Source organism: Sphingobacteriales bacterium (assembly GCA_016719635.1).
GTDB lineage: Bacteria > Bacteroidota > Bacteroidia > Chitinophagales > JADIYW01 > JADJSS01.
In genome coordinates this window covers 346,029-403,699 of sequence record JADJYT010000001.1, presented here as the reverse complement: position 1 = coordinate 403,699, position 57,671 = coordinate 346,029, and the positions used below count along the sequence as shown (strand labels likewise).

The following is a 57,671-nucleotide window of genomic DNA, read 5'->3' as shown; positions in this document are numbered from 1 at the left end:
TCTCTGCCCTTCTCAGAAGGATTTCAGAGTACGACCTTCCCTCCAACAGGATGGACCTTGTCATCTGCTTCGGGTTTCAACTGGTCAAGAACAACTGCTGCAGGTGGTTTTGGTACATCTACAGCAAGTATGTATAATAACAATTTTGACAATAATGCGAATAGTCTAAAGGATGACGTATTAACTCCTACGATTAATTTAAACGGTGCCGTAAATCCTAAGTTAAAATTTGATGTTGCGTACGCACCCTACCTGAGAATAAATGGTACCAGCAAGTTTGATACACTGGAAGTGCTGATTACTGATGTCTGTAGCGGAACTACCACCAGCTTTTACAAAAAAGGAGGAACTCAACTTGCTACAGCAGCGGCCACCTCAAATGGATTTACACCTACCACTTCTCAATGGAGACAGGATTCTGTATCGATACCCGCTCCGTATTTAAACAAATATGTCAAAGTAATTTTCAGAAATTATGGACTCTATGCGAATAATATTTATATCGATAATGTCAACTTGTATAGCAGTTCTTCCTCCACACCTACCGCCACTGCTTCATTTACCCTAAGCGACACAGCTGTTTGTGTTGGCGGAAATCTCCTATTCACCAATACCTCAACGGCATCAAGCGGGTCGCCGGATTCAGTTCGCTGGACAATCAACGGTGGTACTCCATCCACTTCAAATTCGATTACCACCGTATCTCCTGTTTTTAATACGGTAGGTACATATACTATAAGTCTGGTTGCATACAAATCTGGTAATGCGAGTTCACCTTATTCCAAATCAATTCGGGTGAAAGTATTTCCAACTGTAACGGTAAATTCATCCTCAATTTGTGCAGGTTCTACAGCCACTTTAACTGCCCAAGGCGCAACCGCTTATTCATGGACAGGCGGATTATCCGGTAATCCGGCTACCACTCCGGCATTGTCCTCCACCACAACGTATACCGTTACAGGTACAACAGGTGGCTGCAGTAAAACAGCCGTAGCGACTGTTACGGTTACAGCATTACCGAATGTTACTGTAAATTCACCGACCGTATGTTCCGGTAAAACAGCGACATTAACTGCGGGAGGCGCAACCGCTTATTCATGGACAGGCGGATTAAGCGGTAATCCGGCTTCCACTCCGGTATTATCCTCCACCACAACGTATGCCGTTACAGGTACAACAGGTGGCTGCAGTAAAACAGCCGTAGCGACTGTTACGGTTACTGCATTACCGATTGTTACTGTAAATTCTCCGACCATCTGCTCCGGTAAAACCGCCACATTGTCGGCCGGTGGCGCTACAACCTATACCTGGACAGCCGGATTGAGCGGTAATCCGGTAACAACACCTGTTTTAAATTCCACCACAACTTATACCGTAACGGGCATGGCAAATTCATGCAGCAAAACAGCAATAGCAACGGTTACAGTCAACACGACACCAGCGACGCCAACTATAACACAAAGCAACGATACTTTATACAGCAGTACCATTGTTGCAGGAGCGACGTATGAATGGTATAAAGGCGGTGTTCTGCAAACAACCACCAATTTCCCATTCTTTAAAATTACAACCTCAGGTGTTTACACAGTGAAAGTGATTAACGGTGCTTGCGCTTCCTCGATATCAAACAATTTTAATGCATCCCTGACTGCGGTTAAACTGAATCAGTTAAGTTTGTCATTTGCAGTTATTCCTAATCCGAATAACGGGATTTTTGAAATAAAAATCACTTCTGATAAAAATAATGACTATCAGCTGAAATTGTTTAATATGACCGGACAGGTATTGCTAAACGATGCTGTGAGGATAAGAATTGGGCAAAATTCCAGACTAATCAATGTATCCGGATTGGAAAATGGCATGTATTTCATCAGCATTATCGGAGATGAAGGGATGGCGACTCAAAATATTATCGTTCAATAAAAAATATTTTTTCTATTTTACAAGTCCGGCTTTCAGTCGGACTTTTTTATACAAAGAACAACCATGCTGATCATTCCTGCAATAGATATTATAGACGGAAAGTGTGTCCGATTGACGAAAGGAGATTATGATTCTAAAAAAATCTACAACGAGAATCCATTGGAAGTTGCCAAAGAATTTGAAGCCAACGGAATCAGTCATCTGCATCTGGTGGATCTGGATGGCGCCAAAAAAGGAGAAGTGGTCAACTGGAAAGTACTGGAGTCCATTGCTTCACAAACGAACCTGAAGATTGACTTTTCCGGTGGAATAAAAACAAAGGCTGCTGCCCAAAAGGCATACGATATAGGAGCAGCACAGATAACGGTAGGCAGCCTGGCGGTTAAAAACCCGGGTGAATTTGTGGATTGGATATGGGAATTCGGGGAAGAAAAGCTGATTTTGGGTGCAGATGTCATTAAGGATAAAATCGCCATTCATGGCTGGCAGGAAAGCAGCACAAAGGATATTTTTTCTTATTTGGATTTCTATTTTGAAGAAGGGATAGATTATGTGTTGTGTACCGATGTATCCAAAGATGGTATGTTGCAGGGGCCTTCCGTTGAATTATATCAGGAGATTATTGATGCATACGAGGGACTGAAGCTGATTGCCTCCGGTGGTGTGTCGGGTATGAATGATTTAATCCAATTAAAGGATATGGGTTGTTATGCCGCGATTGTAGGAAAGGCATTTTATGAAGGAAAGATTTCGCTGACAGAATTAAAAAGCATACAATAACTGCTTCTATGTTGACTAAACGCATTATACCTTGTTTGGATATCAAAGACGGACAAACCGTCAAAGGGGTGAATTTTGTCAACCTGATTCACGCCGGCAATCCGGTGGAACTGGCACAGGCTTATGTGGAACAGGGTGCGGATGAGTTGGTTTTTCTGGATATAACAGCTACAGTAGAGAAACGAAAGACATTGGTGAAGCTGGTGGAAAAGGTGGCGGAAGCCATTAATATACCGTTCACGGTTGGCGGCGGCATCTCGTCGACAGAAGATGTGGATGCCTTGCTGAGTGCCGGCGCTGATAAGGTTTCTATCAACTCATCTGCAGTCAAACGCCCTGAACTCATTGATGAATTGGCCGCTCAGTTCGGTTCTCAGTGCGTCGTCGTCGCGATTGATACGAAACTGGAAGATGACTGGAAAGTATATACACATGGAGGCAGAACATCCACGCCAATTTATACCAAAGACTGGGCAAAAGAGATACAGGAGCGCGGTGGCGGTGAAATTCTGCTGACTTCCATGAATCACGATGGCACTAAAAACGGATTTGCACTCGATATCACACGGTGGTGTTCGGACAATGTGTTGATTCCCATAATAGCCAGCGGGGGTGCCGGCAAAAAAGAGCATTTTGCCGATGTCTTTAAAATGGCTGCTGCAGATGCCGCCTTGGCGGCCAGTGTATTTCATTTCGGGGAAATTGAGATTCCGGATTTAAAGAATTATTTAAAAGAACAGGGAATTACGGTAAGAATATAAATCGTATTTTTGAGTATGCAAGCAGACTTCCAAAAATCATCCGACGGCTTATTGCCGGCCATCATTCAGGACTTCCAGACAGGTAAAGTACTGATGTTGGGATATATGAATGAAGAAAGTCTTGCTAAAACAAAGGAACTGAATAAGGTTACTTTTTTCTCCCGCACCAAAAACAGATTATGGACAAAAGGAGAGGAGAGCGGGAACTTTCTGGAAGTGATGGATATAAGACTGGATTGCGACAGCGATGCATTCTTGATAAAAGCGAAACCATCCGGCCCGGTTTGTCATACCGGCAATGATACCTGCTGGTATGAAAAAAATAAAGATGAATTTTCATTTTTACACTACCTGGAGGCTTTGATTCTGGACAGAAAGCAGCATCCGAAAGATAACTCCTATACCAATTTGTTATTCGACAAGGGCCTGAATAAAATTGCTCAGAAAGTCGGTGAAGAAGCGGTGGAAGTCGTGATTGAAGCGAAGGATAATAACGATGAATTATTCAAAGGGGAAGTTGCTGACTTATTCTTCCACCTGCTGGTTTTAATGGCGGAAAAGAATATTTCTTTGAATGAAGTGCTGACTGTCTTAAAAAACCGGCATAAATGATTCCTTACTCTTCTTCAATTTCTTAAATAGTGCTTTAATAGCCATTCCGGAACTAAATCAGGGTTAAGTGTTGTTTATATATCAAATCAAATTGTAAAATGAGTATCTGGAGAGTTCTGTTGAGTATTTTATTTCCTCCTCTGGCCGTTTATGACAAAGGCTGCGGAAGTATTGTCATAACATTTATCCTGACATTATTGGGATGGGTACCGGGTGTGATTGCCGCCCTCGTTATCCTGAACAATCCCAAGAGCTAATCTGTAAAAAGAGATTTTCATATTTCTCAACACCCCCCCCGACTGATTCCGGACGGCTTTTTATTCCTCTTTTCTTTTGGACGGACGAATGATTAAACGCAACGTTCTGTCATATGTGAAATAATTGTACAGCCAACCCAGTGTAACTGTGAGTTTGTTCCGGAAACCGACCAGCGTCATCACATGGACAAACAACCAGGCAAGCCATGCAATAAATCCGCCCATACGAACGCCTTTACTTTCCATCACGGCTTTATTCCTTCCGACCGTTGCCATAGAACCTTTATCGACGTATTTAAATGTCTTTATTTCCTGATTTTTTAATCCGCGCAGGATGTTATTAGCCACCAGATGGCCTTGCTGTATGGCTACAGGAGCGACCATAGGATGGCCTTTGGGGAAATCCTCCTGAGCCATGAAGGCCACATCGCCCAATGCATAAATATATTCAAATCCTTTTACCCGACAAAAATCATCAACGGCAATCCTGCTGTTTCCGGCAATTAAATCAGCGGAAAGCCCGGCTACCGGATTTCCTTTCACGCCGGCCGTCCAGATAACTGTATCGGTTTTAATTTTCTTCCCATTATTCAGCGCTAGTTCGCTGTCATTATATCCGGTCACCATGGTATTCAGCCAGACGTTGACACCAAAGTCCTTTACATATTTCAATGCCTTTTCAGAATTTTCCGGATGCATCGCCGATAGTAAACGGTCTCCCGCTTCAAATAAATGAATCTGCATCTTTCTGAAATCCAGTTCGGGGTAATCTTTAGGCAAGATATTTTTTCGCATTTCACCGATGGCTCCGGCTAATTCCACGCCGGTTGGGCCGCCTCCCACAATGGCTATGTTAATCAGTTCCTCTTTCTTGCTTTCATCAAATGTGAGCAATGCCTCTTCAAAATTTTCCAGAATATAGCTTCGCAAATCCAGCGCCTGCGGAATATCCTTCATCTGTTGCATCTTACCGGACTCCGCTTCTGAAAATTTAAAGAAGTTGGTGGTACTGCCGGTGGCTATCACCAGATAGTCAAAATGCAAATCACCGATGTCTGTATGTATTTTTTGATTTGCAGTATCTATCTCTTTAACTTCCGCCAACCGAAAAATCCCGTTTGGGATATCCTGCATGAATTTTCGCAAAGGATAGGCTATACTTCCTGGTTCCAGTCCGCCGGTAGCAACCTGATACAATAACGGCTGGAAGGTATGATAATTGTGTTTATCCAGTAAAACAATCTGGACATCCTGATTCTTGAGTGCCTTTGCCAGCTCAATGCCGCCAAATCCGCCGCCGATGATAACCACTCTCTTCTGACCTGTGTAAGGTATCTTTAAATCCATTTTTTAAATTTGTTACAAAAATATCCCAAAAAAACAGGATTTAGATGAAGACAATATTACGTTGCAACTATTTTTGTCTTTTTCTTTATCTTCGCTGTTCTTATATTTTATCCGTTCAATTCATTTAATATTCGCAATTATGGCACATATACACCTGATAAAGAAAGAAAATTACGGCATCATCCAGATGGACAGGGAGAAAGCAAACCCTATGAACCATGAATTTGTTGCAGAGATGAGGATTGCACTGAAAAATTTCATGGAAGATGACAGCATTGAAGGTGCCATCATAAACGGGAAAGAAAATTTCTTTTCTGCCGGGCTTGATTTGCCGGAGTTATATACATACGACGAAAAGCAGTTTGAGAAGTTTTGGCGAAATTTCATGGATTTGGTTTGTGATCTCGTGGCGTTCGATAAACCATTGATTGCATCCGTTAACGGACACTCGCCGGCAGGCGGCTGTATCATTGCCATCGGATGTGATTACAGGGTAATGGCGGAAGGTAATTATAAAATCGGACTGAATGAGATACCTATTGGCATAGTTGTGCCGCGCGGTGTTTTCGATATCTACAGTTACTGGATTGGCCAAAAGACAGCCTATCAGTACCTCATGGAGGGGAAATTATATTCTCCCGCACATGCCAAAGAGATGGGGCTTGTGGATGAAGTCGTACCGGCAGATCAGGTATTGGAAACTGCCGAAGCGAAACTGAAACAATATCTCGCCTTCAATCAGGCCGGATGGCGTATCACCAAACGCCAGTTAAGGCAAGACCAGCTGAAATCCATCAGCTCCATTTCTGATTTTGAGATGAAAACATTCCTGCAGCAATGGTGGAGTGAGCCGGTTCGGAAGAGCGTAGGCCAGTTTGTAGAGAATCTGAAGAAGAAATAAATTGCAAGATAAATTTCAATCTTTTGAAAACCGCTTATCGAAAGTGTACAAACGCATCGGTAAACTTGCCCGCAAACAACAGTTGGCTTGTTATCGGGTATATGATATTGATATGCCGGAATTCCCTTTTATCGTTGATGTCTATAAAGACTGCATTTATGTGGCTGAATATAAAAGTAAACATAAACTGTCAGAAGAAGAATACTCGGATTGGCTGGACACATCCCTTCAGATTATCCAGCAGGTATTTGAAGTCGGCAGAAAACATATTTTCCTCAAATTGAGGGAACGCCAGAAAGGGGAGCGCCAGTACTCCAAACTGAATCAGGAGAAAAAAGAAATGATAGTGGATGAAAACGGGTTGAGTTTTATTGTCAATCTTTCCGATTATTTAGATACAGGTTTGTTTTTGGATCATCGCATAACCCGTCAGAAGGTCAGAGAAATCGCAGATGGTAAACGCGTGTTGAATCTGTTTTCATACACCGGAAGCTTTTCCGTCTATGCCGCGGCAGGCGGAGCATCCAGAATAACGACCGTTGACTTATCGAAGACCTATATAAACTGGGCGAAACGGAATCTGACATACAATAAATTATACGATGACACCAAACATGAATTTATTCAGGAAGACGTGCTGCAGTATCTGAAAACAGTACCTTCCAATTCATATGATTTGATCATCCTGGATCCGCCCACATTTTCCAACAGTAAGAAAATGCCGGATGTTCTGGATATACAGCGTGACTATGCGGCAATCATAAACCGCTGTCTGGATGTGTTATCCAGAAATGGAGTGTTGTTGTTCAGTACGAATTACAGGGGATTTGAACTGGATGCGGAAAAACTGCAGACCAAAAACATCAAAGATATTACCAGGCAAACCACGCCGTTTGATTTTGAAGGGAAACTGAAACGCAAATGCTACTGGATAACAAAGTAATCCTTACTCCAACTTTAGGCCATATTTTTTGCAATAGGTTTCTTGTTCAGCATTATACGCAGGATATACTGCATTTGCCTTTACTTTTATCCTGGCGAGAATCGCTATTTTCTTATCTTTGAAATCTTTTGCTTCCAGTTCGGGGTCTTCTACAATTTTCAACAAATCACCATATTCATGTTCCGCTATATCTTTATAAAACAGGAATAATTTTTTCGCCGCATCGAGATAAGCGGTTTCATTATTGTAAGCTTTCAGGCTATCCGTAAAGGTGATGCTTCTGTTTATTTCAAACTTTAGGATTTTTAGATTAAGTTCTGATACGCTTTGATTAAAATTATAAACTTCCGTACCGATATTCTGCTGTGCTTCCAAAATGGACTGATGGTACGTAAAAGCATCGATGTTGTAATTCTGAGAATAACAACTTACTACGGAGCATAGAAATAAACCAAGAGTGTAAAACCTTTGCATTAACGGAGAATTTATGCAAATATATCAATTAAAATGCCAATTTGAAGGATGTAACCATTTAGAAGGGTTTTTTGACTTAATGATTCATTTTCTTCAATTCATGGATGACATCCGTGAAGAATACACGGGCATCAAAATTTGGATTTCCGAAAAACTGCGTTAATCCTACCATATCCGCGTGGCTAACGGAGGAGGCAGCATCTGTTTGAATCAATCCTCTGTAGTTTCCCCATTTGCAGGATTCTATACCCACCATGCCGTCATTCTTGCCTTCATAGGGACGAATGATGTAGGCGATTGTTTTCCATAGTATATTGGGGTATTCCTTGCTGACATGGCTGGCATAACTCTGGTAATATACTTTGGACGAATCCGGGACCTCTTCATTAAACTGTTTCATACTCTGTGTGGTAACCTGCACCACCGCTCGAAGACTATCCGGTCTCTTGTCACCCATCAGTGTGGCATACAGGTTTACCAGGCGGGCTGTTGCAAATTTAGGTAAAGGCAGCCTTCCCAAAATAATATCTGCCAGATGAGTGCCCTGATGGGGAGAGCCTAACGTAGTGATGCTGGATATGTGCTCGTCCATTCCAAGCCTGCTGGCAATATAACGTGCTTCCAGACCTCCCTTGGAGTGACCGATGATATTTATCTTGTCTTTCTTCGTTTTTTCCAGAATATCCAGTATCCTGAATTTTAATTTCAACGCATTGTCCGGAATGGAAATAAAGGCCTCCTGATGTGCGGTATACACATCACAGCCGTGTTGTTTCAGATGGTCGGGAATCAATCCCCAATAGTGTAATACCCTGTTATGGTCGTGAAATCCTAATCCGCTGACTAATATTACAGGATATTTCGTGTCGCAATGGGATAGTTTTTGTGCTTCTGTCATCGTTTTTTATGCTTTCTAATCTAATTCTTTATTGTTACACGATATTTTTAAAGGAATGCAATTTTAAAATATGTCTCCTAAAAAGCAAACCTTTTGCCGATAACTTTTTGGCTTAACCATGAATTAATATGAAAATAGTTGTATTTTAAACAAATTCTATTTTAATTTGTACTCATGAATAAAATATTTTACTACGGCTATTACTTCTTTCGCTCTTAAGCGGGACTAATAATATTGTAGTTTACTATAAAATAAAAAGTCCCGATTCATTCGGGACTTTTTTTATACCACCAATATGAAACCAACAATAGCGATACAGGGATTTGAAGCGTCTTTCCATGAGATAGCAGCCATACAGTTTTTCGGAAAAGAAATTGAAACGGTGGAGTGCGCCTCTTTCCCCAAACTGTTTGATGTCATGAAAAACAATCAGGCGGATTATGCGGTCTGTGCGATCGAAAACTCTTTGGCCGGTTCCATATTGCCAAATTATGCTTCGCTTCGAAATTCAAACTTATCCATCATAGGGGAATTATACCTGCGAATTGAAATGAACCTGATGGCACAGCCCGGGCAAGCTATCCGGGATATAGATGAAGTGCATTCCCATCCGATGGCTTTGCTGCAATGCAGAGTTTTCTTTGATAATTATCCTGAAATCCAGCTGATAGAATCCAATGATACGGCATTAAGCGCTAAAGAAATTAAAGAGCATCACATCAAACACAGGGGAGCAGTTGCCAGCAAGCGGGCAGCAGAGTTGTATGAACTGGAGATTTTAGCAGAAGATATTCACGACAATAAACGGAATTTTACCCGTTTTTTGGTGCTGGCAGATATTGCCAAACAGTCAAAAGAATTGATAGATTTTAATAAAGCTTCTCTTAGTTTCAGGGCACACCATCATCCAGGTAGTTTAGCTAAAGTCCTGACGACAATTGGAACCCACAACATCAACCTTACCAAGATACAGTCACTTCCCTTTATTGGGGAAGAATGGCAATATTATATGTATGCAGATTTGGAAATTGAACGTAGGGAGGATTACCAAAAAATGCTGGTTGAAATAGTGCCGCTGACAAAAGAATTAAAAGTTTTAGGAGAATATAAACAAGGAGAAAAATTACAATAAGATGATTATTCCACCGGCTGATAAATTACAGCATATCAATGAATACTACTTCTCCGCCAAGTTGAAGCAGATAGCCCAATTGCGCGCAGAAGGGAAAGATATTCTGAATTTAGGAATCGGCAATCCCGACCAGGCACCGTCTGAACAAACCATTGAAGCATTAAAGAAATCAGCGGAGCATCCCAAGAATCACGGGTATCAGAGTTATATAGGCATCCCAGCCTTGCGAAAGGCTATGAGCAATTGGTATAAGTCCACATATGACGTTACATTAAATCCGGATACCGAAATATTGCCGCTGCTGGGTTCCAAAGAAGGCATCTCCCATATTTCCAATGCTTACTTAAATCCTGGCGACAAAGTGTTGGTTCCGAATCCCGGATATCCTACTTATACCGCTGCTGCATATTTGGCAGGTGCGGATCCGGTTTTTTATGATCTGGATGAAACAAATGGCTGGGCTCCTGATTTTTCCAATCTCAACGAAGCCACTTTACGCGATGCAAAATTACTCTGGATCAATTATCCCAATATGCCTACAGGCGCAAAGGGAAATGAGGCGATTTTTAAGACACTTGTTGAGGTGGCTAAGGAATTCAATATTTTAGTTATAAACGACAATCCATACAGCCTTGTGCTGAATGAAGGTATGCCGGTTTCCATTTTCCAGACGGAGGGAGCGATGGATGTTTGCCTGGAACTGAATTCTTTAAGTAAATCACACAACCTCGCCGGTGCACGTATTGGTATGGTCAGTGGCCAAAAAGCCTACATCGATACCATTTTGAAAGTGAAAAGCAATGTAGACAGCGGTATGTATCTACCCTTGCAGGTAGCGGCGATAGCAGCCTTATCCAACAGTGCTGAATGGCATGAGCAACGCAATAATGAATACAGAAAAAGAAGAACCTATGCCCACCAGATTATGGATACATTAGGTTGTGTATATGATAAGGGACAAATCGGCATGTTCATATGGGCAAAAATTCCGGATACATACTGTCATGTTGAAGAGCTGACAGAAAAAGTATTGCATGAAGCGAATGTATTCATCACACCGGGATTTATTTTTGGAAGCAAGGGAGAACGATATATCCGTATTTCCCTATGCAGTCCGGAAAAAGATTTGAAAGAAGCATTGGACAGAATCATTAAATTGAACTAACACATGAAAATAGCCATTATCGGTATCGGTTTAATAGGCGGTTCTGCAGCCATAGATTTGCGCGCGGCAAATTTTGCCGATTCGTATACGGGTGTCGGACGAAGTAAAGCGAACAGTGAACTGGCAGTGGAATTGGGTTTAGTGGACGAAATCCTTTCAAGAGAAGATGCCGTTCAACAGGCGGATTTAATTATTCTGACGGTTCCGGTAAACAGTTTGATGGAAGAATTGAAATTCGTGTTGGATCATATTCAGCCGCATCAGACGGTGACCGATATGGGTTCTACGAAAGGGCATATCATCGATGCCATCAAAGACCACCCGAAGAGAAACCGATACGTCGCCTCACATCCGATGGCAGGAACCGAGAATTCCGGTCCGGGTGCCGCTATTCCGAACTTATTCCGCAACAAGGTTTGCATCATCTGTGATAAGGAAAACAGTGATGCAGATGCCGTAACATTGGTTGAAAATATGTATCGGATATTGGGAATGCATTTGAAATATATGGATGCGCAACAACATGATATGCATGCGGCTTATATATCCCACATATCCCACATCAGCTCTTTCGTGCTGGCAGCTACCGTGCTTGAAAAAGAAAAAGATGAAGAGGCCATTCTTGAAATGGCGGGCGGTGGTTTTGAAAGCACCGTGAGGCTTGCCAAGAGTTCACCCGAGATGTGGGCACCCATCTTTCACCAAAACAAGAATTATTTACTGGAAGTCATGGATACTTATATTGAAAAGATGTATCATTTCAGAAACCTGATCAATAAAAATAAAAACGAAGAATTGCTGAACTTTATGAAACAAGCCAATGAAATCCGGAAAATATTGAAATAGGCAATTATCAATCCACCTTTAATAAATAGTAATGTTTTAGTGGTATGTGAAGAGAATAAAACAATTGAATTAATTTAGCAGAACTGTATCCATTTCATAAAAAAATAAATAACGAATCATATGAGTAACTTATCCATTATCCCACTGAAAGACTGGGGATTTAATTTCGAAAGACCTGTGATAATTTCCGGACCATGTTCTTGTGAAACAGAAGAACAGATGACAGAGACCGCCAGGCGCCTGGGTGGAATCGGAATTGATGTGCTGCGAGCCGGCATCTGGAAGCCGCGTACCCGGCCGGGTATGTTTGAAGGCATCGGCAGGGAAGGTTTATCCTGGCTGGTGAATGCCGGTAAGGAAATCGGGAAACCAACCACCGTGGAAGTGGCTACTGCACAACATGTGGAAGAATCGCTGGAAGCAGGAGTCGATATACTCTGGATCGGAGCTCGCACCACCGTAAATCCCTTTTCCGTTCAGGAAATTGCGGATGCCCTGCGGGGTGTAGATATACCGGTTTTGGTAAAAAATCCCATCAATCCGGATTTGCAGTTGTGGCTGGGCAGTATGGAACGCTTGAATGCTGTTGGCATTAAACGCTTAGGCGCCATCCATCGTGGATTTTCATCGTATGAGAAATCCAAGTACCGCAACAAGCCTATGTGGGAACTGCCGGTTGAACTTCGCCGCTTATATCCTAATATGCCGATTATCGTGGATCCATCGCACATCTGCGGATCCCGCGAGTTGATTCCTTCCGTATCTCAAAAAGCACTGGACCTTGATTTTGACGGTTTGATGATTGAAGCTCACCGCGATCCGGACAATGCATGGAGTGACGCACAACAGCAAGTTACACCGGAACGTTTAGGTGAAATTTTATCAGCTCTAATCGTTCGTTCCAGCAAACTGGATGACTATGCAGAAAATAAACTGGAATCCTTACGAGCACAGATTGACAGAATTGATAACTATATGCTGGAAATAATGGGCGAACGGATGGATATTGCCAGAAAGATAGGAGAGTTCAAACGCGATAACGGCATCACCATCCTGCAGACCAACCGCTGGGATGAAATTATCCATGACCGTATCAAGAAAGCAGCTAAAAAAGAACTGACGGAAGACTTTGTAAAAGACATGATGGAAGCCATTCACCAGGAATCTATACGTCATCAGACAAAAATTATGAACAATATTTTAGCTGAATAGTAAGGGTATTGTATAAGTAGTTGAAAATCAATTAAATGTGTATTTTTGTCGTTTTTTGCAAATGTTAGTAGATTAATGCCTTACAAGTTGGCTGTAACCCGATTGTTAGATAGTTTATTAAATTTGACCAACTTATTTATCATCTAAATCAAAAAACAATGGACACATCGAAAATGATTCAGGCGTACTGCCTTAAAACGAAGGAAAAAAATGTACCTATGCACGATGCGGTAATTACCAAAACGTCCAGAGGTGGTTATTTGGCTTCCGGAAATGATGGCAAAGGCAATAAAATGGCTGCTATATTAGGTGAAGCTAAAGCACTGCAGGCAATTAAAGACGGCGTTGCTAAAAAAGGATTCTAATCTATCCTTAACAAGTTTTTAAGATAAAAAGTCAACCCCGGTGGTTGACTTTTTCTATTTTTGAAGTATGGAAAATTTTACCCGATATTTTCTTTTAATTTTTTTATTTTTTTCTGCCATAGATACCGGAGCACAAACCGCCAGAGAATCATTCAAAGCATTGGAGCAGCAGCATAAAGAATGCGAGAAATTTAAGGCTGATTCGGTAAATTGCCACAGAATTTATCTGCAGCAACTGGACAGCATCATGCTCATTGTATTTGAGAAGGTGAAAGTCAATCTGCCGTCTGAGCAGAAAGCAAAAATCATCAAAGAACAACTGAGCTGGAGTGCACAAAAAAACAGTTTCTTTAAAAAGCAGGATGAAAATTTTGTCTACAACCTGCAGGAAGGAATCTGGACGAAGGATATGATAAGGATAACCTATGCAACCAAGTCTGATTTTGTCCGTAAAAGGCTTTTAACCTTGCTGAAACAGGTACAGGAATAGATATGTATGAATTGATGGAAGGATTTCGTTGCTAAAAAATATCAAATGCATCATCTCCGTTATTGTCTTCGTCTTTCATGTCATTTCCTTTGGACGGTATCGTCTTATAAGACGTCATTTGCTGCATTTCCTCAAACAATCTGTCCGCATCATAAAAGCGTCCGAAATTTTTATTGAACCGGAGCGGAATGGTATCTGTCGGACCATTTCTGTGTTTCGCAATAATCACTTCGGCAATCCCTTTCAGGTTTGCCCCGTCAGCGCCTTCCGTCATATTGTAGTATTCCGGTCGGTAGAGGAACATTACCATATCTGCATCCTGTTCTATGGAACCCGATTCCCGTAAGTCAGACAGCATCGGCTTTTTTTCGCCTCCGCGCGATTCAACACTGCGGTTCAGCTGAGACAAAGCAATCACCGGAATATTTAACTCTTTGGCTAATCCTTTCAGGGAGCGGGAAATGGAGGAAATCTCCTGTTCACGGTTCATCCCTTTATCGCCGCCGCCGCTCATCAGCTGTAAATAATCGATAATCACCATCTTGATGCCGTGTGCGTTTTGCAAACGGCGGCATTGTGCCCGTAACTCGTAAATATTGATGGCGGGCTGGTCATTGATATAGATGGGTGCCTGCGATAATCGTTCCACTTTCTCCAGCATCATGGCGTATTCGGCATCGCTCATTTTACCATTGGTGATGCGTTGTGCATCGATTTCGCATTCCAGTGAAATCAATCTTTTGGCTAACTGAACCGCGCCCATTTCCAAAGAAAATATGGCCACCGGCATATTGAAATCTACGGCTGCGTTGCGAGCAAGGTTTAATACAAAAGCCGTTTTACCCATGGATGGACGGGCAGCGATGATCACCAAATCCGTTGCTTTCCAGCCGGAAGTGATTTTGTCCAGATCGATGTATCCCGATGGAACGGAATCCGACAGCAAACCGTCCTGGCGTTTGATCAATCCGTCAATCTCTGTGATGGATTTGGATATCAGCTGTCCGATGCCCTGAATGGAATTCTTCAGGTTCTTGTCTGTAATTTCATAAATGCGTTTTTCCGCATTATCCAGCAGGTCGAATACGTCGGTGGTATCTTCATAAGCATCCCGTATGATATCATTGGATATGCGTATCAGCTCACGTTGGATGAATTTTTGTATGACGATGCGTGCATGGTATTCTACGTTAGCGGAAGAGGCTATTTTATTGGTTAATTCACTGAGATAATAGGCGCCGCCCACTTCTTCCAGTTTGGCATCCTTGCGCAATTCTTCGGTTACTGTCAGCAAATCTATCGGCTGTGATTTGCCGTACAGATTTTGAATGGCACGAAAGATGGTGGAGTGTGCATCCACATAAAAACTGTCCGGTTTCAGGATATCCGACACTTCCGCAATCGCATCTTTTTCAATCAATATCGCACCCAGTACCGCTTCTTCCAGTTCACGCGCCTGCGGCGGGATTTTTCCGTATAGAAGATTGGATATATCTTCCGTTTTATTTCTGGTAAATCGGGTTGATCTTTTGTTGGTAGCAGATTCTTCCATGGGGAAACGAAAATACAATTTTAAGTTCGATGTTATTTCAGGAATAGTCAACTTTAGGATGTTAATTATTTCCTAATCGTGGAACAAAATGTTTCTGTTTTGATAAATAGACAGTTAGAAGATATTATGAAATAATACTGTGGATCAATAGCCATATTTCGTGTACAAGTGCCATATTTTAGTGTATAAACAGGTGGAAAAAATGTGTAAAACTATTGTAATTAAGATGCTTTCTCCAGACGTCCATCCTAACAGACAGACCTGTCGGACTGGTCTGGTATATTGAAAAATAAGGAATAAAAACACCTGTTTGATCCTGAATTCAATGAATTTGTGTAACTTTAAGATACATATTCAACTCAGATGAAAACACTTCAGTATTTCGTTCTCATTTTATTTATTGGCCTTATCGTTAGCTGTAGGAAGGAAACCGAAAAAGCCGTATTTGCAGTGCCGGTAGTCAAGAAGATATCCGATATCCGCAGCAGGGTTTCTGTGTCAGGTGCCAGGCTGACGCAATCCGACGGTAAAATATATGTGACCTCTCATCTGCTGTTTTACATCGCACAGGAATCTGGCGTACATATCTTTGATAATCATACACCCGCCAGTCCGCTAAATATAGCATTCATCAACCTCGAGGGTGTACATGATATCGCTGTTAAAGGCAATTACCTCTATGCCGATAATTTTGTGGATTTGCTGGTATTTGATATCTCCGATATCCATGCCATCCGTTTGGTTAAAACTGTCGAACATGCATTTTCCTTTTATCCGTCTTATCCGCAAACCGCTGAGTTTTACGACTATCTGGAAGCGGCAGATTCAACGGAAATAGTGGTCGGTTATCGTCTGGAAACCAGAGACCGTCCGAAATACGATGTACGTATTCTGATGGAAGCCGCCTTTGCTGATCTGCAAAGCAACACCGGAGGCGCTGTCGGTACAGGAGGCTCTTATGCTCGTTTTCAAATCAACAGCAACGCCTTATATGGTCTGGAGTCTTATCAGTTGAATGTATTTGATATCAGTGATCCTGAGAATACCGTCTTTGACAAAAACGTCTATATGACGGATTGGCTGGGAGGCGGGGCATTTGAAACCTTGTTCAAACAACGAGAATTCCTGTTTGTAGGGTCCACGAATGGTATGTATGTCATCAATGCCTCCGATGCGTTCAATCCGTTTTTCGTTTCCTCCTTCTCACATGCCACTGCCTGCGATCCGGTCGTGGTAGACAATAATACAGCTTACATTACTGTCAGAGGCGGCAATTCCTGCGGTGCTATTGAAGACCAGGTAAATGTGATTGACATTTCAGATATAGAACATCCGTCGCTCACTTCCACCTATTTATTGAATCAGCCATACGGATTGGGCGTGCGTAACAACACATTGTATGTGTGTACCGGCTCGGGAGGATTAAACGTATTTGATGCGGCAAATCCGGCTGCTTTGATTCTCAAAAATACCTATCCGGATGATGTTACCGATGTCATTCCGCTGGCGTCGCATCTAATCGCCGTTGGAAGCAATAGGATCATCCAGTATAGCTACGGCGCTGATTTTACGCTGGATCCTATCAGTGTGGTGAATTTTTGAACGTATTGAGAAGTGGGATTTGAGATGCATGATTTCAGATTTGGCTTTTACACAGGGTAACTCACAGCACACCGTGTGCTTTCGACGAGAAACGAGGAGAAAACTTGCTATAGAATTGGGATTTCAGATTTCAATTTTATCAATCTATTTTTCATCAGCCAGTTAGTTTCAGTTAAGGCGATGATAATTTTTTGCACCTTTGAGATATTTATCTTCGATAATCCTATATTTTAACCAAACGCATTTATTCCTGTTATATCCATACCGATTATCAGCAGGTGTACTTCGTGGGTGCCTTCGTAGGTGATGACGCTTTCCAGGTTCATGGCATGGCGCATAAACGGAAAGTCGCCGGTAATGCCCATTCCACCGCAGATCTGGCGACAGTCGCGGGCAATGCGCAACGCCATTTCCACATTGTTGCGTTTCAGCATAGATATATGTGCCGGAGTGGCTTTTCCTTCATTGTTAAGGGTGCCTACCTGATATGCCAGCAACTGTGACTTGGTGATATCGGTCAGCATTTCCGCCAGTTTCTTTTGTGTCAACTGGAAAGCTGCAAGCGGTTTACCGAACTGCATACGTTCCTTGCTGTATTCCAGGGCATGGTGCAGGCAGTCCATGGCAGCACCCAGCACACCCCAGCCGATGCCATATCGCGCGGATGAAAGACAGGATAGCGGTGCTTTCAGCCCCTTTGCCAGTGGCAATATATTTTCTTCCGGAATTTCCACGTCTTCAAAAATCAATTCACCGGTGATGGAAGCACGAAGGCTCCATTTACCCTTTATTTCAGGAGTGGAGAAGCCTTTCATACCACGTTCCACTATGCAGCCAACAACGTGCCCGTTTTCATTTTTTGCCCATACCACTGCTAAATCACAAAGAGGAGAATTGGTAATCCACATCTTGGCGCCGTTGAGCAGGTATTTGCCGTTTTTTTGAATGAGGCGTGTTTCCATACTCGATGGGTCAGAACCGTGATTGGGTTCGGTCAGTCCGAAACTGCCCAGGTATTCGCCTTTCGCCAACAACGGAAGAAATTTTTGTTTCTGTGTTTCAGTGCCGAATTTCCAAATGGGATACATTACTAAAGAACTTTGTACACTTGCGCAGCTACGGATGCCGCTGTCGCCGCGTTCCAGTTCCTGCATGATCAATCCATAGGAGATAAGGTCTAATCCGCTGCCACCGTATTCGGTTGGAATGTGCGGCCCCAATGCACCGATTTGTCCGAGTTCTTTCACCAGTTCTTTGGGGAAACGATTGTGTTCGGCACAGTCTTCAATGATGGGTATGACGGAAGTATTCACCCAGCTGCGGATGCTGTCGCGTATTATTCTTTGTTCGTCAGTCAGTTGTGCATCCAGGAGCAGATAATCGAATCCGCGGTAAGAAGATGCATATCGGTTAGACATAATAGTATTTTATTTGTTTAAAAAAAGTTAGGTTTGTACCAAATGCAAGATATGCAAAAAAAAGCATGGATAGGACTGGAAGGTATGGAATTTTATGCGTACCACGGGGTGTATGAGGAAGAGCGTAAGATAGGTGGTAAATATGTGGTAGATGTGCAGGTATATGCCTGTACGGAAGGTGCACAATGGCGCGATGATTTAAACGGAACCGTAAATTATGAAAGGATTTATCTTGTGGTAGAAAAAAATATGCAGGTTCCGGTACAGTTGATCGAACATATTGCGAGAAGAATAATGAATGATGTTCGTCTGTTTGTGTCTATTGATGATATTATAAGAGTCAAAATCCGAAAACTACATCCACCTCTGGGTGGCAAAGTCTACGCGAGTGTGGTGGAGCTGGAAGAATAAGGAGTTATTATGCCAATAATTCAATAAAAAATAAAATACAGCTTCAAACTTTGACTAAAAACATCGAATAATTTTGTATTTAGATAAAATAATGTAGATTTGCATTCCACAAAAATGGTCGGTTGGCCGAGAGGCTAGGCAGAGCTCTGCAAAAGCTCGTACGGCGGTTCGAATCCGCCATCGACCTCCAGGCTGAACGAAAGTTCAGCCTTTTTTATGTCTCCATTTCCCGAATTCTCACTTATGAACACCGAATGATAAATATCATGGCAAGTGTATAGTATATGGTATAAATTTGAACCATAAATTTAAACACTATGAATACCACTAAAAAAACAAGCATATTACTAAGTATCCTGTTATTACTTTTTAATAGCATTTCTGTTGCTCAAAACGAAACAACGGATTCAATTATTAAAAAACACTATTTCAAATTTCAGGGACGTGTAAAAGGAGGTGCCGGAACCAATTTTAAATCTTATCCTTTTACCCTGGATGTCCATAATGTAACCATTCTGGATAGTTTTATTATAAAGAACATTACCCGTTCGGATGACAGGCAGGATTTCTTAAAATCGAAATGGGGCGGCTATGGCGGCGCTAATTTTGATTTTTACTTTCACAAGAATATTGGCTTCGGTGTAGACATAGATTATTTTAATAACAGGATCAATTATGTCGCACCGGCAGTATTGACCAATTTCATTACTTCAACAGCCACTGAGAATCCGCCTACCAAACTGGTAGAGAGCAACCGGAAAAATCAACAGTTGATATTCGTAGGTATCGGACCGAGCGCAAAACTTTATACCAGCGATAAGGTGGATGTAGATTTGAATATGCGTGTGGGTTTAAGTCATTTGAAAATGGGTTCGTTAAATGTAGGAATTGATTCGTTAAGCAGAAAACTGACCGGTAATGAACAGGATCCTCGCAAGACAATCTTAGAATATGACTATAATAAAGGCGTAAATGCAGCAGGCTTAAAAGTCGGATTGTATGTCAATTACTGGTTTCATAAAAACGTAGGGGTAACTGCCGGAATGGACTATATTCATTCATTTGTCAGCAATAATGCAGTTAAAACAGACGCGGATTATAAACTGAATTACCTGCGTCCAGAGGATTTTGTGAATAGTTCAGGCAATTTAATTCCATTTCAATACTTTTCGTCGTCTACTCCTTTAAATGCTTATCCCGTTAAGAAATTAAATATCAACCATCTCGCATTGAATGCAGGTCTGGTCTTTCGTGTAGAGAAGACATCCGTATCGAAGAAAGCTCCTGTTAAACGGGAGATGAATAAGAGCATCATTGTTACAGTGAAAGATAAATTTACGGGCATGCCGGTAAATGAAGTGGACGTAACCCTGGCAGATGCCAATGGAACAGTAATAGGGACTAAAAAGACAGGCAAAGACGGAAAGGTGACATTTGAAGACATGGCTCCCAATGTTTACGCTTTGACAGGCGACAGATATGGCATTAAAACAACCTCTGAAAGTGTCAGTAAAACGGAATTCGAAAAGAAAGGTAATATTTACAAAGAACTGTTCTATGAAGATCCCGGATTCATTCTGGACGGTATAACGGTTGAATGTGATAAGAAAGATAAACCAATGGCCGGAGTGGAAGTGGAACTGACGAATAAGGAAACCGGAAAAATAGAAAAAGCTACGTCTGATGCCAGCGGTAAGTTCTCTTTTCATCTCGATGCCAACACGGATTACAGCGTGGTAGGCAGCAAGGATGGTTACTATTCCAATATTGAAGGCATCACCACCAAAGGACTGGACAGAAACAGAACCTTGTATGTCAAACTGAAATTATGTGTAGAACAGCTGGAAGTTGGGAAAACCTTTGTACTGCGCAACATCTACTATGATTTCGATAAATGTAATATCCGAAATGATGCATCCAAAGAACTCGATCATTTGGTGGATATCATGAAGCAGTATAAAAATATGACCATAGAGTTGTCTTCTCATACGGATCAACGCGGAACAAATGAATACAACCTGAAGCTTTCTCAGTGCCGTGCGGAAAGTGCGGTGGATTATCTGATTAAACACGGTATCGATAAGTCCAGAATGACAGCAGTCGGATTTGGCGAGAGCAAGTTGCTGCAGGATTGCACAGGCGTGGCAGGTTGTCCTACAGATTCAAAAGGCGATTGCGACTGCCACCAAAACAACCGAAGAACCGAAGTGAAGATTATCAAGATGTAGTAGGATACCAAATTTTTAATAAAAAAGGGATTCATATTGAATCCCTTTTTTATTAATGCACAACCAATACTTTTTGGATGCCTTGTTTTGCACCATCGGAAATTCTAAGCAGGTACATGCCTTCTGAAAGGCTGGCCGTATTAATTACAAAATAATCTTCTTTAACATCCGCAGCGTAAACCTGTTGCCCGAGTATATCGAAAAACTGCACTTTTACAGCAAACTCCCTGTCCGGCACGGTAATATGAAACTGATTGTTTGCAGGATTCGGAAAAACACTGAACGGAATGTTCATTGCCGTATTGTTTTTTACATAAACGGGTTGGAAAGGTGGTGGATCCCCGCTGAAGATGATTAAGCCGCCAGAACTGTTTCCGGTAAGCATCTCAATTTTTCCGTCAAGGGTTATATCAGCTAAAGCGGCGGTTGTTCTTAGTCCCAGTTTATCCTGAACAACAATGGAGGTAAAGCGGAAAGTATCTGAAAGGTTGTCTTCAATGTTATCATAAAATTGCAGACCGCTTAAATTGGTGCCTAAAATCAAATCATATTTTCCGTCATTATTGATATCGGCAATCGAAGGATGTGTAAACCCAAACTGGCTGCTGCCGGTTTTTATTCTTATTTTCCCAAGCGAGTCAGTCAAAAAAATAAATTTTATGCTTCCTGCCTCACTGCCGCTGTAATAATTGATATTGCCGTTTCGTTCGCCAATGATTAGATCTGTTTTGCCATCTCTGTTTAAGTCTACGATACATGGTGCGGCATACGCACCGATATTGATGGCGGCATTCAAAGCGTCTTTCAAATTGCCTTTGAAAACCAAATTGGGTGGATTGCCTGCAGATGCCGTATTTTCCCAATAGATCAGATCGCCGGTAGATAATCCAATCACAAGGTCAGTGTCTCCGTCATTATCGATATCACCGGATGCAGGTTTGATTTCCTGTACGCCGAAGGTGCTGATATTTAAGAAATCATCATTCAGCAGTGTAAAGGCCGGATAGGCGGAAGAACCGGTGTTTTTATAATAATGAAGTTTATACACGGCTGCATTGACATAATCTTTATAGCCGCCGTTGCCCAGTAATATATCTGTCAGCCCATCGCCGTCAACATCCATAAAACAGGGGTTTGAATTTTCACCAACATCAATCATCTCATTCAGAATGAAGTCTTTCTGCTGGAAACGTAAGTCCACCGAATCACTCCGTATATTTTTGTAATACCAGATGTTTTCTATATTTGCAGCGCCTTCATCATACGTGGAAACCAGTAAATCTGTATTACCGTCATTATCGACATCAAGAAATACAGGGGCGGCAAAGGAACTTGTATTAAATGGAACGTCATAGCCCGGATAATGGCTGTCCTGCTTCAGTACGCTGGCATAAATGGTTGTACCATTATTATATAACAGGTTCATATTGTTGAGTCCTACACTTCCGATTAATATGTCTGTTACACCGTTATTGTCCACATCCATTGATTCAAGATAGGATCCTGTATGCATCACTTCGTTGCTGTTTCCGATTCTGTTAAATTTAAAAGAGCAGGTATCCCTTAATGCATAGGATGATGAGAACGTGTCAAATACATTACCCCAACAGTTGTCTGATTTGTTGAAGTATAAACTGTCACACGATAATCCTAATTCTTTCTGCTGGTTTTCGTAATAGATTAGACGGTTTCCGGATACATTGAACGAAACGACATCCAGGTCACCATCTTTATTGAAATCGTCAATAGTGGGTTTTATGACTTCAGAACAATAAACATTTATGAATATGCCGGAACCGAAATAGAAAAATCCGTTTTGCTGTAAGCGAAACCGCAGGGTGTCGTTTAAATAATAACCTGTATATACTTTTATGTTTCCCGGTGCCTGGTAGGTGAAAAAATCTTCGATACCGTCACAGTTGTAATCCTTCAAAACCATCCAGCCGTTCACTTCCGGAAAGATGGTTGCATAACCCGCATTGAAAACATATTGGGTGGAATTCATGGACTGCGCTGTAAAAACACAGATACGGCTGCTGGATTTATCATAGAGGAACAGATCCTTTTTACCGTCGTGATTGACATCCGCTTTCGCAAACTGAACGCTGTTCACACCGCCGGTCCATGGATGACGCAGCTGTTTAGTGTTTTGGGTGACAGACAGATAATCAAACCGCTGAAAGGTTTGAGCAGCAGAATTTTGAAAAAACAGATAAAAGGCGGCAATCATCAGCCACTTATTGAAAAAATATTTATGATTGAATTTTATTCGTTCCAGACTCATGTTGAATTGTAAATAAAGATAAGGAATAGTAGGTGAACGGAGAAACTATTAAAACGGATATCCAATGGCAAAGTTCAATCCAACAAAGTCTCTCATATTAAATTTATACAGCCCCAGTTCCTGATTATTCGGCTTCTTGTACAATTTATATTTTTCATTATTTACCTTATTGAATATCCACCTGTCACCCGCATCAAATGCAGGGTCATATAGGGCAAATGCCACATCAAAACGGATAACGAAAAAGTTCATGTCCAGCCGCAATCCAAAACCGGCATCCCAGGCAAGCTCCTTCGCAAAACGTTTTACATCAAAATTACTTAAAGGCTTGGAGGGGTCTTCTTTTATCAGCCAGATGTTCCCGATGTCCGTAAAGATGGCGCCTTTAAATACTTTGTAAATGGTAAACCTGTATTCAGCATTCAGCTCCAGTTTGATGTCACCAGTTTGGTCTAATAAGCTTCTGTTGGGCTGGTCGTATATTCTAAATCCACCCGGTCCGAGTAGGCGGAATCCCCAGCCACGCATGGAGTTGGGCCCTCCGGCAAAAAACTGTTTTACATACGGCATGACGGCAGTATCACGATAGGTGGAGTTTCCATATGGTATGCCTATTCCGGCAAACAGCCTGAATGTTAGCGATTGCCCGCGTTTGAAGTTGAAATAATAGCGGGGTTCCGCTTCCAGGCGTGCAAACTGAGAGAAACTGACACCGCCCAGTTTATAGGGCTTTTCATTTCCTTTCTGTGTGATGGACGCAAATGCGTACAACACATTTCCTGAAAAGAAGGCATTGCCCCGGAAATAAAAGAAGTTTTTATATTTCCCGACATTGAGGTTTTGGTTGGTGTAGGAGAAGGTATACTCCTGACCCATTATAAACTGCTGGCTGAAACTCTGTTTAAAACGGGGATTTACTTCCATTAACCGCTGAATGGAATCGCTTAGGTTGGTAGGTAAAACATACGTAAAACTGAGTGGGGTGAGAATATGCCTGTACCTGTCATTGTACCATTCGTACCCGTAACTGGTACCAATGGTTTGAATGTTATACTGCTTGATTCTTTTTTGAAAGTTGTAATTCAGGCTGATGAATGTTCTCGGTTTGTATTTCTGATAGGTAATGCATTTGTTTTTCTTAAAAGTTGGAAATATGCGGGCTAAATTGATTTTAGCTTCCACATTAATATTGACCGCATTGATGGCACTGTTTTCGATACGCTTTTCTTTTAGCAGCTGAAACTCAACTCCGGTACTGATATTAAACTGAAATTTAGCAGCCGTACGGAACAGATTGTTATTTCGGTAGGCACCGACCAGGTTAAACCCTAATGTGCTTTGTGCATTGGTGTTTAACTCGATATCCGTACTAAAGGAGTGTCGTTTGGCCGGCGCGCATTTTATTCTGGTATATAATCCGCTTTCTTCCGGTGAAATGGAGATTGGTTCATTCTCTACGTTTACAAAACGGAATACACCCAGGCTATTGAGTGCATTTCGTGTTTTTTGCAACTGGTCTTTATTAAAGTAGTCACCGGGTTTTATATAAATGGATTTGGTCAGTGCTTTTGGAAGTACAGAACTTCTTAACACCCTGTAATTCACATTGCAGATGGTATCGTAGATGAAATCTTTTCTGCTTAGCTTCAGATTTTCCTTCTTTTTGTCAAATTCGATTATCTCATAGTTGATTTCAACATACGAGTATTTTTTATGTATCAGGGAGTCCTGTTCATTCCGTACAATCAATTCCGCATCAATCTGATGGTTCCCAATTGTACTGTCGATATTCAGGAATATATATTCAGGGCTAAAGGTGAAATATCCCAGATTCTGAACCAAATCAGCCAAACGCTGACGTTCTTTTTTGACCAGTTCTATATCAAACGGATCTCCTTTTTTCATAAGCATATCCTGCTGCCTGGAAGACACAATAAGGTATAAGGAACTATCTTCAACGGATAACTTAACATTTCTGTAGGTAAATTGAGGTCCTGACTGTATATTGTAGGATACGCTCGTCTTCTTCTTTTTTGTGTTAAACGCAGCGGAAACGTCATTGTAGAAATATCCGTGATAAAACAGGTAGTTCTTCATCCGGTTGATGGAGGTCACCATGGTGGTAGAGTCAAAAAGCACCGGTCCCTCACCGCCGGACGTTTCATTCAGAAAGTTTTCAAAACTTTTCTTTTTCATTAATCTTACGAGCGCTAACGTATCTTTACGGGTATAATTACCGCTTCTGATCTTTTCATCCAGCATTTTTTTCTTTACCAGCCGTTTTTCATTTTTTAAAATGGTCATGGTATAAATACCCAACTTTAACCGGAATAAGCTCAAAAATTTTGTATTGGGCTGCTGATTGTAAACCACCTGCTTGCCTAATTCTGATTTCAACTCGGTTTTATCGCTGTAAACCTTACCGGTATATTTTATGTTTATGCCGTTGCCAATCAGCAGGCTTTGGTCATCTTTGACTAAATGTTTGGTTGCTGAGCAGGAATAGAGCAGCAGTATGCACACTACATATCCGAATTTTTTACATCTTTGAAAATAATTTTGCATAGAATGCTCAGTCAGCCTGAAATAAAACATATTAACGCGCTCAAAATTAAGAAATACCGCCATAAGTATTCCGAATTTATTGCCGAAGGGGATAAAATTATAAAAGAATTAATAGATGAAGGATTGGAAGTTGTAAACATCTATACTCTGCAAAATAATTTCAGCTTAAACGATCGCAGAATTAAAATTGTTAATGAACCGGACTTAAAGAAGATAACGGCATTGACACAGCCACATCAGAGCCTTGCCGTATTTAAAATTCCAACCCATAAGATGACCGTACAGAAAAATGAATGGGTGCTGCTGCTGGATGATATCCAGGATCCGGGGAATATGGGTACCATTATCCGTACCTGTGACTGGTTTGGTATACACAAGATTATCTGCTCGAACGGTTGTGTGGATGCTTTCAATCCCAAAGTAGTTCAGGCGAGCATGGCATCCGTAGGCAGGGTGCAGATTATCGAAAATGACCTGGAAAAGATTATTGCTGAACATAAGTTGCCTGTTTATGGTGCCGTATTAGATGGGAAAAATTATCATTCACAGGATTTTTCCCAAAAAGGCGCTATTCTCATCGGTAATGAAGGACATGGTATTAGAGAGGATTTATTGTCAAAAATTACTTTTCCCATTACCATTCCCAAAAATGGGAAGGCCGAGTCGCTGAATGCAGCAATTGCTACAGCGTTGATTCTGGATAAACTGTAAGATTATTTTGTCTTTGGTGTGTATAATTCCAATGATTGTTTTTTGATGACATTTGGAACATCACCGTCTTTTCGTTTTTCATAACCGATTTCATTGACATGTTTCCATTTGCCCTTTTTCCATTCGAAGCCTTCATAGGTTCCGTCGGGGATGTAATTTCCGAAAAACCCTTCCAGTGCATCTCCGCTTGGAACGACGTGGTCGTAAATGACTTTCTTCTCCGTTTCATTATAACTCATGGTGGCTGTAGCTTCGTCAGAGAATTCAAGGATGAAACGGTTCAGGATTCTTCCTTTGCCCATGTCGATTACAGGTGCACCAAAACGTACCTTACCTTGCTTATTAAAAGATACGATTTCCATTACTTTCTTATTGCTTGTTTTATTGTTTCCGTCCCACCCAAATAAGGTGTAATAGATTTTCTTTCCGGCTTTTACCGTTTTTATGCCATAATATAGTGCGCCTATCCAGTTTCCGTTATCCACGTTGATATCTTCCTGATGATCCGTAAAATCGGAGTAATCAATCAATGGAAACATCTTTAAAGTGTCTGATTTAACCTGCACGGTTCCAAAATACTTGTAAAGGTCAATATCGCTCCGGGTGTACCAGGTAAAAATTTTGAAGGAGCCATCTTCCGGCATTACTATTTTCCAGGGCAATGTAGAGTCCCAGCGGTAATAAAAGGAGTTTTTGACCTTCAGCGCTTTCGATAAAGACTTGATAATGCGGTAGCTTGCAATTGTTCGGTTTTCTTCGAACTGACTGTTAATGAGTGTGTCACCATAGATACGGATAGTATCTTCCAGCGACTTTATTTTGATATAATCATCGGGAGCTAATTGCGCTTTTGTAGAGAAAGAGAAAAGAAATGCGGCTATTATAAGTTTGTATTTCATGTTGCGGTATAGTTCAAAATTAATACCAAAATTAAACGTTATAAATTATAAAAAAGTATGGAATCAGTGATATTGGTATAAAACTTGTATTTTATCTTTAAATTTCTGAAGATTCATTATTTTCAACAGGCGTTAATGTATGAGACTCATTTTTTGTTTTTGTATTTTATTTATCGATAATATTGTATCCTATGGACAAAATGTTCAATGGGCCTTCCAGCTGATTGAATTCTCATCAGAATACAGGGACAAGGACATACCAGAAAATTCAAACAGGTACAGGGCAATGCAGGTATTGGGCTATCCGAATACCATGAAATATGGTAAATCGGTACTGGCATGGGCGCCCGCCAAATCACAGGCTGGAAAAGAGTCCATCACTGTTGGTTTCAGTCACCCGCAGACTGTTCAACAGGTGATAATTGGAGAAACGCTGAACTCCGGCTCTGTCGCAGAAATCATATTGTATGATAACTCCGGTAAAAAAATTAGTGTTTATGAAAATTTACGACCTTTTCCTACCCAAAAGATGTATGATGTGCTGACATATTTTAAGATTAAGCCCACCTATAATGTGGTAAAACTGAAACTGATACTCAATACAGATGCGGTGATTGGCATGCAGCAGATTGATTGTATTGGAATTTCTTCCGCTACGACACCATATCTGCAATCCATCAATGTGATAAAATACAGCGAAACCGTCGGGCTTCCTGAGAATTTAGGTCCCAATGTCAATTCAGAGTATTATGATCATCTGCCGATGATTTCTCCTGATGGAAGCAGGTTGTATTTCACCCGAAAATTTGCGGAGCAAAATATTGGCAAGGAACACAACGACGATATTTACTATTCCTATATCATGACAAATGGTAAGTTCTCCCAAGCCGAAAATATCGGTCCGCCCTTGAACAATGAAAACAATAATTTCATTTGTTTTATCAGTAGTGATAATAATAAATTATATACGGCAAACAAGTACATCCGCAACTCCTATAATTATAACGGTCTTTCATATTCTGCCAGACAAAAGAACGGAGAGTGGTCCAAACCAAAATCTTTGGATATTCCCAACCTGGTGAATGACAATGAATTTGCCCATTATCATGTCAGCCTGGATGAACAAACGGTTCTGATGGCTATACAACGTCCGGATTCCTACGGTGATCTGGATCTATATGTTTCTCATAAGTACAGTGATGGCAGTTGGTCGGCACCCAAAAATCTGGGACCCACTATAAATACTGTCAGCTCTGAAGGGAGTGTCTTTTTAGCCGCAGATGGTAAAACGATGTATTTTTCTTCAGCAGGGTTGCCGGGATTTGGCAGCTATGATATGTATATGACCAAACGGCTGGATAACACCTGGACGAACTGGAGCAAACCACTGAACCTCGGTGATAAGATCAATACGGATGAAATGGATATTTATTATACTATTCCCGCATCCGGTGATTATGCCTATTTTTCCAGTGGAAAAACCTATTTCGGCTTAAATGATTTGTATCGAATTAAACTGCCTAAAGAAATCCGGCCGGAACCGGTTGATATCAGCAGGCTGGTATCGACATCAAATACTGATCCAGCAATTCCAGCAACTTTTAATCAGCCTGCGCAACAACCTCTAACATCACCTACTGTTTTCAAACCTGTTGCCGCTAATACACAAACGGACGAATTGCAGCGAAAACTGGATGCCCTGAAACAGCAGCAGAGTCAAATCAGTTCTTCTCCGGTTGTGCAACAACAATCCAAGCCGGTAAATGCAGCTGTACCTGTCACACCCCAGGCGGCTGTAAAGAAAGAAGTTGTAAATTCGATAGAACCTTATAAGGCGCCTGAACCTGCCAGAAAAGTACTGAGCAGAGAAGAGCTGGCTGCACAGGAAAACATAAGAAATAATCCAACTGTAAATCCGAATAACAATGATTTGTCGAAGTTGGCACAAAAAGATTTGCCGATTGCTGTTACAACCCCTTCCGTCGTCAACAGAACAACTGCACCAGCTGCAAGTCAGCCTAATTATGTTACCAATGAAATTGACCCGGCTGCAATTTCTGCACCGGCAACTCCAACACCTGTATTTAAGACAAATAATCCTGTTACGGATGAATTACAACAAAAACTGGATGCGTTAAAAAAGCAGCAGACACAGGCATCTGTCAGATCTTCTGCATCGTCACCGACAGTTTATACGAATAACAAACCAATTAACCCGGCCATAGATTATCCAAATCCGACGGCACCCACAGCCACCACAAGTGCGACGACAGATGCTTTGCAGCAAAAGCTGGATGCCTTGAAACAGCAGCAACGGGAAGTTGGACAAAGCAATAAATTAGAATCCAATCCATGGCAACAGAAACCTTATGACCCACAGCCTCCTAAAGAAAAACAGGAGGATAAGTTTTCGCAGGATTATGATGCGTATCAGCAAAAACTGGATGATTTGAAAAAGCAGCAAAAGAATCCGACGTTTGCAGTTAATTCTGCTCCAACTCCTGCAAAAACAAATTCAGCTCCGGCTTCTGATATCAGTCGTACAATACCAGTTAGCAGCCTGCCATCACCAGCCTTCTCAGCAAACTCCAATCCAGTTATTTTAAAATATGAGGAAAAATTAAAAAAACTTCAGGATGAAATGGCTCAGCTAAAAAAGCCTCAGGTAACAACACAGGCACCGCTTTTATCAGGAAATACGGATGTTCAAATGCCTGATAAAGATTTGTCTGTTCCTGTTGGTAATAATACAACTACAGAGGAGACTCCTGCCGTAGCTTCCGCACCGGCTGCAGAAGCTATAGTTCTTCCTGAACAGAAATCTGAAGATACACCAACTGCTCCTGTACGTTCTGAAGCATTAGTGCAACCCGAACATTCAGCAGTTCTGGCGGATGAGAAAGCCAAATTAGATTCCATTCAGGAAGCGCAGAAGGCTGCCTCTCAGCGGCTGACAGATATGCTGGATAAACTGGGCAGCAGCAAACAGGATTTGGAAAAGGATATTATCGATTTACAGACACAGCGTACAAAGTTTTCTGTGGAAAAAGATAAGCTGGCTTCTCAGAATGCGACACTGGAATCGGAGAAAAGCAGGTTGGAACTGGAGAAAAAACAGATGGACGATTTGCTGGCACAAATGCAGGATGAACGGGATAAGCTGGCTGCCGAGAAATTGAAGATGGAACAGGATAAAGCCAAACTGGATGCCCTGAAAAATCAACAGGAGCGGGAAGTGCTGACGTTAAAGCGTTCGATTGATTCATTGTCAAAAGTGCAGCAGCAAACAGGCAATAATACCCAACTGCAAAAGGAATATGATTTATTCAGCGTGCCGCTCGAAGTTGGCGCCGTTGCACAGGTCAACAATATTTATTTTGTCGCGGATGCCTCTTATCTTCAGATTCCTTCTTACCCTGAATTGGATAAGGTGGTTGCATTCCTCAAAAAAAATAACAAGCTGAAGGTTGAGGTTGGTGGACATACCAACGGCTTATGTGATGATAATTTCTGTCAGAAACTATCGGGCAGCCGTGCTAAAACCTGCGTAGATTACCTCGTCAGTAAGGGCATTTCTACGGTCCGTCTTAGCTACAAAGGCTATGGAAAAACAAAACTGCTGTTGCCGGAGAAACCCGATAATCCCTTGAATCAGCGTGTGGAGATAAAAATCTTAAGTATAGACTAACGGTCCTAAAAAAGCGTATCTATATGCCGATGACCCCATACAAATTTTTTATCTTTGCAGCATGTCAACAGAACCATACGATCGTATCTTCGAACAATTTCCTCCGGTTTCTGCCGCAGAATGGAAAGAAAAAATCATCCGTGATTTAAAGGGTGATGCTTATGATAAGCTGATCTGGCATTCAAAAGAAGGTATTGATGTCCTGCCATTTTATACAAAAGAAGATAATGAAAAATACCAGCTTCAGATTCCACCCAAATCATCCGGAGGATGGCAGATTACTGAACGGGTTATTGTGGATGATATAAAAGAAGCGAACAGGGAAGCATTGCATGCGTTAAACTATGGTGCCACATCCATCATTTTTAACCTGAAACATACATTATTGGATGCCTCTGAAACCGATTGTCTTACAAATGGGATTTTGAAGAATATTGCGCCTGTTTATTTTGAGGATTACTTGAAGGATAATAAATCGGTGCTGGAACATGAAATACCAGACAGTTGTACTCCAGTTATTCTTATACCTAAGCAGGAGACGATAATCAGTGAATTAGTATATGCCCTGCAAAAAGGTTTAGAAGGGGATATTAGTGTAAATAGATTTCATTTTTATACCGGCCAAAACTATTTCTTTGAAATTGCCAGATTAAGGGCGTTTCGCTGGCTGTGGAAGCAGGTTTGTCAATTAAAGAATGAACCGTATCAGCTTACTGTTTTTTGTGAGACTGCCATACAAAATGGGGACGATAAATATGAATATTCCAATATCCTGCGTAACACGACGGCAGCGATGAGCGCTGTTTTGGGCGGCAGTGACGCTGTTATCATCAACAGTCATGATATTCATAATGGGAATTCTGATTTTGGTAAACACATTGCCAGAAATGTTCATCACATATTACAGCAGGAAGCCTACTTTGCTGAAATTGAAGATGCCGTTAAAGGAAGTTATTATATAGAATATTTAACCTTCAAATTGGCGCAAAAAGCCTGGGAGCAGTTCAGAAACAGTTAATTGTTCCTGCGCAGATTGTCTTATATCCTCAACAGATCATATCAAATTTTTGCTTCTTATCTTAAATTCATTCTTTAAATGAATTTAATTCGTAATTTGTTTTTCAAATTAGTATGACCACATGGCTACACACACTTTAGACTACGATTATGTAATCATAGGAAGCGGCTTCGGCGGCTCCGTTTCCGCCCTTCGAATGTCAGAAAAAGGATATAAGGTTTTGGTGATTGAAAAGGGAAAATGGTTCAATAAACCCGAAGACTTTCCGGAAACCAACTGGAACCTGCGCAAATGGATGTGGATGCCAAAGCTGGGTATGCAGGGCTTGTTTAAACTGACCTTCTACCGACATGTAGCCATCCTAAGTGGAGTAGCGGTAGGCGGCGGTTCCGTAGTGTATGCTAATACATTGCCTGTACCCAAATCGGAATTTTACAACAGCGGGCACTGGAACGGGCTGGAGAACTGGGAAGAAACCTTAAAACCTTTTTATGCGACCGCAAAAAAAATGCTGGGTGCAGAAAAACATCCGTATATGAGCCGCAGTGACAAAGCCATGCTGCAATTGGCAAAAGATATGGGGGATGAGAAAGCCTTTGACAAAACAGATGTAGCCGTCTATTTCGGTAAGGTCGGTGTAACTGTTCCCGATCCGTATTTTGAAGGCAAAGGTCCTGACCGAACCGGTTGCAACTTATGTGGCGGTTGTATGCTGGGTTGCCGCTTCAATGCTAAAAACACATTGGATAAAAACTACCTGCACCTTGCACAACAGTCAGGCGCAGAAATCATAGCCGAAAAAGAAGTGTATGATGTCTCTCCTTTGAGTGAAGACGGCAGTGCAGGTTATGAAATCAAATACAAGGATTCCTTGTCCTGGTTTCCGAAAAAAGGCAGCGTGAAAGCCAAAGGTGTCATATTTGCCGGTGGTGTGTTGGGTACGATGGATTTAATGCTGAAGCTGAAAGAAGGTTCGTTACCGAAATTATCGGAAAAACTGGGTACCGGCATCCGCACCAATTCGGAGAGCCTGATAGGTGTTACAACTTACGATAAAGACGTTTCATTCTCAGAAGGCATTGCAATTGGGTCTATCGTCAATATTGATGAACACAGACATATTGAACCGGTTAAGTATTCGGAAGGAGCTGGGTTCTGGCGGATCTTCATGGCACCGATGGTACAGGGGAAAAATATTTTCATTCGCTTCTTCAATATGCTGAAAGACTTTTTTATGCATCCGCTGGATAACCTTAAGGTGTTCTTTGTGGATGACTGGAGTAAGAAAACCCAGATCCTGTTGTATATGGAAAGTATCGATTCTACTTTAAGCCTGAAAAGAACCAAAACAGGTTTTATGAAAACAAATCTGGATACCGGCCCGGCACCAACTGCTTTCAATCCAAAAGCACAGGAACTTGCGCATAAGATTGAAAAGATTGTGAACGGCAAAGCGATGGTGATGAGTACAGAAACTTTATTGGGTATTCCCACGACTGCTCATATATTGGGCGGAGCCTGTATGGGTAAAGACGCTTCCAACGGTGTGATTGACAAAAATAATCATGTCTTCAACTATAAAAATATGATGGTCTGCGACGGCAGTATGATGTCTGCCAATCCCGGAGTAAATCCGAGTTTGAGCATTACTGCTATATCTGAACGGGCCATGAGTCTGATACCAATGAAAAATGATAATCCGGAGTTTGCATGAACAGATGCATAATCTTTTTCATTTAATATTGAATCATAGATATGAAACGAATCTTACTTGTTATAGGAATAGTTTTTTTTCTGGTGAATAACAGTTGCGCGCAGAAATACTACCAGATCAGATGGCAAAACAAGCCCAGAAATTTTTATGTATACCTGCCCAGAAATTTCAGCCCATCTGAAAATTTACCGGTCGTCATCAATATGCACGGTTTCCTGACAACGGCTCAATTTCAGATGGATTATTCACAATTCAACAAGACTGCTGATTCCGTCAGGTGTATCGCCATTTATCCGGAAGGAGTGGACTTACGCTGGAATTCTGGTACATTTTTCTTTATTTCATCAGATGTGGACGATATCGGATTCTTAGGTGATTTGATGGACAGGGCGGCTGTCTTGTACAATGCCAACCTGCAAAAGGTATATTCCATGGGTTACTCTGCAGGCGGATTTATGAGCTATAAACTGGCCTGTGATGCGACGAACAGGGTGGCAGCCATTGCGCCCGATGTGGCGAGTATGGTTTTTGATAATCTGAATAGCTGTGTTCCGTCAAGGCCCATTCATATGGCAGCCTTCAACGGAACGGCGGATCCGGTGACACCCTATTATGGTATTCCTTCTAATTTTCCGGGTATAGACTCTGTCAGGCATTTTTGGCAATTAAAAAATAACTGTAATGCGGAACCTGTAATCGATACTTTACCTGATTTAAGAAACGATGGTACGCGCGTAGTTACGTACACTTATCAAAACTGTGCGCAGGATGCTCAACAAGTCTTTTATAAGATCATCAATGGCGGGCATGTATGGCCGGGAGCAAACGACATCTTTGCCGGTATTTTAGGTAAGACAACACAGGATATAGCTATGAACACCACCGCCTGGGATTTCTTCAAAAATAAAGAGATACCGCAATCGGTCATTTGTGATGCACCCGGAAACTTGTTGGCAACAGCTGTTTCGTCCGACTCGTTTGTGCTTAGCTGGAACAGTGTAGCAGGTGTAACCCGCTACAAAATTGGATTGACGGATGACAGTGATAAAGTGGTATTTTACGAAACGACCTTCAATACATTGGGCGTGAAAATTGACCCGACAAGACATATCCGCTGGAATGTGGCTTCTTTGTGTAACAGCGGTTATCATAATTGGAATGGAACGATTCCTTTAAATTTCTCCATAACAGGAATCAGTACTAAAGATTCTGATAAATTTACCGTTTATCCCAATCCGGTTACAGATGAATTATTTATAAATATTTCAAAGGCTATTTCGGATAAGGCTACTATTTCGATTTATAATTGTATATTACATGAAATACTTACTATTAAATCATTATCGGGTTATAATAAAATAAATGTAAGTAATTTAACAAATGGATGGTATCAGTTAGTAATTACAGAGGATGATAAAATTTTCATGGCATCATTTGTAAAAAAATAACTCTAATAAATGAACCGGCTTTTACTGATAATAATATTTCCCACTATTGTTTTATGTTTATCTGCATGTAGTGCTAGTCAAAGAAAAATTATGGATTCCCCAAATGAAACTTTAGAGTGGACTAATAGTCAGCAACCTGATACAATTGCTTTTTTATTGATCATTATCAAGTATAATAAAAATAAGACAGCTACAATGCTTACCTATAAAGGTATAACTAAAACTCCGGGGAAATTAAAAGATGAAAATCGGTAATATTTTTGCAAAAATGTCGATTCAGTAACTATCAATCAGGTTTCTTTAACAAACCCATCTAATAGCCTTACCGTTATTGTTACTGATACGACTGATTTATTGAGGGTAAATAATCATACATCAGCACATTTTAGTACGGTTACATGGACAGTAAATAAACTGGTTACTGGCGTTAAGATCAACAGTATCGAAAGTAAAATGGAATTCTCAATTTTTCCAAATCCGAGCAATAATAATATTACAGTTAAGGCAACTTCTGATAAAAAGAATAGCGCTATAGTTGATATTATAGATGTTAATGGCAGAAATTGCTACCATTTTGAAGATCAAAATGCCAATAAAAATGAATTTCAGTATGATATAAATCTTTCTTCTTTTGCAAGGGGCACTTATTTTTTAAGGTTGCAAATTGGTGATGTATCAGATACCAGAACATTCATAAAGCACTAATATAAATACAAAAGACTCAAATGGCTAATTGCAGCATTTATAGTATATGTGTCTAACTGCTTTTACTCATATTTCACTACAAATGCATCTTTGAATCTATCGGATAAGGTTGATTTCAATGCATCTGCATAAGCTCTGTTCTGAAATTTTCCGACCAGTAATTTATAGACCGTCTTGTCCTGTAGTTTTACCTGTTGAACCGCCATCGTCTGTTTATACTTCGCTTCCAGTTCTTCTATCAACGCCAATACGGCATTCATGTCTGAAAAAACGCCTAACTGCAGGCCGAAAAAACCTGTTTTGGTTTTGTCTATGTTTGTAATTACGAAATATGGGGAACGGTTCGTAATGGCATTGTCTTCAATTAAATCTGTTGACTTTAACGGAGGATTTTTACCCTTGTTATTGGCCTGGTAGGATGTAGTTGCAGGCGCAGTAGCCGTTTTAGAGGCGGATGCTGATGTATCCTCTTGCTTAAGAACGCTTACATTGTTATTTGAACTACTATCGTATTCCTGAATACCGTTTTGTTGTGCAATATCGGCGGTGCTCTCGAGCAAATCGGTTGAAATGGAACCTGGCTCCACCACTTCGAGCTTCACATATGCCGTTCCTTTATTTCTGAACCCCAGCAGTTCGGCCGCTTTAGTGGACACATCCACGATTCGCCCCTTTATAAATGGGCCTCTGTCATTCACTTTTACATAAACGGATTTATTGTTTTGTGCATTCGTGACTTTAAGAATGGTACCCAATGGTAAGGACTTGTGTGCAGCAGTCAGTTTATTTTGAGAATAGATTTCACCGCTGGCGGTTGGTTTTCCATGGAAATTAACTCCGTAATAGGACGCTGTTCCAAACTCAACCTGCGCGTTTGCAATACAGAAAGGAATAACAATAAGCAAAGAAATAACTATCTTTTTCATGGCAACTATTGGTTTATTGAACTTAGCTTTTGCCTAAAAAGTCCTTTGCAAAGGTACTGCCGGCTTTTTACGGCTCTGTTAAGGCAGCAGAGAGTTGCATTAAAGGTTCGGTTAAAATTGCGTGTCCTCCCTTGTAAAATATATGTGAAAATGTTAACCCAGTGTTAATAAATGTTTTCATTACCTCTTCCAGCCGCTCCTTTGAAATAAACTCATCTGCGTCGCCTACCAATAAATAAGGAGAGAATGAATTCAGCTTTTCGATTTGATTAAAACAGTCGTTTGGTATACTTCCTCCCCAAAAAACTATACGGTTCAACCTATTAGAGGTGTTAACCGCCCATCTGGCAATGGTAGATGCACCCTGAGAGAAGCCTAAAGCAACGATTTTAGCGTCTGTTTGTGAAATTAATGTTTGGTAAACGTTATCCAGGTATAAAATGTAATCTGATATTTCATTTTCCCGGTCTTCCGTTGTCATCCAGGATGCCCCAACCCGGCCGGTCATATCTTTCAAATAAAACCGGTTTAGCGCCTCCGGAACAACCACGTAATGTTCATCCGGATTCAGTTCTTCAAATTTTTTGATAAAATATTCCGCTAAGAATCCATACCCGTGTGCCACAATCCAGATTAATCTAGTCTTAGGCGATAAAACACCGTGTGTAAAAACACGGGCAGTTTTAGAGGTGGTGATTGAATGTGTTTGTACCATGATTGTAGAAAATGATGTTCCAAAATACTTAAAACACTCAATATTTTTTAATGTTCCGTTTTTATGCCTTACTTTTATAGCGACCTACAATGAAAGATTATAAAAGATACTACATCCTGCCCGAACCGCCTGAAATGGTATACCTGGCATTGACAAATCCTGCTATTATCCGTCTTTGGACTGGTGATGAGGTGGAGATGAAAGCGGAACCTGATACAGAGTTTTCATTATGGGATGGCAGTATTACCGGAATGAACCTGGAGTTTGAGCAAGATAAGAAAATTGTGCAGGAATGGTATTTTGGCGAACAGGCTGAGCCGTCTATTGTTACTGTTTTACTGCATGAACACAAGCAGGGAACTTCCGTAGAACTGCGCCACACCAATATCCCGGATGAAGATTACGATGCTATTGTAGCAGGCTGGAATGACCAGTATTTTGGTGCGTTGACTGATTTTTATGAACAGGGGTAAAAAAACAAGTAAGACTCTTCTTTTATGGAATATAAGGATATTATCATTGAGAATAATGGACAGATAACTACGATTGTTCTAAATCGCCCTAAGACCTTGAATGCGCTGACTCCAAATCTCATCCGGGAGTTGAAAAATGCCTTGCAGGAAATTGCCGTCGATACGAATTGCAAAGTGTTAATAGTAAAAGGAGCAGGCAGGGCTTTTTCAGCAGGGGTGGATTTAAAGGCTATGAATGAAAGCCTTATTGACGGGCAGTTTACAGCAGACCAGATTATTAAAGACGGTAATGAGATTGCATGTCTGCTTCGTAATATGCCGCAACCGGCCATTGCTCAGGTGCACGGACATTGTTATACCGGCGCAACCGAACTGATGTTGTTCTTTGATTTGATTGTTGCTGCAGAAGATGCCAAAATAGGAGACACACACGCCAAATGGGGTATTATGCCCACCTGGGGTATGACACAGCGGTTACCCAGATTGGTGGGTGTGATAAAAGCGAAAGAGTTGTCCTTTTCCTGCAAACCCATCACCGGAAAAGAAGCTGAGAGAATCGGGTTGGTAAACAGGGCTGTAGCATCGGAAGAACTGGAGAATGCAGTGCTGGTATTGGCCGGTGACATCCTGCAAAATTCAGCCCAAACCATTGCCGCTATGAAAAAACTCTACAATGACGGAATGGATACCACGTTGGCGGAAGGATTACAGATTGAAAGCAATTTCAAAACAGAGATAACCGACAGGACAGAATTTCTCAGAGGATTTGAGAAAAATAAATAATGGACAGGAATGTCAGGCTATTTCCCCTTTCTTTAAATCGACTGTTATTTCTTGTATTGGTAGACGGTAACTCCTTTTGGGTTGATCAGCCGGATATCTTCTCCCTTTTCAACAATCGCGATTCCATTCTTAAAGACAGCATGTCGGTCATATTGCGGTTCGATTACAAATTCGCCTTTGGGATTGATGAATCCCCATTTTGAAAAATCCACTTCCACCGCAGCTGAATATTCATTGAAGGTATGAGCATTGCTGTATTGCGGCTGTATGATCCAATCACCTTTTTCATTGATATATCCCCATTTATCCTCCACATTCCGTGCCGGCGCCAGTCCGTTTCCAAAATTTCCTATTTTACTGAAGCCTTTAAGAGAAATGGCGGATTCATGTATATCCATTAAATTCCATTCACTAAATACGGTTTTCTGGGCTCCCAATACTTTACCGGTATAATCCGTCAGGCTGTAATAGGTAGGTTTGATAACAAATTTGCCCGTTTTATCTATCAAGCCCCAAAGGTTTTTCTGTTGTGCCTGCGCATAGCCGTTTTTAAATTCATAACAAAGCTGGAATTGCGGCTGGATAACCATATTGCCTTTTTTGTCTATATAACCCCATTTGCCATTCACCTGTACCCTTGCAAGCCCTTCACTGAAATCTCCTGCTGCGGAATAAGTAGGTGTAATAACAAAAACACCTTTTGTGTTGATATATCCTTTAGGAGCTGATAGGGCATTATCTCCCTTTGCAGCCACCGCCATTCCTTCCGAAAAGTTACCGGCATAACAATATGTCGGTGGGATGACCGGTTTTCCAGCGGGATCCACAAAACCGAATTTTCCGGCATTCATATAGAAAAACAAGGCGTCATTTTGAGCGGAGAGGAAAAGCCCTGTCGAGCATAAAAGAATTGTAAGCAGTTTTCTCATGTATAATTATTTCAGATAAAATTAACAGATTTAATGAATATCAGTTGTTATTTTAGGTCAAATTTTATCCCCTGCGCCAATGGCAGGTCGCTTCCATAGTTGACAGAACTGGTTTGTCGGCGCATATACGCTTTCCATGCATCCGAACCGGACTCCCTGCCGCCACCTGTTTCCTTTTCACCTCCAAAAGCCCCGCCGATTTCTGCACCTGAGGTACCTGCATTCACATTTGCTATACCGCAATCTGACCCTGCTGCAGACAGGAATAATTCCATTTCCCGCATATTTTGAGTCATTATTGCGGATGATAATCCCTGAGGAACTGCATTTTGCAATGCAATGGCTTGTTCTAATTTGTCGTATTTTAACAGGTATAAAATAGGGGCGAAGGTTTCCGTCTGTACAATTGGCAACTGGGTATCGACTTCCGCTATGCACGGTCTTACATAACAATTCGATTCATAGTTTTTTATAGTTAAAACCTCACCTTCCACTATAAATCTGCCGCCTTGTTCTTTACAGGCGTCTATTGCCTTCAGATAGTTGCTGACTGCATGAGTATCAATTAATGGTCCGACATGGATACCCTCTTCTAATGGATTTCCCACTTTCAGCTGGCTATAGGCATTAATTAATTGTTCCTTAAAATGCTCATAGATAGACTGATGTACTATTAACCTTCTTGTAGTGGTACAACGTTGCCCTGTGGTGCCGGTGGCACCAAATACGGCACCGGCAACTGCCAGTTTCAGGTCTGCATCCGGTGTAAGGATGATGGCGTTATTGCCACCCAGTTCCAGTAAACTCCTGCCTAAACGGGCAGCCACCATTTTTCCTACCTCTTTACCCATTCTCGTAGATCCGGTTGCGGAGATAAGCGGAATGCGCTCATCACCTGCCATCCATTCACCTACCTGCCGGTCGCCTGTTATCAGGCAGGATAAACCTTCCGGCAGATTGTTGGCTTTTATAACCTTTTCTGCTATTCTCTGGCAGGCGACAGCCGTCAGAGGCGTTTTTTCAGAGGGTTTCCATATACATACATCACCGCATACCCAGGCGAGTATCGCATTCCAGCCCCAAACGGCTGCCGGGAAATTAAAAGCTGTGATAATGCCCACAATTCCCAATGGGTGCCATTGTTCATACATCCGGTGATGTGGGCGTTCGGAGTGCATGCTCAATCCGTATAGCTGGCGGGAAAGTCCGACGGCAAAGTCGCAGATATCTATAATTTCCTGAACTTCCCCTAAACCTTCCTGCAGGCTTTTGCCCATTTCCCAGGAAACCAATCTGCCTAAATCATCCTTATGCCTTCTGAATTCGTCGCCCATCTGTCGGATGATTTCGCCTCTTTTGGGTGCCGGCACCATTCGCCAAACTATAAAAGCCTCCTGTGCCCTTTGGATAACATCTTCATAAGCGTCTTTGCCGGTGAGTTGCACAGAGGCAATCTTTTGACCATCAACAGGAGAGAAAGAGTCGAGTAAAACAGCCGTTTCTATCCATTGTGTTCCGGTAGAGGTGCCTGAATTGATATCTTGAATGGTTAAATTTTTCAGGAATTGCATAGAATGATTGTTTAGGAAAGTTCTAAATCTGTTTCAGTTGGTAAAGTTAATAAAATGTGAACTGTAACGCTCTATTTGAAAGATTAAATAAGTATATTTTGATTAGTGTGTTTTACATCATAGCTTTGTAGTACAAAATAGATTTATGAACTTATTATTCTTATTAGAAGCCGGAGGTTCATCCGGAACAGGTTTGCCAACCCTGATTATGATGGCGTTGATGTTTGTGGTATTTTATTTTTTCCTTATACGTCCGCAATCCAAAAAAGCAAAAGAGGCGCAAAATTTCATTGACACGCTAAAGGCCGGTGATAAAGTCATCACCGTAGCCGGTATTCACGGAAAAATAGTTTCAGTAAACGAGGAGGATAAAACGTTTTTAATCCAGGTGGATGGCCCGACCCGATTGAAAATAGAGAAATCTGCCATCAACTCTGAATTGTCTAAACCGTTGAACGCGGTTGCTCAGCCTGCATAATTTTTTTCACCCTGTACAGAACAGATTTGCCGGGGTAGTTTTTTTTTAATTTTTTCATGTTAAAGGTGGGTATAACAGGTGGAATTGGAAGCGGTAAGACGACCGTCTGCCGAATCTTTGAAACCCTCGGTGTATCCGTGTATTATGCAGATGACAGAGCTAAAGCTCTGATGAACAAGGATGAAAACATCCGAAACAGGGTGATTGCACTCTTTGGTATGGATGCCTATCTAACGGACGGTCAGCTTAACCGGAAATATATTGCAGAAAGGGTTTTTCAGAACCAGCCATTACTGGCACAATTGAATGCTGTTGTTCACCCTGCCGTCTTTAATGATTCCCAGCAGTGGTTTATGCAGCACGAAGATAAACCTTATACGCTCTACGAAGCGGCGATTCTGTTTGAAAGCGGCAGCCATCTTTTTTTAGATAAAACCATCACCGTATTTGCTCCGTTGGAAGAGAGGGTTGCCCGGACGATGAAAAGGGACAAAGCCAGCAAAGAGGAAGTGATGGAACGGGTGGCTAAACAACTGCCGGAAGAAGAGAAAATCAAGAAGGCTGATTTTGTGATTTACAATGATCACTCGGCACCGTTGATAGGGCAGGTGTTGACAATTCATCAGCGATTAATTGAATTATCCGGATAGAACTTTTTAATTTCGTTGTACGTTATACTCTATAATTCTCTGACTTAATTTTAAAAAATGACTGAAACAGTAAACTGTCTGATAATTGGTGCAGGTCCTGCGGGATATACTGCCGCGATTTATGCTGCGAGAGCAAATCTGAAACCTGTATTATATACCGGACTGGAGCCCGGAGGCCAGCTGATGACCACTACAGACGTGGAAAATTACCCGGGCTATCCAGATGCGGTAACAGGGCCGAAGATGATGGATGATTTTCAAAAACAGGCGGAACGCGTAGGAACGGAAGTTCGGTTCGGATTGGTCACTAAGGTTGATTTCTCCGGAAAAATACATAAAGTGTGGGTGGATGATGAAAAAGAAATCCATGCCAATGCGGTGATTATCGCTACGGGTGCCAAAGCAAAATGGCTGGGTATCCCGTCTGAAGAAAAGCTGAACGGCCGTGGTGTATCAGCCTGTGCCGTATGTGACGGTTTCTTTTATAAAGGAAAAGAAGTGGCGATTGTAGGGGCCGGAGATACGGCCTGTGAAGAGGCGCTCTATTTATCCAATCTCTGTCCGCAGGTACACATGATTGTCCGGCGTGACAAAATGCGCGCTTCCAAGATTATGCAGGAAAGGGTGCTGAAGACACCTACTATTAAGGTCTACTGGAACAGCGAAACCGAGGATATATTGGGAGAGGAGAAGGTAGAAGGGGTTCGTTTAAAGAACCATGCCACTAATGAAGTGACAGAAGTTAAACTGGAAGGCTTCTTTGTGGCTATCGGTCATAAACCCAATTCGGATGTTTTCAAAGGATGGCTGGATATGGATGAAACCGGTTATATCATGACAATTCCGGGTTCCACCAAAACCAATGTCAGTGGTGTATTTGCCGCTGGTGATGTGCAGGATAAGATCTACCGTCAGGCTGTCACCTCTGCAGGTTCAGGCTGCATGGCGGCTCTGGATGCCGAGCGCTATCTGGCAGAGCATTTTCATTAATGCAATAAATATCCCACTATCCATCTTCCGGCCACCGGGGATTGCTTTGGCCAAAGCGCCCGCTGGATGTAAGTGTCCTTAAAAATCAGACAGTTTAAAAATAGAGTTTATTGTTGGTTTAATAAATCAGTAGAAAAAATTACAGGCCGCTCATCTTTAGAGCACTGACAGCGGCTTCCACGCCCTTATTACCATGTTTGCCGCCGGAGCGGTCAATGGCCTGTTGTTCATTATTGGGCGTCAGTACGCCGAATAGAAACGGAATATCAAATTCGATGTTCAAGGTTTGCAGCGCATTTGCCACTGAGGTATTGATATAGACATCATGGTCGGTTTCCCCCTTGATAACACAGCCCAGGCAAATCACAGCCGCCAGGTGGTGTGTCTGAGCCAGTTTCTTTCCGGCAAAGGGCAGTTCAAAGGTACCGGGTACAAACTGCACATGGATGTCCTTATCCAAAACGCCGTGTTGCAGCAACGTTCCCACACAGCCCTTCAGTAATTCAAAGGTGATATGCCTGTTCCATTCAGCCACTGCAATCCCATACGCCTTCCCGTTGCCATCCGGCACTTTGAGCGTGTCGTAATCGGAAAGGTTTTGAAGTGCAGACGCCATAGGTTAGGTTGAACTGTTAGATAAATCGCTGTGGCAGATTACAAGGTTTCCGCCTCCAGTTTTGCGATGGAAATTTCAGAGAACATGCCCTCCTGAGAATTCGGGTAGCCTGTCTTTAATTTCTTATACAATTCCAGTGCTTCTTTTTTGTTGCCTTTTTGTTCGGTGGCCAATGCGGCACGGTACAGATAGGTAGGGGCGGTCACTTCATTGTCTGCAGCATCCGCCGCTTTTTTGTAGTTGTCAATAGCCTTATCCATCTGGTTTTGCTCTGCATAGGCGTCGCCGATACAGCCGAATTTGCGGGCGGTTAATACAGCATCATCCGTGCTGAAATCTTCCAGGTATTTGATGGCTTCGGCATATTTGCCCAATTTCAGGTTGCAAACGCCCGCACCAAAGGTGGCTCTGTTGCCTGCAGCGGTTCCGCCGTATTGTTTGGCGATGGCTTCAAAGCCAAGGTGTGTGCCGTCGCCTTTCAGCGCAAGGCTCATGGAGTCAGAGTCAAAATAGCGTTGTGCATATACAATCGCATCTTTAGCCTTGGTTTCTTTGGGGCCTTTGATGAAATTGGTGTATCCCCACCATCCGCCTGCGCCAATCACTAAAACGGCTGCAACGCCTAAAATAATGTTTCTGTATTGTTCGAAAAAGTATTCGGCATTGCTGAATACTTCCGTCAGTTTTTCGTTTCCTTCTTTCAGAATATCGTGTTCGTTGTTTGTACCTTTTTTCTTTGACATACTATTTGCTTTAAAAAACAGAGCGCAAAGGTACAATTTTTGGCGGATTTATAAAAATTTTTATCCACGAAAGTGAGACAATTGCCGTTTCCCCTTTTTGGCTGTATATTTGGACGATGTCTGTGAAGCCGCTGCATATCCGCCAGATCAAGCTATCCAATTATAAGAATTATACATTCGGTATGTTTGAGTTTTCCGAAAACCTGAATCTTATTGTAGGTAATAACGGGGTAGGGAAAACCAACCTGTTGGATGCTGTCTATTACACCTGCCTTACCAAAAGCTACCTGACTTCCACGGATATCATGGCGACGAATTTTGACAGCGCTTTCTTCCGGATAGAATCCAGTATTTTATTAGATACAGATAATCAATTACTTGAGATAAAATACTTAAAGCATGAAAAAAAAGAGGTTTTTCTGAATAAAGCCAAAATGGAGAAACAGGCGGAGTTTGTCGGAAAATTTCCCTGTGTCATTATCACCCCGGATGATAATCAGCTGATTCTGGGAAGCAGCGAACAACGCAGAAAGTTCATGGATGCTACGATTGCCCAGTTTTCACCGGAATATTTAACCAATCTGATTTCATACAACAAGATTTTGGCGCAACGCAATGCCCTGCTGAAGTCCTTTTATGAGAACCGGACATTTGACAAAAACCTGCTGGACGTATATAACGGGCAGTTGATTGCATGCGGCAAGCTGATTGTTGTATACCGGAAATCATTTCTGGAACAGTTTCTCCCGCTTTTTCAGGCAGCCTATAGGCAGATCTTTGACGGACAGGAGCATGTAAGTATCACTTATGAATCTGACTTATTAGAAAATGGTTATGAGCAGGTTATACTAGAGTCATTGCAACAAGACAGGAATGCCCAGCGCACGACCAAAGGAATCCATACCGATGATTTACGGTTTGAGCTGAATGGGTATCCGGTGAAAAAGACAGGTTCCCAGGGGCAGCAGAAAACCTTTCTGCTTTCTCTCAAGCTGGCGCAGTATGAATTGCTGAAGACGCAAAAACAATTGTATCCTTTGTTGTTATTGGACGATATTTTTGATAAATTGGACTCCAATCGTATCCGCAGGATTTTTGAACTGCTGAACAGCGATTGTTTCGGACAGGTGTTTATCACGGATACCAATGAAGCGGTCATCATGGAATTATTGGAGGAACATGGTATTCAGGAATTTAAAATAATACGGCTTGGCTAATTACAGAAACAGCAGATTTTTGACCTTAAAGGACGTATTGCAGGATATGATTCACGAAATGCGTATCGGCAATAAGATGGACGAAATGAAGGTACGCAAGCACTGGCACGAGTTGATGGGCAGTTATATCACCAACCATACCACACGTATCTTTTATAAACAGGGGAAGTTGTTCGTCTATCTGGAATCATCCGTACTGAAGCAGGAATTGTTTATGGCAAGAGAAAAGATTATCACGAGCATGAACCAGCGTCTGGAGGAAAATCTGATCAGGGAATTAATCATCAGATAGATAGAGGGTACTTATAAACGTATCAGAAAATCTTATCAAAAATATTGACTGACTTTGTTTAATTTTGGAACTCAATTACAACAGAATTGTTATAACTTATAAATACAACTAAAATGGCAGTAGAAATCACAAACGATAACTTTAAAGAGAAAGTACTGGACACCAAAGGGGTGGCTTTAATTGATTTTTGGGCAGAATGGTGCGGCCCGTGCCGCCTAATCGGCCCGGTAGTGGAAGAATTGTCCAAAGAATATGATGGCAAGGCTACCATCGGCAAACTGAATGTAGATGAGAACCGCGATGTGGCTGCACAATACGGCATCATGAGCATTCCAACCTTACTGTTTTTCAAAGATGGACAGTTGATAGACAAACATGTCGGTGTAGCCTCCAAAGGCGACCTGAAGAAAAAACTGGATGCCGCCATCGCTTAAATAACGTTATATGTTCAGGCCGTAAGTAATTTTTTTTTACTTACGGCCTTTTTATTCTTATTTTTCTGCCAGTTATGTCCATTCAACAACAGGATTTCTTTCAATTTGACCAGCTCGACCTGCTTGCCCGGCAGGTGGTGGAAGGTTTTATCATCGGATTGCACAAAAGTCCTTACCACGGATTTTCGGTAGAGTTTGCCGAACATCGTTTGCACAACGTCGGCGACTCTATCAAGGATATTGACTGGAAGGTTTTTGCCCGAACGGAAAAATTATACACCAAGAAATTTGAAGAGGAAACCAACCTCCGGTGCCAGATAGTCATTGATGCCTCTTCCTCTATGTATTTTCCGATGGAAAGAGAGAAAGGAACACTCAACAAAATAGAGTTTTCCTGTCTGTCTGCTGCGGCATTGATGTACATGATGAAAAAGCAGCGGGATGCGGTTGGAATAACCATATTTGATAAGGAAATCAACGTGCAAACCGGTGCGAAGACCAATGCCTTGCATCATCAGCTGCTGATGAATGAATTGTACAAGTTGTTATCCAATGCCTCCATCCGGCAATCTACATCGGCGGCGAAATGCCTGCATCAGGTGGCGGATTCTATACACAAGCGCTCCATGGTGATGGTATTCAGCGACATGCTCGACAGTCTGGATGAGAATGAAATTTTTCTCGCCTTGCAGCATCTCAAACACTGCAGGCACGAAGTGGTCTTGTTTCATGTAGTGGATAAAGCGAAAGAAATTGAGTTCAATTTTGAAAACCGCCCGTACAAATTCGTGGATATGGAAACGGGTGAGGAGCTGAAACTGCAGCCCAATCAGGTGAAAGGTCTTTATATTGAAAAGATGACGCAACGCAAGGCCAACCTGAAACTCAAATGCGCACAATACAAGATTGACCTGGTGGAAGCGGATATAAACGAGGGATACAAATCAATTCTGACATCTTATCTGGTCAAACGAAGCAAGATGATTTAACATCATCTGTTTAAAAGGCACCTCAGCATGCAGCTAAACTACAAGAAATTCGGTGATAAGGGACCCGCAGTTATCATATTGCACGGATTGCTGGGTTCGCTGGATAACTGGCAATCTATAGCAAAAATGCTGGCAGAAAAGTATCAGGTATTTATTATCGACCAGCGCAATCACGGGCGTTCGCCACATGCGGAAGAGATGAGTTATGGAGTGCTGGCAAACGATATAATGGAATTTTGTCAGCAGCAATATATTTCTAAAGCCTCATTTATCGGCCATTCCATGGGCGGAAAGGTAGCTATGGTGCTCGCATTGAATCATCCGGATTTGGTAGATAAATTAGTAATTGTCGATATCGCACCTGTCTACTATAAAGGTGGGCACGAGTCCATTCTGTTTGCTATGGCTGAAGCACCTTTGCATGCCACTACTGACCGTAAAGGGATAGACGTGTTTTTAGAGAAAAGGATTCCTGATTTTGGTGAGCGTCAATTTGTATTGAAAAACCTGAGCCGCAGTGAAAACGGACAGTTAAGCTGGAAATGTAATTTGGAAGCGCTAATTAAAAATTACAGGAATCTAATGCTGTTCCCGGCTAATTCCGGTGTCTCCGATAAATCTGCATATTTTATTAAAGGCGATACTTCGGATTATATCAATGAAACCAACTGGAAGGAGTGTCTGCAATTTTTCCCCAAAGCCGTGTTGATATCGGTACCTAACGCCGGACACTGGGTGCATGCGGAAAACCCGCAAGGGTTTTTATCACCGCTTCAGTCCATTTTATAAAAATAAACCCCGGCTTCGGCCGGGGTTCAACACGCAAATGTTTATCGACAACTCTCTGTGAATAGAGATACTTAACCCGAAGCCGATAATTACCATTAATTATACCCTTTGTAGTTTGCGAATTGTTTATTGTTTTTTGTTTTTAAGGTCCAGTTGCTGGTGCTGCTTTGCTGGTAGGGGTATTTGCCCTTGTTTACGGTTGGCCAGGTTCCGCATCCGCTGCTCATGCTTCTGCTGCAGGAGCTTGTACCCAGCAGTATTACTCCCAGCAAGAGAAATAATGTTGAAGGCACTTTTAACGCTTTTAAAAATCCGGGGGTTGTTTTTGTTTCATTGCCGGCTGCTGCACGGTTCATCTCATGCGAGAACGTTGTGCAATTTAAAGTTCCTGTTTTCATAGTTTTAATTTTTTAGTGGTTTGTTTTTTGATGTTGTAAAGATTGACCATTTCAACGGATCACGGTCCGATAGCTGAGTAAATGGAGCAACGGATGAGTAAATGGTTATTAAAATTGAAAATTTGTACCTTTACGGCATGGTTAAGAAAATTTTACTCATTCTCATTGCTGCCGTATTAGTGCTGTTTCTGTATGTTGCCATTGGCAGAAAAGATTTGACCTTATCTAAATCCTACGTCAAAGAGAAATACAAAGTATCCAATTCGCATTTCCTGAATTGGAACGGGACTGAAATTCACTATACGGAAGCGGGAAGTGGATTTCCTGTTTTGATGATACATGGATTTGGCGGCAACAACCGTGATTTTGTTCTGCTGGATTCATTGATCAATCCGGAATACAGAGTCATTCGGGTGGATTTGCCGGGTTTCGGATTGTCTGATTTTCCTGACATAAAGGAAGAAGACCCAGACTTTATTAAAATCTATGGAGAGTATTTTAATTTTCTCATGGATACCCTGCACCTTGATTCATTTTATGTAATCGGCAATTCTTTAGGTGGATTGATGGCATGGAATCTTACAGTGGAACATCCGGGTAAAGTAAAAAAACTGGTATTGTTCAACAGCGCCGGCTATGATATGAAAGAAGTGATCAAATCAGCCAATGCGAAGGTGTTTAAATACGGCCTGGTCAAATTATTATTGAAAAATGGTATTCCGGTGTTTATGACAAAAAGAGGAATCAGCAGGGTTTTCTATGATAAATCCCTGCTGACACCGGAACGATTGACGAGAGTGAATGAACTTTGGAACAGGGAAGGCAATCTTCCGCATATCATGCGGATGGCTTCCTCTGCGAAATACCTGGACCAGAGTTTAATTAAAAGGATTACCTGTCCCACACTAATTGTTTGGGGAAAACAGGACAAGATAGTTTCGCCGAAATATGCCGATCGTTTCCACGAAGATATAAAAGGCAGCCGCCTGATCGTGTACGACTCCTGCGGCCATGTACCTATGATGGAAAAACCACTGGAAGTAAAACGGGATGTGCTGGATTTCTTTCAGCATTAGTGGTCGCCGAGTGGACGTTTCTTGACCATGCCACCTTTTATATCTTTTACACTTTGGGTGATGATGAAGGCGTCTTTGTCTATTTTTTCCAATTCACTGTACAGTTTACCCATTTCCAGTCGCGTGATGACGGTGTACACCACCTCGCTTTGTATATTTTTTTCGCCTGTTTTGCCGGTGCCTTTTTTTTGTACATAGATGGTATAGCCGCGCTTCAATACGTTTCTGATCATTGCCTGAATTTCCGATGAATTGGGCGAAATGATGGTTACCCCAAAATACTCTTCGATACCTTCCACCACGAAATCAACCGTCTTGGAGGCGGATAAATAAGTCAGCATGGCATACATGGCCGTCTCGATGGATAGGAAATAGGCGGCAAACGAAAAAATAATAACATTAAAGACAAGTATGACATCACCAATGGTGACTCCTAATTTTCTGCTTAAGAAAATAGCCAGCACTTCCGTTCCATCAATTACGGAGCCGCCCCTGATGGCCAACCCGATGCCAGCTCCTAAAAAGAAGCCGCCAAAAATGGAAATCAGCAGCTTGTCGTGGGTGATTTCAGGGAATGGTACGGTTGCCAGCACGATGGAAAGCCCGATAACAGATAGTGTTGTCTTGAAGGCAAAATTTTTATTGATTACGCGCACTCCCAGTAGGATGAAAGGGATATTGACCGCAATTATTAAGATGGAGATAGGTGCATCCGTTAACTCAGTTATCAGTAATGAAATGCCTGTTGCTCCGCCATCTATGAAATTATTGGGTAATAGGAATCCTTTCAACCCAAAAGCTGCGGAGAAGATGCCGAACAGGATAAATGCAATATCTTTTAAGATCCTTTTCAGGGAAATAATAAAATCCTCTATTTCGTCTTCAGGAAGATTTTTAGGGTCATTCGCTTGACTTTTCCTGTTTCGGTGTAATAGAGTATTGGCAATTACCTTTGTCAGTATCGGATTCATAATTAAATTTTGATGTTTATTAAAATACGATATTTTTGATACAAATTCAAATTCAATTTGATGTCTTAATGTTTTCGAAACCTCGGATGGTGTAACGATAGCGACTCTCGCAGGTATTGCTGGTCTAAGTGGGTGTAGATTTCAGTAGTGGTTATGGATGAATGTCCCAACATCTGCTGTACTGCCCGTAAATCAGCGCCGCCTTCGATAAGATGTGTGGCGAAGGAATGCCGGAAGGTGTGCGGGGATATGTTTTTGTTTAAACCTGTTTTTTGCGCCAGTTTTTTAATCACTAAAAATACCATCACTCTGGATATGGGAGTTCCCCTTTTGTTAAGAAATAATATGTCTGAATATTTTGGGTATTGAGGTAATTTTCTCCGGACATGTTCCCTGTAGATGTCAATATTTTTCAAAGCTTCACTGCCGATAGGCACCAGCCGCTCTTTGTTGCCTTTTCCGATCACACGGATAAATCCCACGTCTTTGTAGATATGCGATATGCGTAAGTTGATCAGTTCTGTCACCCGAAGTCCGCTGCTGTATAAGGTTTCGAGCATCGCTTTGTTGCGCACATTTTCGTCCTTGCTCAAATCCAAAGCACCGATAAGCTGTTCTATTTCTGCAAAAGACAAGGTGTCCGGCAGTTTTTTAGCCAATTTCGGCCCTTCCAGTAAAGCGGTAGGGTCCTCTTTGATATAATCGTCAGTAATCAGGTATTTGTAAAACGCCTTCAAACCCGAGATGATACGCGCCTGACTTCTGTCACTCAGACCTAAATCATGTAAATGGGCAATGAAATGTTCTAAATCATCCAGCTTTAAGTCATCCGGTGCCGCTGATTTTCTTTCAATATCCAGATATTGCTGAAGCAATGCAACATCGTGCAGATAGGCTTCCACTGAGTTGGCAGATAAGGACCTTTCAATTTTCAGATAGGATTCAAAATTCTTTATATAATGTTTCCAGCCGGACATACGTTCATTTTGACAAGATACAAGAATTTTTACGCATTGGAAACTTTAAAAAACATATCGTACTTTGCAATGAAATAAGTAACTTTATTATACAATAATAGTATGAAGAAAATTATCATCCTAAACGGACCCAACCTGAATTTGTTAGGTAAACGTGAGCCATCTGTTTATGGTTCTGAAACTTTTGAACAATTCTTAGCAGAAATGAAACCAAAATACGCTCAGCTGGATATTGAATATTTTCAAAGTAATGTGGAAGGTGAGTTGATTACCAAATTACATGAAGTCGGCTTCACCCATGATGGCATTATACTAAATGCAGCCGGTTATAGCCATACGTCCATTGCCATTGCGGATGCCATCCGTGCCATCAAATCTCCGGTAATTGAAGTGCATATCAGCAACACATTCGCCAGAGAATCTTTCCGGCATCATTCTTATATCTCTCCTGTATCCAAAGGTGTCATTGTTGGATTTGGCCTGAAAAGCTATGAGCTTGCTTTGAAGTATTTTGTATAACTTTTATGAAAGCAGTTTTATCCCAAAGCAACCGTCTTACTTATGTGCATACCGAACACAACTGCAAGGTATCCCAGCAGGATGCTGAGTAAAATATATGCTGCCAGTGTAAAATAATTGTGCGAATGGAAAAGGTTGAAATTTTCCAGGGCAAAAGAGGAGAAGGTCGTATATCCGCCGCAAAATCCCGTAACCAGAAGAAACCGGTAGTCGGGGCTTAGTGTATGGTTTCTGTCAATGTATCCTATAAACAATCCGATTAAAAGGCATCCAATCAAATTCGCGGTAAATGTGGCCATCGGAAATACACTGGAATAATATCTGGCGGTGAGAACAGAAGTCAGGTAGCGGAATATGCTGCCTGTTCCGCCACCAATACCAACAAGTAGAATTTGCTTCAGCATGCTTATTCTTTTTTAAGCGTAATCTTTCTTTCTATACCGTTGTCAACTGCATTGCCTTTGCTGTCGAGCAGGGTCAGTTTAATGGTGTTTTCACCCATTGGCAGTCCTTCCATAAAATATCCCGCCCATTTGGTCAGTATAAATTCGTTTCCGTTGATTTCTGCCTTTACCTTATACCCGTTATCTGATAAATCGCAGTTCACGATATAGAAATCCAATAATACGGCATCTGTTTCCGGGCCTTTGTATTCTCCTTTCGGACGGCTGAAAAACAGCATTGGTTTTGTCAGGTCGGGTGCGGCATAACGGGCAACATAACGTGACTTGCCAGTGATGACGGATGTCAGCACATAGGCCTTTCTATTCTTGATACTTTCATGATAGGAACGCGACAGGAACGATAGCATGATATGCTGTCCATCCGTTTTCGTGCTGACGGTGTCGACGTTCTTGTATAATGCCAGATAAGGCTGGTTGTCAATGATGCAGTGTACGTGTTGTCCGCCGGCAGCATTCGCACAGGATTTTACACCTGCTTTGGAGCTTTGTTTTCCGAATTCGTAGTTGGCTGCTTTATAATCCAGGACAATCTTATTGGCATCCAGATCTTCCATAGATGACAGATAGGATTGCTCGAGGGTGGCATCTTCAAATTGTTCCGGTGAATATAATTCGGTAAGTGTGATACCGTCTTTAACGTATGTTTTCAATTGGGCTGTTTTTTCGGTAGTGCTTATAGAACTGGATGACTTCTTATTGCAGGCAATAAATACTGCAACCAACAAAAACGGGACAAGGAGGAAGTAGGATTTTCGCATGACATATTTTTCTTAAAGTTCCGCTTTTTTCTTCCATTTTTTCGAGAAAATAATGTGCATGAATGTTATTAATCCTAAAGTCTTTGCAGGCCGGCTTGTTCTTCAGGCGCTTGTAAAGCTCTTCGTAAAGGTAATGGGAGTTATTGGGATCGTTTTGGATATTGCGGCTGTTTATTTGCTGGATAAAGCGCGTTATCTTTTCAGGAAGAATAGATTTGATTGTTTTTCTCAGGTAATAGATGCTTTTGCGCTTGTGAACAGAGTCACTTTTCGGGATGTCAATTCCATATTCTTTAAAGATACCGCTGAACAAATAGCTGATATAAGATGACTGGTTCAGTTTGTCCTTATAGGATAATGAATACCAGTAGTCCACCCAGTCTTTATCCCAAAACGGCAGATAAAAATCCAGTCCGAAGTACTCATACACTCTCATGGAATTGACAATAAATTTAGACAGCCTGTTTTTAACAAGCCATTCCTGATAGCCGTTCCAGCTGTCATCATAAGCAGGCGTTTCGACTTTCAGATCGTGCTTATATTCTATGTGCGAGGATACGTTGACGGATGAAGCAGGTTCCAGGAAACTGCCAGCGATGATATCCTGACAGAATCCATTCATGACAACAGCATTTTGAGGCAGCAGATGATGTTTTTTCAAATAGTGCAGGGCAAAGAAATCCTGTTCATGCGGCAGGGAAGAGTAATGGTGATTCATATCGGAGTATGTTGCCCATTCATCGGAAAAATATTCATTTAATAATTCATTGGTGTATTCGATGAAATACCATTCTATATCCAGAATTGCAGCGACTTTCTTTGCAATGATGGTATCTGTACTGTCTTTTCTGCCATAGATAAAGCATTTCACATTAGTGCAATTATTCTTTTTAAGCAGCGCCAACAGATATCTGGAGTCATAACCGCCGGAAAGCGGTATGAAAATGGTTCTGTTGCCGGCGTATTGAATGATACGGTTTACTAAAGTCTTTTCGCAGGCTTCTAATTCGTTATTCCTGCAGATTTTATTTTCGTCAGACGAATGCCTGAAATGGTTCTTTATCCGCACAGCATGTTCTTTTGAGTCAATGACAGCGTATTCACCTGCTTGCAGCTGCCGGGTGTCACTGAGGAGTGTGTTGTTTTCAAGGGTACAGTAAACCTTTTTAAATGCGGCTGTTTCGGCGGTATTCCAATCCCCTTTAAAGTGTACTTCATCGGAAATGGTGATATGTTTATTGTCTTCTGTTATAAAAAGCGGGAAAGTGCGGATAATGTCAACAGCCAGGTAGATATGCCCATCTGTTTCTACAACAACTGAAAAGTGTCCGCTTAAAACGTTTATTCTCTGAATAAAATCAGTTTCACCGGTGATGTCTGAAAAATAGCTGGCTAATGCCTGCCCTTTATATAACGTCTCGTTAAACCAGGCGCAGCCAATCACATGAACTCTTTCAGTATGTGTCCATGAATAATAGAGTTGGTATGTCAGTCTTGTAGAAATCATTCAGCCAGTAATTTATAGCGTATGTAGTAAATCAGGTAAAAATTCAGAATAACCCCTGTTATGGAATATAATGCCATGGATATGTAAAAATCATTTAAATATCCGCCGGTAACAATGGATAGAATTCTTACAATGAACATAACAGCATTAAATTTCAGTTCAAACTGCAGCTTGTTTTTGATATCAATTAAGGACGAAACAGGAGAGGTGATGACATTTAAAAAGTACCATAAGATCAGGTACTGGCTGATTTTTCCGGCAGTTGCCCATTCACTGCTGAATAAAAATAAAAATAGCTGTTGACCGTAAAATAAAATAATCAATGAAGGAATAAGGCCCAGTAAGAAAGTGTAGAGCAGGATTCGCAAGGTCTCTTTCTTCAGCTCTTTATTGTCTAAGTTGCTGGCAATCTTGAAGTATACCTGTCCAAGGGCAGACTTGTACATGCCTGTAGGAGCATTCAGCAAACGGGTCGCATAAGAGTAAAAACCGACCATATTTTTTGAAAAGAAATATGTCAGCAGTATGGGGATGCTGTTTCGTGAAACATTATTCAGCAAGGATGACCAGGTTCCGTACTTTGGAAACTGGCCGTATTCTTTCCATATTTCTTTTAATTCGCTTAAATCAAATACTGGGCGGTAGTACCTCAGCAGAAAAATGCTGGCGGTTGTGATTCCAATCAGAAAACCATAGACCAGGGCGTGCGGTATTTTAAGAAATGCAATCAGAAGTGTAAACAATATCGTAACGATGACCTGCAGCAGCCGGAAAAGATTGATGGAAGCGTAATCACTTTTTTTATTCAGATAAACCAATATGGGCTGATGTATCCCATATGCCAGAACGGCAAATGGAAGCAGGATGTAGATAGTATAGTACAGCACTGCGAGTGGAATGCAGATCAACAGCAGTGCGACAAAGAACAGACAGGTAACGGTGAAAGAGGCATTGATGATTTTCTCAGAGTCTTCTATTTCTGCGGGCAGCATGACCGCAATGTCTAATTTAGCGTTTGTTACCTCTATCAGAATGAAAAGGATGGACGTAAATATGCCGAATTCCGCAAAATCATAGGGCGTAAAGAATTTGGGTAAAACTAAAGAAAACAGGAAATTGATGATCTGCACGGCGAGCAATCCCAGGAACAGAATGGAGAAATGTTTGAGAATCGAATTGCCGGAAGATGCTTTATTCATCTGTGCTAAGTTACAATTTTAAGAAATAAGAGCGCCGCTTAATCCTTCAAATTTGTCTAATGATTCTTTTCTGCCGGAGATGGTGCTGATTTTTTCGGGCTTTGATCGCCGCTGCCGATAATATCCTTGATGGTGAATAGTTCACTTTGATTGATTTTGACTTTTATCGGAATGAAACCGAGCGCTTTTACTTTTACATAGCCTTTATAATCCACCTTGATGCTTTTGCCGGGAATCAGCAACCTGGCGCCCTGAGTAAAGAATTTGGACAGGGTAGATGCAGTGTTTACATTTATTTTCAAAGGCAGGTCAAAAGCACTTTGTTTGTTGATTTTCACCACATCCGCAGCCTCCAGTATGGTTCCCAGTTTTTTATCGTCAATAAAGACGTCTATCAGTATTTCATCCAGTTTTACTTTGGCCTTATAAGGATTATAAATGACGGCTGTTATACCCAATTCCACCTGTCTGAGTGAAAAGTGGCTGACATGAAAGTCTTTGGTTTTGACCAGATAGGGTTCTTCCGTTTCATCAGCATGAAGCAGGAACGGAAGCAGGGAAAAATTAATCAGTACAAACAGCCATTTCATTTGCTATACGATTTATTGGGCTTTCCTTTCTTCCCTTCGTTTGCGTCTTTCCTCCTTACGTTCCTCCCTGGTTTCCTTTTTTTTCTCTTTTTTTGTAAGGTATTCATAGGTTTCAGCAAATTTCACGGGTTTTTCAATCAGATTACCATCCTTATCTTTTACAGTAATCGTGCCAATAAACTGAACGGCATACGAACTGGAAGGGTCATGTCCTTCTTCTGCAAAAGGTGCCGTGGAATAAGTGTACTGAAACGGAATGGAAAACTCA

Annotated in this window: 57 protein-coding genes and 1 tRNA gene (2 of these 58 cut by a window edge); 35 read left to right on the top strand and 23 right to left on the bottom strand. The window is 41.6% G+C overall.

Annotated features, from left to right (window positions below; genetic code table 11):
- The 5 genes from IPM95_01910 to IPM95_01890 form a co-directional block, all read left to right on the top strand.
- Positions 1-1,923: the 3' portion of a PKD domain-containing protein gene (locus IPM95_01910; protein MBK9328072.1), read on the top strand. The gene continues 1,326 nt to the left of window position 1, outside the view; 1,923 of the gene's 3,249 nt are visible here — the last part of the coding sequence; its start codon lies off the left edge, out of view; the stop codon is at positions 1,921-1,923.
- Positions 1,924-1,986: 63 nt separating this feature from the next.
- Positions 1,987-2,703 carry a 1-(5-phosphoribosyl)-5-[(5-phosphoribosylamino)methylideneamino]imidazole-4-carboxamide isomerase gene (gene hisA / locus IPM95_01905; GenBank protein ID MBK9328071.1) on the top strand — a complete coding sequence of 239 codons (717 nt, stop codon included), beginning with the start codon at positions 1,987-1,989 and terminating at the stop codon, positions 2,701-2,703.
- Between the two features lie 8 nt (positions 2,704-2,711).
- Positions 2,712-3,464 carry an imidazole glycerol phosphate synthase subunit HisF gene (gene hisF, locus IPM95_01900; protein ID MBK9328070.1) on the top strand — a complete coding sequence of 251 codons (753 nt, stop codon included), beginning with the start codon at positions 2,712-2,714 and terminating at the stop codon, positions 3,462-3,464.
- A gap of 15 nt (positions 3,465-3,479) precedes the next feature.
- Positions 3,480-4,076, top strand: a complete 597-nt coding sequence (locus IPM95_01895) for a bifunctional phosphoribosyl-AMP cyclohydrolase/phosphoribosyl-ATP diphosphatase HisIE (protein MBK9328069.1) — start codon at positions 3,480-3,482, stop codon at positions 4,074-4,076.
- Between the two features lie 98 nt (positions 4,077-4,174).
- Entirely contained in the window at positions 4,175-4,333 is a 159-nt protein-coding gene (locus tag IPM95_01890; GenBank protein ID MBK9328068.1) for a YqaE/Pmp3 family membrane protein, read from the top strand.
- Positions 4,334-4,393: 60 nt separating this feature from the next.
- Here IPM95_01890 and IPM95_01885 read toward each other — a convergent pair whose 3' ends face one another.
- Entirely contained in the window at positions 4,394-5,680 is a 1,287-nt protein-coding gene (locus IPM95_01885) for an NAD(P)/FAD-dependent oxidoreductase (GenBank protein ID MBK9328067.1), read from the bottom strand.
- 139 nt (positions 5,681-5,819) lie between these two features.
- On the opposite strand from IPM95_01885, the gene IPM95_01880 reads away from it, so the two are divergent.
- Positions 5,820-6,581 carry an enoyl-CoA hydratase/isomerase family protein gene (locus tag IPM95_01880; protein ID MBK9328066.1) on the top strand — a complete coding sequence of 254 codons (762 nt, stop codon included), beginning with the start codon at positions 5,820-5,822 and terminating at the stop codon, positions 6,579-6,581.
- Between the two features lie 112 nt (positions 6,582-6,693).
- On the top strand, positions 6,694-7,524 hold the full coding sequence (locus IPM95_01875; GenBank protein MBK9328065.1) for a class I SAM-dependent methyltransferase: 831 nt from the start codon (positions 6,694-6,696) through the stop codon (positions 7,522-7,524).
- A gap of 3 nt (positions 7,525-7,527) precedes the next feature.
- On the opposite strand, the gene IPM95_01870 is transcribed toward IPM95_01875, so the two are convergent.
- Together IPM95_01870 and IPM95_01865 are read right to left on the bottom strand one after the other, a co-directional pair.
- The gene (locus IPM95_01870) at positions 7,528-7,998 is read right to left on the bottom strand and encodes a hypothetical protein (protein ID MBK9328064.1); all 471 of its coding nucleotides are present in this window, start codon (positions 7,996-7,998) and stop codon (positions 7,528-7,530) included.
- A gap of 76 nt (positions 7,999-8,074) precedes the next feature.
- On the bottom strand, positions 8,075-8,896 hold the full coding sequence (locus tag IPM95_01865; GenBank protein ID MBK9328063.1) for an alpha/beta fold hydrolase: 822 nt from the start codon (positions 8,894-8,896) through the stop codon (positions 8,075-8,077).
- A 295-nt stretch (positions 8,897-9,191) separates the two neighbouring features.
- Between IPM95_01865 and IPM95_01860 the strand changes: the two genes are divergently transcribed.
- From IPM95_01860 to IPM95_01835, 6 genes are all read left to right on the top strand, one after another.
- The gene (locus IPM95_01860; protein MBK9328062.1) at positions 9,192-10,028 is read left to right on the top strand and encodes a prephenate dehydratase; all 837 of its coding nucleotides are present in this window, start codon (positions 9,192-9,194) and stop codon (positions 10,026-10,028) included.
- 1 nt (position 10,029) lies between these two features.
- Positions 10,030-11,193, top strand: coding sequence for an aminotransferase class I/II-fold pyridoxal phosphate-dependent enzyme (locus tag IPM95_01855; GenBank protein MBK9328061.1), 1,164 nt, complete (start codon positions 10,030-10,032; stop codon positions 11,191-11,193).
- A 3-nt stretch (positions 11,194-11,196) separates the two neighbouring features.
- On the top strand, positions 11,197-12,039 hold the full coding sequence (locus IPM95_01850; protein MBK9328060.1) for a prephenate dehydrogenase: 843 nt from the start codon (positions 11,197-11,199) through the stop codon (positions 12,037-12,039).
- Positions 12,040-12,159: 120 nt separating this feature from the next.
- Positions 12,160-13,251: a bifunctional 3-deoxy-7-phosphoheptulonate synthase/chorismate mutase type II gene (locus IPM95_01845; GenBank protein MBK9328059.1), complete on the top strand. Its 1,092-nt coding sequence runs from the start codon at positions 12,160-12,162 to the stop codon at positions 13,249-13,251.
- A 158-nt stretch (positions 13,252-13,409) separates the two neighbouring features.
- Positions 13,410-13,616 (top strand): hypothetical protein, encoded by a 207-nt coding sequence (locus IPM95_01840; GenBank protein ID MBK9328058.1) that lies wholly within the window; start codon positions 13,410-13,412, stop codon positions 13,614-13,616.
- Positions 13,617-13,683: 67 nt separating this feature from the next.
- Positions 13,684-14,106, top strand: coding sequence for a hypothetical protein (locus IPM95_01835; GenBank protein MBK9328057.1), 423 nt, complete (start codon positions 13,684-13,686; stop codon positions 14,104-14,106).
- A 31-nt stretch (positions 14,107-14,137) separates the two neighbouring features.
- Here IPM95_01835 and dnaB read toward each other — a convergent pair whose 3' ends face one another.
- Positions 14,138-15,658 (bottom strand): replicative DNA helicase, encoded by a 1,521-nt coding sequence (gene dnaB, locus IPM95_01830; GenBank protein MBK9328056.1) that lies wholly within the window; start codon positions 15,656-15,658, stop codon positions 14,138-14,140.
- Between the two features lie 363 nt (positions 15,659-16,021).
- Here dnaB and IPM95_01825 point away from each other — a divergent pair, with 363 nt between their 5' ends.
- On the top strand, positions 16,022-17,260 hold the full coding sequence (locus IPM95_01825; protein ID MBK9328055.1) for a hypothetical protein: 1,239 nt from the start codon (positions 16,022-16,024) through the stop codon (positions 17,258-17,260).
- 230 nt (positions 17,261-17,490) lie between these two features.
- Here the strand turns inward: IPM95_01825 and IPM95_01820 are convergent, their stop codons facing one another.
- Entirely contained in the window at positions 17,491-18,678 is a 1,188-nt protein-coding gene (locus IPM95_01820; GenBank protein MBK9328054.1) for an acyl-CoA dehydrogenase family protein, read from the bottom strand.
- Positions 18,679-18,729: 51 nt separating this feature from the next.
- Here IPM95_01820 and folB point away from each other — a divergent pair, with 51 nt between their 5' ends.
- From folB to IPM95_01805, 3 genes are all read left to right on the top strand, one after another.
- Complete coding sequence (gene folB, locus IPM95_01815; GenBank protein ID MBK9328053.1) at positions 18,730-19,089, top strand: dihydroneopterin aldolase; 360 nt, start codon at positions 18,730-18,732, stop codon at positions 19,087-19,089.
- 116 nt (positions 19,090-19,205) lie between these two features.
- A tRNA-Cys gene (locus tag IPM95_01810) sits at positions 19,206-19,279 on the top strand.
- Positions 19,280-19,406: 127 nt separating this feature from the next.
- A complete protein-coding gene (locus IPM95_01805) occupies positions 19,407-21,317 on the top strand; it encodes an OmpA family protein (protein ID MBK9328052.1) in 1,911 nt (636 codons plus the stop codon).
- Positions 21,318-21,369: 52 nt separating this feature from the next.
- Here the strand turns inward: IPM95_01805 and IPM95_01800 are convergent, their stop codons facing one another.
- Together IPM95_01800 and IPM95_01795 are read right to left on the bottom strand one after the other, a co-directional pair.
- On the bottom strand, positions 21,370-23,601 hold the full coding sequence (locus IPM95_01800) for a T9SS type A sorting domain-containing protein (GenBank protein MBK9328051.1): 2,232 nt from the start codon (positions 23,599-23,601) through the stop codon (positions 21,370-21,372).
- Between the two features lie 48 nt (positions 23,602-23,649).
- Positions 23,650-26,166, bottom strand: a complete 2,517-nt coding sequence (locus tag IPM95_01795) for a BamA/TamA family outer membrane protein (protein MBK9328050.1) — start codon at positions 26,164-26,166, stop codon at positions 23,650-23,652.
- A 3-nt stretch (positions 26,167-26,169) separates the two neighbouring features.
- Here IPM95_01795 and IPM95_01790 point away from each other — a divergent pair, with 3 nt between their 5' ends.
- Complete coding sequence (locus IPM95_01790) at positions 26,170-26,877, top strand: RNA methyltransferase (GenBank protein ID MBK9328049.1); 708 nt, start codon at positions 26,170-26,172, stop codon at positions 26,875-26,877.
- A gap of 2 nt (positions 26,878-26,879) precedes the next feature.
- Here the strand turns inward: IPM95_01790 and IPM95_01785 are convergent, their stop codons facing one another.
- Positions 26,880-27,776: a hypothetical protein gene (locus IPM95_01785; GenBank protein MBK9328048.1), complete on the bottom strand. Its 897-nt coding sequence runs from the start codon at positions 27,774-27,776 to the stop codon at positions 26,880-26,882.
- A 139-nt stretch (positions 27,777-27,915) separates the two neighbouring features.
- Between IPM95_01785 and IPM95_01780 the strand changes: the two genes are divergently transcribed.
- The 5 genes from IPM95_01780 to IPM95_01760 all read left to right on the top strand — a co-directional run bounded on the left by IPM95_01780 (position 27,916) and on the right by IPM95_01760 (position 36,349).
- Positions 27,916-31,464 carry a PD40 domain-containing protein gene (locus IPM95_01780; GenBank protein MBK9328047.1) on the top strand — a complete coding sequence of 1,183 codons (3,549 nt, stop codon included), beginning with the start codon at positions 27,916-27,918 and terminating at the stop codon, positions 31,462-31,464.
- Positions 31,465-31,525: 61 nt separating this feature from the next.
- Positions 31,526-32,482, top strand: coding sequence for a hypothetical protein (locus IPM95_01775; GenBank protein ID MBK9328046.1), 957 nt, complete (start codon positions 31,526-31,528; stop codon positions 32,480-32,482).
- Positions 32,483-32,603: 121 nt separating this feature from the next.
- The gene (locus IPM95_01770; protein MBK9328045.1) at positions 32,604-34,196 is read left to right on the top strand and encodes a GMC family oxidoreductase; all 1,593 of its coding nucleotides are present in this window, start codon (positions 32,604-32,606) and stop codon (positions 34,194-34,196) included.
- Positions 34,197-34,237: 41 nt separating this feature from the next.
- On the top strand, positions 34,238-35,644 hold the full coding sequence (locus tag IPM95_01765; protein ID MBK9328044.1) for a T9SS type A sorting domain-containing protein: 1,407 nt from the start codon (positions 34,238-34,240) through the stop codon (positions 35,642-35,644).
- A 453-nt stretch (positions 35,645-36,097) separates the two neighbouring features.
- Positions 36,098-36,349: a T9SS type A sorting domain-containing protein gene (locus tag IPM95_01760; GenBank protein MBK9328043.1), complete on the top strand. Its 252-nt coding sequence runs from the start codon at positions 36,098-36,100 to the stop codon at positions 36,347-36,349.
- 62 nt (positions 36,350-36,411) lie between these two features.
- On the opposite strand, the gene IPM95_01755 is transcribed toward IPM95_01760, so the two are convergent.
- On the bottom strand, positions 36,412-37,275 hold the full coding sequence (locus IPM95_01755; GenBank protein ID MBK9328042.1) for a septal ring lytic transglycosylase RlpA family protein: 864 nt from the start codon (positions 37,273-37,275) through the stop codon (positions 36,412-36,414).
- 67 nt (positions 37,276-37,342) lie between these two features.
- Complete coding sequence (locus IPM95_01750; protein ID MBK9328041.1) at positions 37,343-37,990, bottom strand: dienelactone hydrolase family protein; 648 nt, start codon at positions 37,988-37,990, stop codon at positions 37,343-37,345.
- 89 nt (positions 37,991-38,079) lie between these two features.
- Here IPM95_01750 and IPM95_01745 point away from each other — a divergent pair, with 89 nt between their 5' ends.
- Positions 38,080-38,463, top strand: a complete 384-nt coding sequence (locus IPM95_01745) for an SRPBCC domain-containing protein (protein ID MBK9328040.1) — start codon at positions 38,080-38,082, stop codon at positions 38,461-38,463.
- Positions 38,464-38,487: 24 nt separating this feature from the next.
- Complete coding sequence (locus IPM95_01740) at positions 38,488-39,246, top strand: enoyl-CoA hydratase/isomerase family protein (GenBank protein MBK9328039.1); 759 nt, start codon at positions 38,488-38,490, stop codon at positions 39,244-39,246.
- A 44-nt stretch (positions 39,247-39,290) separates the two neighbouring features.
- On the opposite strand, the gene IPM95_01735 is transcribed toward IPM95_01740, so the two are convergent.
- Together IPM95_01735 and IPM95_01730 are read right to left on the bottom strand one after the other, a co-directional pair.
- The gene (locus IPM95_01735; GenBank protein MBK9328038.1) at positions 39,291-40,175 is read right to left on the bottom strand and encodes a WG repeat-containing protein; all 885 of its coding nucleotides are present in this window, start codon (positions 40,173-40,175) and stop codon (positions 39,291-39,293) included.
- 47 nt (positions 40,176-40,222) lie between these two features.
- On the bottom strand, positions 40,223-41,746 hold the full coding sequence (locus IPM95_01730; protein ID MBK9328037.1) for an aldehyde dehydrogenase family protein: 1,524 nt from the start codon (positions 41,744-41,746) through the stop codon (positions 40,223-40,225).
- A gap of 145 nt (positions 41,747-41,891) precedes the next feature.
- Here IPM95_01730 and yajC point away from each other — a divergent pair, with 145 nt between their 5' ends.
- The 3 genes from yajC to trxB are packed head-to-tail and all read left to right on the top strand — an operon-like array spanning position 41,892 to position 43,864.
- On the top strand, positions 41,892-42,224 hold the full coding sequence (yajC, locus tag IPM95_01725; protein ID MBK9328036.1) for a preprotein translocase subunit YajC: 333 nt from the start codon (positions 41,892-41,894) through the stop codon (positions 42,222-42,224).
- A gap of 56 nt (positions 42,225-42,280) precedes the next feature.
- Positions 42,281-42,874: a dephospho-CoA kinase gene (locus IPM95_01720; GenBank protein ID MBK9328035.1), complete on the top strand. Its 594-nt coding sequence runs from the start codon at positions 42,281-42,283 to the stop codon at positions 42,872-42,874.
- Positions 42,875-42,931: 57 nt separating this feature from the next.
- Complete coding sequence (trxB, locus tag IPM95_01715) at positions 42,932-43,864, top strand: thioredoxin-disulfide reductase (GenBank protein MBK9328034.1); 933 nt, start codon at positions 42,932-42,934, stop codon at positions 43,862-43,864.
- Positions 43,865-44,003: 139 nt separating this feature from the next.
- Here trxB and IPM95_01710 read toward each other — a convergent pair whose 3' ends face one another.
- On the bottom strand, positions 44,004-44,480 hold the full coding sequence (locus IPM95_01710) for a 6,7-dimethyl-8-ribityllumazine synthase (protein ID MBK9328033.1): 477 nt from the start codon (positions 44,478-44,480) through the stop codon (positions 44,004-44,006).
- Between the two features lie 38 nt (positions 44,481-44,518).
- A complete protein-coding gene (locus IPM95_01705) occupies positions 44,519-45,223 on the bottom strand; it encodes a tetratricopeptide repeat protein (GenBank protein ID MBK9328032.1) in 705 nt (234 codons plus the stop codon).
- Between the two features lie 116 nt (positions 45,224-45,339).
- On the opposite strand from IPM95_01705, the gene recF reads away from it, so the two are divergent.
- The 5 genes from recF to IPM95_01680 all read left to right on the top strand — a co-directional run bounded on the left by recF (position 45,340) and on the right by IPM95_01680 (position 48,944).
- On the top strand, positions 45,340-46,440 hold the full coding sequence (gene recF, locus IPM95_01700) for a DNA replication and repair protein RecF (protein ID MBK9328031.1): 1,101 nt from the start codon (positions 45,340-45,342) through the stop codon (positions 46,438-46,440).
- A 19-nt stretch (positions 46,441-46,459) separates the two neighbouring features.
- A complete protein-coding gene (locus IPM95_01695) occupies positions 46,460-46,732 on the top strand; it encodes a DUF721 domain-containing protein (protein ID MBK9328030.1) in 273 nt (90 codons plus the stop codon).
- Between the two features lie 113 nt (positions 46,733-46,845).
- Complete coding sequence (gene trxA, locus IPM95_01690) at positions 46,846-47,166, top strand: thioredoxin (GenBank protein MBK9328029.1); 321 nt, start codon at positions 46,846-46,848, stop codon at positions 47,164-47,166.
- Positions 47,167-47,240: 74 nt separating this feature from the next.
- Positions 47,241-48,155 carry a DUF58 domain-containing protein gene (locus tag IPM95_01685; GenBank protein MBK9328028.1) on the top strand — a complete coding sequence of 305 codons (915 nt, stop codon included), beginning with the start codon at positions 47,241-47,243 and terminating at the stop codon, positions 48,153-48,155.
- A gap of 27 nt (positions 48,156-48,182) precedes the next feature.
- Positions 48,183-48,944 carry an alpha/beta fold hydrolase gene (locus IPM95_01680; GenBank protein MBK9328027.1) on the top strand — a complete coding sequence of 254 codons (762 nt, stop codon included), beginning with the start codon at positions 48,183-48,185 and terminating at the stop codon, positions 48,942-48,944.
- Between the two features lie 95 nt (positions 48,945-49,039).
- Here the strand turns inward: IPM95_01680 and IPM95_01675 are convergent, their stop codons facing one another.
- Complete coding sequence (locus tag IPM95_01675) at positions 49,040-49,342, bottom strand: hypothetical protein (protein ID MBK9328026.1); 303 nt, start codon at positions 49,340-49,342, stop codon at positions 49,040-49,042.
- Between the two features lie 137 nt (positions 49,343-49,479).
- On the opposite strand from IPM95_01675, the gene IPM95_01670 reads away from it, so the two are divergent.
- Positions 49,480-50,418 carry an alpha/beta hydrolase gene (locus tag IPM95_01670; protein MBK9328025.1) on the top strand — a complete coding sequence of 313 codons (939 nt, stop codon included), beginning with the start codon at positions 49,480-49,482 and terminating at the stop codon, positions 50,416-50,418.
- Here the strand turns inward: IPM95_01670 and IPM95_01665 are convergent.
- Both IPM95_01665 and xerD read right to left on the bottom strand, forming a co-directional pair.
- Positions 50,415-51,389 carry a YitT family protein gene (locus IPM95_01665; protein ID MBK9328024.1) on the bottom strand — a complete coding sequence of 325 codons (975 nt, stop codon included), beginning with the start codon at positions 51,387-51,389 and terminating at the stop codon, positions 50,415-50,417. The two genes, IPM95_01670 and IPM95_01665, sit on opposite strands and share 4 nt — an antisense overlap.
- Positions 51,390-51,454: 65 nt before the next feature.
- Positions 51,455-52,366: a site-specific tyrosine recombinase XerD gene (xerD, locus tag IPM95_01660; protein ID MBK9328023.1), complete on the bottom strand. Its 912-nt coding sequence runs from the start codon at positions 52,364-52,366 to the stop codon at positions 51,455-51,457.
- Positions 52,367-52,468: 102 nt separating this feature from the next.
- Between xerD and aroQ the strand changes: the two genes are divergently transcribed.
- Positions 52,469-52,885, top strand: coding sequence for a type II 3-dehydroquinate dehydratase (gene aroQ, locus IPM95_01655; GenBank protein ID MBK9328022.1), 417 nt, complete (start codon positions 52,469-52,471; stop codon positions 52,883-52,885).
- Positions 52,886-52,902: 17 nt separating this feature from the next.
- Here aroQ and crcB read toward each other — a convergent pair whose 3' ends face one another.
- The 6 genes in view from crcB to IPM95_01625 are tightly spaced (at most 56 nt apart) and all read right to left on the bottom strand, a layout consistent with a single transcriptional unit that may run on beyond the window.
- The gene (gene crcB, locus IPM95_01650) at positions 52,903-53,289 is read right to left on the bottom strand and encodes a fluoride efflux transporter CrcB (GenBank protein MBK9328021.1); all 387 of its coding nucleotides are present in this window, start codon (positions 53,287-53,289) and stop codon (positions 52,903-52,905) included.
- 2 nt (positions 53,290-53,291) lie between these two features.
- On the bottom strand, positions 53,292-53,999 hold the full coding sequence (locus tag IPM95_01645; protein ID MBK9328020.1) for a phosphopeptide-binding protein: 708 nt from the start codon (positions 53,997-53,999) through the stop codon (positions 53,292-53,294).
- 43 nt (positions 54,000-54,042) lie between these two features.
- Entirely contained in the window at positions 54,043-55,614 is a 1,572-nt protein-coding gene (locus IPM95_01640; GenBank protein ID MBK9328019.1) for an asparagine synthase, read from the bottom strand.
- Positions 55,611-56,813, bottom strand: a complete 1,203-nt coding sequence (locus tag IPM95_01635; GenBank protein MBK9328018.1) for an oligosaccharide flippase family protein — start codon at positions 56,811-56,813, stop codon at positions 55,611-55,613. Before IPM95_01635 ends, IPM95_01640 begins: the two co-directional genes overlap by 4 nt.
- A 56-nt stretch (positions 56,814-56,869) precedes the next feature.
- Positions 56,870-57,403: an LEA type 2 family protein gene (locus IPM95_01630; GenBank protein MBK9328017.1), complete on the bottom strand. Its 534-nt coding sequence runs from the start codon at positions 57,401-57,403 to the stop codon at positions 56,870-56,872.
- A 12-nt stretch (positions 57,404-57,415) separates the two neighbouring features.
- Positions 57,416-57,671, bottom strand: the end of a protein-coding gene (locus IPM95_01625; protein ID MBK9328016.1) for a hypothetical protein. Its footprint extends 266 nt past the window's final position; the window shows 256 of its 522 coding nt (coding positions 267-522); its start codon lies off the right edge, out of view — the gene reads right to left on this strand; its stop codon occupies positions 57,416-57,418.

Coding starts and splice junctions, on each gene's coding strand:
- IPM95_01795 (MBK9328050.1), bottom strand. CDS start 26,166: ATGCAAAATTATTTTCAAAGATGTAAAAAATTCGGATATGTAGTGTGC.
- IPM95_01870 (MBK9328064.1), bottom strand. CDS start 7,998: ATGCAAAGGTTTTACACTCTTGGTTTATTTCTATGCTCCGTAGTAAGT.
- IPM95_01705 (MBK9328032.1), bottom strand. CDS start 45,223: ATGTCAAAGAAAAAAGGTACAAACAACGAACACGATATTCTGAAAGAA.
- aroQ (MBK9328022.1), top strand. CDS start 52,469: ATGAAGAAAATTATCATCCTAAACGGACCCAACCTGAATTTGTTAGGT.
- IPM95_01875 (MBK9328065.1), top strand. CDS start 6,694: ATGCCGGAATTCCCTTTTATCGTTGATGTCTATAAAGACTGCATTTAT.
- IPM95_01890 (MBK9328068.1), top strand. CDS start 4,175: ATGAGTATCTGGAGAGTTCTGTTGAGTATTTTATTTCCTCCTCTGGCC.
- IPM95_01835 (MBK9328057.1), top strand. CDS start 13,684: ATGGAAAATTTTACCCGATATTTTCTTTTAATTTTTTTATTTTTTTCT.
- IPM95_01750 (MBK9328041.1), bottom strand. CDS start 37,990: ATGGTACAAACACATTCAATCACCACCTCTAAAACTGCCCGTGTTTTT.
- IPM95_01735 (MBK9328038.1), bottom strand. CDS start 40,175: ATGAGAAAACTGCTTACAATTCTTTTATGCTCGACAGGGCTTTTCCTC.
- IPM95_01790 (MBK9328049.1), top strand. CDS start 26,170: ATGCTCAGTCAGCCTGAAATAAAACATATTAACGCGCTCAAAATTAAG.
- dnaB (MBK9328056.1), bottom strand. CDS start 15,658: ATGGAAGAATCTGCTACCAACAAAAGATCAACCCGATTTACCAGAAAT.
- IPM95_01785 (MBK9328048.1), bottom strand. CDS start 27,776: ATGAAATACAAACTTATAATAGCCGCATTTCTTTTCTCTTTCTCTACA.
- IPM95_01670 (MBK9328025.1), top strand. CDS start 49,480: ATGGTTAAGAAAATTTTACTCATTCTCATTGCTGCCGTATTAGTGCTG.
- crcB (MBK9328021.1), bottom strand. CDS start 53,289: ATGCTGAAGCAAATTCTACTTGTTGGTATTGGTGGCGGAACAGGCAGC.
- IPM95_01780 (MBK9328047.1), top strand. CDS start 27,916: ATGAGACTCATTTTTTGTTTTTGTATTTTATTTATCGATAATATTGTA.
- IPM95_01805 (MBK9328052.1), top strand. CDS start 19,407: ATGAATACCACTAAAAAAACAAGCATATTACTAAGTATCCTGTTATTA.
- xerD (MBK9328023.1), bottom strand. CDS start 52,366: ATGTCCGGCTGGAAACATTATATAAAGAATTTTGAATCCTATCTGAAA.
- IPM95_01820 (MBK9328054.1), bottom strand. CDS start 18,678: ATGTCTAACCGATATGCATCTTCTTACCGCGGATTCGATTATCTGCTC.
- IPM95_01760 (MBK9328043.1), top strand. CDS start 36,098: ATGGAATTCTCAATTTTTCCAAATCCGAGCAATAATAATATTACAGTT.
- IPM95_01680 (MBK9328027.1), top strand. CDS start 48,183: ATGCAGCTAAACTACAAGAAATTCGGTGATAAGGGACCCGCAGTTATC.
- IPM95_01635 (MBK9328018.1), bottom strand. CDS start 56,813: ATGAATAAAGCATCTTCCGGCAATTCGATTCTCAAACATTTCTCCATT.
- yajC (MBK9328036.1), top strand. CDS start 41,892: ATGAACTTATTATTCTTATTAGAAGCCGGAGGTTCATCCGGAACAGGT.
- IPM95_01630 (MBK9328017.1), bottom strand. CDS start 57,403: ATGAAATGGCTGTTTGTACTGATTAATTTTTCCCTGCTTCCGTTCCTG.
- hisF (MBK9328070.1), top strand. CDS start 2,712: ATGTTGACTAAACGCATTATACCTTGTTTGGATATCAAAGACGGACAA.
- IPM95_01845 (MBK9328059.1), top strand. CDS start 12,160: ATGAGTAACTTATCCATTATCCCACTGAAAGACTGGGGATTTAATTTC.
- hisA (MBK9328071.1), top strand. CDS start 1,987: ATGCTGATCATTCCTGCAATAGATATTATAGACGGAAAGTGTGTCCGA.
- IPM95_01885 (MBK9328067.1), bottom strand. CDS start 5,680: ATGGATTTAAAGATACCTTACACAGGTCAGAAGAGAGTGGTTATCATC.
- IPM95_01850 (MBK9328060.1), top strand. CDS start 11,197: ATGAAAATAGCCATTATCGGTATCGGTTTAATAGGCGGTTCTGCAGCC.
- IPM95_01740 (MBK9328039.1), top strand. CDS start 38,488: ATGGAATATAAGGATATTATCATTGAGAATAATGGACAGATAACTACG.
- IPM95_01730 (MBK9328037.1), bottom strand. CDS start 41,746: ATGCAATTCCTGAAAAATTTAACCATTCAAGATATCAATTCAGGCACC.
- IPM95_01880 (MBK9328066.1), top strand. CDS start 5,820: ATGGCACATATACACCTGATAAAGAAAGAAAATTACGGCATCATCCAG.
- IPM95_01800 (MBK9328051.1), bottom strand. CDS start 23,601: ATGAGTCTGGAACGAATAAAATTCAATCATAAATATTTTTTCAATAAG.
- IPM95_01685 (MBK9328028.1), top strand. CDS start 47,241: ATGTCCATTCAACAACAGGATTTCTTTCAATTTGACCAGCTCGACCTG.
- IPM95_01825 (MBK9328055.1), top strand. CDS start 16,022: ATGAAAACACTTCAGTATTTCGTTCTCATTTTATTTATTGGCCTTATC.
- IPM95_01755 (MBK9328042.1), bottom strand. CDS start 37,275: ATGAAAAAGATAGTTATTTCTTTGCTTATTGTTATTCCTTTCTGTATT.
- IPM95_01640 (MBK9328019.1), bottom strand. CDS start 55,614: ATGATTTCTACAAGACTGACATACCAACTCTATTATTCATGGACACAT.
- IPM95_01860 (MBK9328062.1), top strand. CDS start 9,192: ATGAAACCAACAATAGCGATACAGGGATTTGAAGCGTCTTTCCATGAG.
- IPM95_01865 (MBK9328063.1), bottom strand. CDS start 8,896: ATGACAGAAGCACAAAAACTATCCCATTGCGACACGAAATATCCTGTA.
- trxA (MBK9328029.1), top strand. CDS start 46,846: ATGGCAGTAGAAATCACAAACGATAACTTTAAAGAGAAAGTACTGGAC.
- recF (MBK9328031.1), top strand. CDS start 45,340: ATGTCTGTGAAGCCGCTGCATATCCGCCAGATCAAGCTATCCAATTAT.
- IPM95_01765 (MBK9328044.1), top strand. CDS start 34,238: ATGAAACGAATCTTACTTGTTATAGGAATAGTTTTTTTTCTGGTGAAT.
- IPM95_01775 (MBK9328046.1), top strand. CDS start 31,526: ATGTCAACAGAACCATACGATCGTATCTTCGAACAATTTCCTCCGGTT.
- IPM95_01770 (MBK9328045.1), top strand. CDS start 32,604: ATGGCTACACACACTTTAGACTACGATTATGTAATCATAGGAAGCGGC.
- IPM95_01855 (MBK9328061.1), top strand. CDS start 10,030: ATGATTATTCCACCGGCTGATAAATTACAGCATATCAATGAATACTAC.
- IPM95_01665 (MBK9328024.1), bottom strand. CDS start 51,389: ATGAATCCGATACTGACAAAGGTAATTGCCAATACTCTATTACACCGA.
- trxB (MBK9328034.1), top strand. CDS start 42,932: ATGACTGAAACAGTAAACTGTCTGATAATTGGTGCAGGTCCTGCGGGA.
- IPM95_01840 (MBK9328058.1), top strand. CDS start 13,410: ATGGACACATCGAAAATGATTCAGGCGTACTGCCTTAAAACGAAGGAA.
- folB (MBK9328053.1), top strand. CDS start 18,730: ATGCAAAAAAAAGCATGGATAGGACTGGAAGGTATGGAATTTTATGCG.
- IPM95_01720 (MBK9328035.1), top strand. CDS start 42,281: ATGTTAAAGGTGGGTATAACAGGTGGAATTGGAAGCGGTAAGACGACC.
- IPM95_01710 (MBK9328033.1), bottom strand. CDS start 44,480: ATGGCGTCTGCACTTCAAAACCTTTCCGATTACGACACGCTCAAAGTG.
- IPM95_01745 (MBK9328040.1), top strand. CDS start 38,080: ATGAAAGATTATAAAAGATACTACATCCTGCCCGAACCGCCTGAAATG.
- IPM95_01675 (MBK9328026.1), bottom strand. CDS start 49,342: ATGAAAACAGGAACTTTAAATTGCACAACGTTCTCGCATGAGATGAAC.
- IPM95_01895 (MBK9328069.1), top strand. CDS start 3,480: ATGCAAGCAGACTTCCAAAAATCATCCGACGGCTTATTGCCGGCCATC.